The sequence below is a fragment of the Isoptericola hypogeus genome (assembly GCF_039531145.1).
Classification (GTDB): domain Bacteria; phylum Actinomycetota; class Actinomycetes; order Actinomycetales; family Cellulomonadaceae; genus Isoptericola; species Isoptericola hypogeus.
Genome location: NZ_BAAAPM010000008.1, coordinates 154,713 through 212,383, shown reverse-complemented (window position 1 = coordinate 212,383; position 57,671 = coordinate 154,713). Strand labels below are relative to the sequence as shown.

At 73.1% G+C, this 57,671-nt stretch carries 49 protein-coding genes, 1 tRNA gene and 1 riboswitch (1 of these 51 only partly in view); of the genes, 12 read left to right on the top strand and 38 right to left on the bottom strand.

The window, feature by feature from the left end:
- Positions 1-485 carry the 3' end of an amylo-alpha-1,6-glucosidase gene (locus ABD254_RS16670; protein ID WP_344249729.1) on the top strand. It extends 1,534 nt beyond the left edge of the window, so the window shows 485 of its 2,019 coding nt (coding positions 1,535-2,019); its start codon lies off the left edge, out of view; the stop codon is at positions 483-485.
- A gap of 128 nt (positions 486-613) precedes the next feature.
- On the opposite strand, the gene ABD254_RS16665 is transcribed toward ABD254_RS16670, so the two are convergent.
- Entirely contained in the window at positions 614-898 is a 285-nt protein-coding gene (locus ABD254_RS16665; protein WP_344249727.1) for a hypothetical protein, read from the bottom strand.
- Between the two features lie 610 nt (positions 899-1,508).
- Here ABD254_RS16665 and ABD254_RS16660 point away from each other — a divergent pair.
- Entirely contained in the window at positions 1,509-2,996 is a 1,488-nt protein-coding gene (locus ABD254_RS16660) for an esterase/lipase family protein (protein ID WP_344249726.1), read from the top strand.
- Positions 2,997-3,079: 83 nt separating this feature from the next.
- Here ABD254_RS16660 and ABD254_RS16655 read toward each other — a convergent pair.
- From ABD254_RS16655 to ABD254_RS16610, 10 genes are all read right to left on the bottom strand, one after another.
- Positions 3,080-3,153, bottom strand: a tRNA-Pro gene (locus tag ABD254_RS16655).
- Between the two features lie 78 nt (positions 3,154-3,231).
- On the bottom strand, positions 3,232-3,759 hold the full coding sequence (gene ribH, locus ABD254_RS16650) for a 6,7-dimethyl-8-ribityllumazine synthase (RefSeq protein ID WP_344249725.1): 528 nt from the start codon (positions 3,757-3,759) through the stop codon (positions 3,232-3,234).
- Positions 3,756-5,087 (bottom strand): bifunctional 3,4-dihydroxy-2-butanone-4-phosphate synthase/GTP cyclohydrolase II, encoded by a 1,332-nt coding sequence (locus tag ABD254_RS16645; protein WP_344249724.1) that lies wholly within the window; start codon positions 5,085-5,087, stop codon positions 3,756-3,758. The genes ribH and ABD254_RS16645 overlap by 4 nt, the downstream gene beginning before the upstream one ends.
- Positions 5,084-5,722: a riboflavin synthase gene (locus tag ABD254_RS16640; protein WP_344249723.1), complete on the bottom strand. Its 639-nt coding sequence runs from the start codon at positions 5,720-5,722 to the stop codon at positions 5,084-5,086. The genes ABD254_RS16645 and ABD254_RS16640 overlap by 4 nt, the downstream gene beginning before the upstream one ends.
- 3 nt (positions 5,723-5,725) lie before the next feature.
- Positions 5,726-6,826 (bottom strand): bifunctional diaminohydroxyphosphoribosylaminopyrimidine deaminase/5-amino-6-(5-phosphoribosylamino)uracil reductase RibD, encoded by a 1,101-nt coding sequence (gene ribD, locus ABD254_RS16635; RefSeq protein WP_344249722.1) that lies wholly within the window; start codon positions 6,824-6,826, stop codon positions 5,726-5,728.
- Between the two features lie 129 nt (positions 6,827-6,955).
- Positions 6,956-7,085, bottom strand: a riboswitch (FMN riboswitch).
- A 125-nt stretch (positions 7,086-7,210) separates the two neighbouring features.
- On the bottom strand, positions 7,211-8,347 hold the full coding sequence (locus ABD254_RS16630; protein WP_344249721.1) for a hypothetical protein: 1,137 nt from the start codon (positions 8,345-8,347) through the stop codon (positions 7,211-7,213).
- Between the two features lie 37 nt (positions 8,348-8,384).
- A complete protein-coding gene (gene der, locus ABD254_RS16625) occupies positions 8,385-9,971 on the bottom strand; it encodes a ribosome biogenesis GTPase Der (RefSeq protein WP_344249720.1) in 1,587 nt (528 codons plus the stop codon).
- A 103-nt stretch (positions 9,972-10,074) separates the two neighbouring features.
- Complete coding sequence (cmk, locus tag ABD254_RS16620) at positions 10,075-10,779, bottom strand: (d)CMP kinase (RefSeq protein WP_344249719.1); 705 nt, start codon at positions 10,777-10,779, stop codon at positions 10,075-10,077.
- Between the two features lie 83 nt (positions 10,780-10,862).
- Complete coding sequence (locus tag ABD254_RS16615) at positions 10,863-11,801, bottom strand: pseudouridine synthase (protein ID WP_344249718.1); 939 nt, start codon at positions 11,799-11,801, stop codon at positions 10,863-10,865.
- A gap of 14 nt (positions 11,802-11,815) precedes the next feature.
- Entirely contained in the window at positions 11,816-12,475 is a 660-nt protein-coding gene (locus tag ABD254_RS16610; protein WP_344249717.1) for a TetR/AcrR family transcriptional regulator, read from the bottom strand.
- Between the two features lie 105 nt (positions 12,476-12,580).
- Between ABD254_RS16610 and ABD254_RS16605 the strand changes: the two genes are divergently transcribed.
- Entirely contained in the window at positions 12,581-13,003 is a 423-nt protein-coding gene (locus ABD254_RS16605) for an organic hydroperoxide resistance protein (protein WP_344249716.1), read from the top strand.
- A 13-nt stretch (positions 13,004-13,016) separates the two neighbouring features.
- Here the strand turns inward: ABD254_RS16605 and scpB are convergent, their stop codons facing one another.
- The 5 genes from scpB to ABD254_RS16580 all read right to left on the bottom strand — a co-directional run bounded on the left by scpB (position 13,017) and on the right by ABD254_RS16580 (position 17,982).
- Positions 13,017-13,805, bottom strand: a complete 789-nt coding sequence (gene scpB / locus ABD254_RS16600; RefSeq protein ID WP_425553841.1) for an SMC-Scp complex subunit ScpB — start codon at positions 13,803-13,805, stop codon at positions 13,017-13,019.
- Complete coding sequence (locus ABD254_RS16595) at positions 13,802-14,725, bottom strand: segregation and condensation protein A (protein ID WP_344249715.1); 924 nt, start codon at positions 14,723-14,725, stop codon at positions 13,802-13,804. The genes scpB and ABD254_RS16595 overlap by 4 nt, the downstream gene beginning before the upstream one ends.
- Positions 14,726-14,808: 83 nt before the next feature.
- Entirely contained in the window at positions 14,809-15,759 is a 951-nt protein-coding gene (locus ABD254_RS16590) for a ParA family protein (RefSeq protein WP_425553851.1), read from the bottom strand.
- A 111-nt stretch (positions 15,760-15,870) separates the two neighbouring features.
- Positions 15,871-16,863: a site-specific tyrosine recombinase XerD gene (locus ABD254_RS16585; protein WP_425553850.1), complete on the bottom strand. Its 993-nt coding sequence runs from the start codon at positions 16,861-16,863 to the stop codon at positions 15,871-15,873.
- 117 nt (positions 16,864-16,980) lie between these two features.
- Complete coding sequence (locus tag ABD254_RS16580) at positions 16,981-17,982, bottom strand: heme o synthase (RefSeq protein ID WP_344249712.1); 1,002 nt, start codon at positions 17,980-17,982, stop codon at positions 16,981-16,983.
- A 415-nt stretch (positions 17,983-18,397) separates the two neighbouring features.
- On the opposite strand from ABD254_RS16580, the gene tkt reads away from it, so the two are divergent.
- The 5 genes from tkt (at position 18,398) to pgl (ending at position 25,190) form a co-directional block, all read left to right on the top strand.
- Positions 18,398-20,509 (top strand): transketolase, encoded by a 2,112-nt coding sequence (tkt, locus tag ABD254_RS16575; protein WP_344249711.1) that lies wholly within the window; start codon positions 18,398-18,400, stop codon positions 20,507-20,509.
- 119 nt (positions 20,510-20,628) lie between these two features.
- The gene (gene tal, locus ABD254_RS16570) at positions 20,629-21,753 is read left to right on the top strand and encodes a transaldolase (RefSeq protein ID WP_344249710.1); all 1,125 of its coding nucleotides are present in this window, start codon (positions 20,629-20,631) and stop codon (positions 21,751-21,753) included.
- A 74-nt stretch (positions 21,754-21,827) separates the two neighbouring features.
- Positions 21,828-23,369, top strand: a complete 1,542-nt coding sequence (gene zwf, locus ABD254_RS16565) for a glucose-6-phosphate dehydrogenase (protein ID WP_344249708.1) — start codon at positions 21,828-21,830, stop codon at positions 23,367-23,369.
- Positions 23,370-23,418: 49 nt separating this feature from the next.
- On the top strand, positions 23,419-24,354 hold the full coding sequence (locus tag ABD254_RS16560) for a glucose-6-phosphate dehydrogenase assembly protein OpcA (protein ID WP_344249707.1): 936 nt from the start codon (positions 23,419-23,421) through the stop codon (positions 24,352-24,354).
- On the top strand, positions 24,351-25,190 hold the full coding sequence (gene pgl, locus ABD254_RS16555; protein ID WP_344249706.1) for a 6-phosphogluconolactonase: 840 nt from the start codon (positions 24,351-24,353) through the stop codon (positions 25,188-25,190). The genes ABD254_RS16560 and pgl overlap by 4 nt, the downstream gene beginning before the upstream one ends.
- Positions 25,191-25,298: 108 nt before the next feature.
- On the opposite strand, the gene ABD254_RS16550 is transcribed toward pgl, so the two are convergent.
- From ABD254_RS16550 to uvrA, 15 genes are all read right to left on the bottom strand, one after another.
- Positions 25,299-26,195 carry a phenylalanine 4-monooxygenase gene (locus ABD254_RS16550; RefSeq protein ID WP_344249705.1) on the bottom strand — a complete coding sequence of 299 codons (897 nt, stop codon included), beginning with the start codon at positions 26,193-26,195 and terminating at the stop codon, positions 25,299-25,301.
- A 42-nt stretch (positions 26,196-26,237) separates the two neighbouring features.
- On the bottom strand, positions 26,238-26,603 hold the full coding sequence (locus ABD254_RS16545; protein ID WP_344249704.1) for an RNA polymerase-binding protein RbpA: 366 nt from the start codon (positions 26,601-26,603) through the stop codon (positions 26,238-26,240).
- Positions 26,604-26,742: 139 nt separating this feature from the next.
- On the bottom strand, positions 26,743-26,985 hold the full coding sequence (gene secG / locus ABD254_RS16540) for a preprotein translocase subunit SecG (protein ID WP_344249703.1): 243 nt from the start codon (positions 26,983-26,985) through the stop codon (positions 26,743-26,745).
- 209 nt (positions 26,986-27,194) lie between these two features.
- Positions 27,195-27,962: a triose-phosphate isomerase gene (tpiA, locus tag ABD254_RS16535; protein WP_344250079.1), complete on the bottom strand. Its 768-nt coding sequence runs from the start codon at positions 27,960-27,962 to the stop codon at positions 27,195-27,197.
- Positions 27,963-28,122: 160 nt separating this feature from the next.
- Entirely contained in the window at positions 28,123-29,322 is a 1,200-nt protein-coding gene (locus ABD254_RS16530) for a phosphoglycerate kinase (protein WP_344249701.1), read from the bottom strand.
- A gap of 116 nt (positions 29,323-29,438) precedes the next feature.
- Complete coding sequence (gene gap, locus ABD254_RS16525) at positions 29,439-30,443, bottom strand: type I glyceraldehyde-3-phosphate dehydrogenase (RefSeq protein WP_344249700.1); 1,005 nt, start codon at positions 30,441-30,443, stop codon at positions 29,439-29,441.
- Between the two features lie 255 nt (positions 30,444-30,698).
- Complete coding sequence (gene whiA, locus ABD254_RS16520; RefSeq protein ID WP_344249699.1) at positions 30,699-31,679, bottom strand: DNA-binding protein WhiA; 981 nt, start codon at positions 31,677-31,679, stop codon at positions 30,699-30,701.
- 41 nt (positions 31,680-31,720) lie between these two features.
- Positions 31,721-32,686 (bottom strand): gluconeogenesis factor YvcK family protein, encoded by a 966-nt coding sequence (locus ABD254_RS16515; RefSeq protein WP_344249698.1) that lies wholly within the window; start codon positions 32,684-32,686, stop codon positions 31,721-31,723.
- Positions 32,686-33,621, bottom strand: coding sequence for an RNase adapter RapZ (rapZ, locus tag ABD254_RS16510; RefSeq protein ID WP_344249697.1), 936 nt, complete (start codon positions 33,619-33,621; stop codon positions 32,686-32,688). The genes ABD254_RS16515 and rapZ overlap by 1 nt, the downstream gene beginning before the upstream one ends.
- Entirely contained in the window at positions 33,618-35,753 is a 2,136-nt protein-coding gene (gene uvrC / locus ABD254_RS16505) for an excinuclease ABC subunit UvrC (protein ID WP_344249696.1), read from the bottom strand. Before uvrC ends, rapZ begins: the two co-directional genes overlap by 4 nt.
- A gap of 97 nt (positions 35,754-35,850) precedes the next feature.
- Positions 35,851-36,750, bottom strand: a complete 900-nt coding sequence (locus tag ABD254_RS16500; protein ID WP_344249695.1) for a carbohydrate ABC transporter permease — start codon at positions 36,748-36,750, stop codon at positions 35,851-35,853.
- A complete protein-coding gene (locus tag ABD254_RS16495; RefSeq protein ID WP_344249694.1) occupies positions 36,747-37,775 on the bottom strand; it encodes a carbohydrate ABC transporter permease in 1,029 nt (342 codons plus the stop codon). The genes ABD254_RS16500 and ABD254_RS16495 overlap by 4 nt, the downstream gene beginning before the upstream one ends.
- The gene (gene ngcE / locus ABD254_RS16490; protein WP_344249693.1) at positions 37,772-39,217 is read right to left on the bottom strand and encodes an N-acetylglucosamine/diacetylchitobiose ABC transporter substrate-binding protein; all 1,446 of its coding nucleotides are present in this window, start codon (positions 39,215-39,217) and stop codon (positions 37,772-37,774) included. Before ngcE ends, ABD254_RS16495 begins: the two co-directional genes overlap by 4 nt.
- A 358-nt stretch (positions 39,218-39,575) precedes the next feature.
- Positions 39,576-40,082 carry an OsmC family protein gene (locus tag ABD254_RS16485; RefSeq protein ID WP_344249691.1) on the bottom strand — a complete coding sequence of 169 codons (507 nt, stop codon included), beginning with the start codon at positions 40,080-40,082 and terminating at the stop codon, positions 39,576-39,578.
- A 17-nt stretch (positions 40,083-40,099) separates the two neighbouring features.
- Entirely contained in the window at positions 40,100-43,084 is a 2,985-nt protein-coding gene (gene uvrA / locus ABD254_RS16480; protein ID WP_344249690.1) for an excinuclease ABC subunit UvrA, read from the bottom strand.
- A 122-nt stretch (positions 43,085-43,206) separates the two neighbouring features.
- On the opposite strand from uvrA, the gene ABD254_RS16475 reads away from it, so the two are divergent.
- Entirely contained in the window at positions 43,207-43,503 is a 297-nt protein-coding gene (locus ABD254_RS16475; RefSeq protein WP_344249689.1) for a YciI family protein, read from the top strand.
- 111 nt (positions 43,504-43,614) lie between these two features.
- Here the strand turns inward: ABD254_RS16475 and ABD254_RS16470 are convergent, their stop codons facing one another.
- The 4 genes from ABD254_RS16470 to coaE form a co-directional block, all read right to left on the bottom strand.
- Positions 43,615-44,625 (bottom strand): TerC family protein, encoded by a 1,011-nt coding sequence (locus ABD254_RS16470; protein WP_344249688.1) that lies wholly within the window; start codon positions 44,623-44,625, stop codon positions 43,615-43,617.
- 32 nt (positions 44,626-44,657) lie between these two features.
- A complete protein-coding gene (locus tag ABD254_RS16465; protein ID WP_344249687.1) occupies positions 44,658-45,668 on the bottom strand; it encodes a TerC family protein in 1,011 nt (336 codons plus the stop codon).
- Positions 45,669-45,889: 221 nt separating this feature from the next.
- Entirely contained in the window at positions 45,890-48,004 is a 2,115-nt protein-coding gene (gene uvrB, locus ABD254_RS16460; RefSeq protein WP_344249686.1) for an excinuclease ABC subunit UvrB, read from the bottom strand.
- Positions 48,005-48,117: 113 nt separating this feature from the next.
- Positions 48,118-48,753 carry a dephospho-CoA kinase gene (gene coaE / locus ABD254_RS16455; protein ID WP_344249684.1) on the bottom strand — a complete coding sequence of 212 codons (636 nt, stop codon included), beginning with the start codon at positions 48,751-48,753 and terminating at the stop codon, positions 48,118-48,120.
- A 105-nt stretch (positions 48,754-48,858) separates the two neighbouring features.
- Between coaE and ABD254_RS16450 the strand changes: the two genes are divergently transcribed.
- On the top strand, positions 48,859-50,742 hold the full coding sequence (locus ABD254_RS16450) for an ABC transporter ATP-binding protein (protein ID WP_344249682.1): 1,884 nt from the start codon (positions 48,859-48,861) through the stop codon (positions 50,740-50,742).
- Positions 50,743-50,846: 104 nt separating this feature from the next.
- Here the strand turns inward: ABD254_RS16450 and rpsA are convergent, their stop codons facing one another.
- Positions 50,847-52,349, bottom strand: coding sequence for a 30S ribosomal protein S1 (rpsA, locus tag ABD254_RS16445; RefSeq protein WP_344249680.1), 1,503 nt, complete (start codon positions 52,347-52,349; stop codon positions 50,847-50,849).
- A 237-nt stretch (positions 52,350-52,586) separates the two neighbouring features.
- Here rpsA and ABD254_RS16440 point away from each other — a divergent pair, with 237 nt between their 5' ends.
- Positions 52,587-53,402: a class I SAM-dependent methyltransferase gene (locus ABD254_RS16440; protein ID WP_425553839.1), complete on the top strand. Its 816-nt coding sequence runs from the start codon at positions 52,587-52,589 to the stop codon at positions 53,400-53,402.
- A 15-nt stretch (positions 53,403-53,417) separates the two neighbouring features.
- Here the strand turns inward: ABD254_RS16440 and polA are convergent, their stop codons facing one another.
- Positions 53,418-56,162, bottom strand: coding sequence for a DNA polymerase I (gene polA, locus ABD254_RS16435; protein ID WP_344249676.1), 2,745 nt, complete (start codon positions 56,160-56,162; stop codon positions 53,418-53,420).
- A gap of 163 nt (positions 56,163-56,325) precedes the next feature.
- Here polA and ABD254_RS16430 point away from each other — a divergent pair, with 163 nt between their 5' ends.
- Positions 56,326-56,682 carry a hotdog fold thioesterase gene (locus ABD254_RS16430; RefSeq protein ID WP_344250078.1) on the top strand — a complete coding sequence of 119 codons (357 nt, stop codon included), beginning with the start codon at positions 56,326-56,328 and terminating at the stop codon, positions 56,680-56,682.
- 45 nt (positions 56,683-56,727) lie between these two features.
- Here the strand turns inward: ABD254_RS16430 and ABD254_RS16425 are convergent, their stop codons facing one another.
- A complete protein-coding gene (locus ABD254_RS16425) occupies positions 56,728-57,480 on the bottom strand; it encodes a GNAT family N-acetyltransferase (RefSeq protein WP_344249675.1) in 753 nt (250 codons plus the stop codon).
- Positions 57,481-57,671: the final 191 nt, after the last annotated feature.

Sequence of the window (57,671 nt, the reverse complement as noted above, 5' to 3'; positions counted from 1 at the left end):
TCGTGGCGCCCGACATGAGCTCGGGATACGGGCTGCGCACGCTCTCCTCGACGTCCGGCGGCTACTGGCCCCTGCGCTACCACGGCGGCACCGTGTGGACGCACGACACCGCGATCGCCATCCTCGGCCTGACCAAGGCCGGGCTGGGCGACGAGGCCGCCGTCCTCGTGCGCGGCCTGCTCGAGGCCGCCCCGCACCTGGACTACCAGATGCCCGAGCTGTTCGGCGGCAACGCCGTCGACGACGGCCCCGCCCCCATGCCCTACCCCGCCGCCTGCCACCCCCAGGCATGGTCGGCCGCGTCGTCCGTCGCGCTCCTCACGGCGGCGCTGGGCCTCGCACCGTCGAGCGAGCAGCACGGCGGGCTGCAGGTCCGGCCGATCACCCCGTCCCCCGTCGGGGCGCTCGACGTCAGCGGCCTTCGCTTCGGGGGCTCCGACGTCCACCTGGCCATGGACGCCACGGGGCGGCTCGAGAACCCGTGATAGCCCGTGCCGCGCCGGCGCGGGGAACCGACCGCTCGCTCACGGCGACGCGGCCCGGCCCGAGACCACCGCTCGGTCGGGCGCGCGCACGAAGGTGCGGAAGTCGCCGCGCTCGACGTGCAGGCGCCTCAGCCGCTCGGCGAGGGCGTCGGGCTCGCCGAGGGCGCCGGGCTCGCCGAGGGCCGGGCTCGCGGTCGAGCTCGCCGCCGCCGATGCCCGAGCGGGATGATCAGCTGCTCGACGTGTATGCCCTCGGGCGCCAGCGCGGCGTGCAGCATCTGCGCGTAGGCGCTCTCTCCCGCGACGCGGCCGAGCTCACGCACGCCGGGCAGTACCTGCTGCACGGCCGCGAAGGCGTCCTGGAGCACGGCCGTCAGCGCGGCCCGGTCGCGTGCGCCCGCGACGAGGTCCATGCGGTTGTTCTGGATGAATGTGGGGAGTGTTCCTCGTCCTCCGATTCCGGCAGCTGTCGATGGAAAGCTGCTGAGCGCGAACAGGCTGGCGAGCGGCGGATTCGAGCTCGAGTCGGCCGGTGCCGCGCTGACGACGGCCCGCGCCTACGCGCCAGTGCCGGGACTCGTCGCCCGTGCACTGGTCCGACATGCGAAGGAACGCGCGGACGACCTGATCGGCCTTCGGACCCTGTGGGTCGAGGACGACTCATCAGGGACAGGCACGAGCGGCGCTACTTCCGGGACGCCGGAGTCACCGTCGTCAACGGCGCCAGTGGGCGGCACCATCCGCCGCCCAACGGGCCGGGTGAAATGCCCACGCAGCGGATGAAATCCCGCCCCGCGCGAGGCAACGACGGCGCGCGGGCGTACCGTCGAATCTCGGAGCTCCGTGACGGCGCGGGGCGCGCGGGCTGGGGGCGTCATGGCGGCACCGCTGCGGCCACTGATTCTGGTACGAGGGTTTGGTGGGCCCGATCTCTCCGACGTCCAGGGCAGTCCATACCAAGGATTCAACGACGGCTCGGTCTATCCGAACCGTCGCGGCGAGAACTACATCTACGAGGGCTTCGTGCTGCGGGCGCTGAAATCCTCCACCTACCCCTACCGGGACGCCACCAACGTCGTGGGTTTCTATCCCGAGGACGTGGCGCCACCGGCGGAGCTCCGGACGCTCTCCGAGGACGACGTGCGGGGCACGGTGGTGCTCGACCCGGAGACGGAGGAACGGGTCCTCGCCTCGGGCGTCGGTGGCACGATCTGGGTCTACCGGTACTACGACCTGCAACCCCGCGCGCTCGAGCGCTACGGCGAGGGGCTCCAGCGTCTCGTCGAGCTGATCGAACGCTCCGCGCGGCGCCACGGCGAGCCGTTCTCCGGCGTGGACGTCGTCGCGCACAGCATGGGCGGGCTCGTGGTGCGGGAAGGCCTGCGCAGCATGCAGCAGGAGCAGGACGGATCGGCCCGGCGTCTGGTGCACCGCGTGGTCACGCTCGGCACGCCGCACCGCGGCATCGCCTTCCAGCGTGCGCCCGCGTGGTTGCTGCGGATGCTGCCGCTGCTCGAGAAGGCGGAGCGCGAGCTGTCGGCGTTCGACCCGAGCAAGACGGCGTTCACCGAGTGGGCGAGATGCTTCGACGTGAAGCGGGTCCTGACCGTGGTGGGCACCAACCACCGCACCTACGGCGCCGCTGCCGCCTCGTTCGCCAACCGGCTGAGCACGTTGATCGATGAAGGAACCCTCGCGACCAACCGCAGCGACGGCCTCGTCAAACAGGCGTCCGCGCAGCTGCCCGGGGCGCCACGGACCTTCGTTCACAAGTGCCACGGAGGCCCGGACTCGCTGGTCACGTCGCGGGAGGCCTACGAGATCGCCATGCGCTTCTTCCACGGCTCGCACAAGGTGTCGCTGTGGCTGGACCAGGCCGAGGTCAGCCGCGGTGCTGACCTCTTCGGGCGGAGCGAGTTCTACCTCGGCGTGTCGATCAAGCCGCGATTCGTGGACTTCGAGCTCCTGCACCAGAGCGCCGAGGCCGAGAACTGCTACGGGCCCTTCCGTCGCGCCGATCTCTCGGACGATCTGCACGATCTCGAGACCGAGCTCGGCAAGCCGCTCGCGGAGTTCGGTGACAGGACGACGGGCTGGGCGGGGACCGATCGCCTGGTGTGGGAGGGCTGGATCGACTCGGGCCTCGCAGCCGACCCGAGCACAGCATCCACCAGGGCGCCGGCGCAGGGCCTGGTGTTCCGTCTCGACATCTACGTCGGTGAGCGTGACACCTACGGGATCGGGTTCTCCGACAACGTCGTCTTCCGCAAGCAGTACTACGCGCAGGTGTTCCCCGGCGCACCGTGGGAGCTGTACGTGCACACCGGCGAGAGATACCTGGGAACCGATGCGTCCGCCGGCCACGACTCGGTCAGCGCGCTCGCCGAACGTTCCGCGGGCGCCGAGATCCAGGAGGCGGTCGCAGTGCCCGGCCGTCCGGAGGAACGGACCTTCCGGGTCGGGGGGACCGGCTTCGGAGCGACCTTCCGGCTCCGTGTCGAGGAGGCCTGACCCCGGACGCCAATCTGATGAGCGGTTCAAGTTTCGGAAACACTTCAGGCCTGGGATTCCGCAGAATCCCAGGCCTGATTCGGTCGGGCTGACAGGATTTGAACCTGCGACCCCTTGACCCCCAGTCAAGTGCGCTACCAAGCTGCGCCACAGCCCGATCGTCCCGCTCCGTGCTGCCTGCGTGCAGGCGGCCACGTCGAGGTCCGACGTCGGCCCCGGAGGGCCGACGGAAATACTACCCCAGGTCGGGCGCTGCTCCGGCATCGACCCGGGGCCCGGCGGGAGGCGCCGCCCCGACCTCCGCCAGCACCCGCGCCGTCGCCAGCGCGGCGGCGGCGGCCTCGTAGCCCTTGTCCTCGTGCGACCCGTCGAGCCCGGCCCGATCGAGGGCCTGCGCCTCGTCGTCGCACGTCAGCAACCCGAAGCCCACGGGCACGGTGTGGTCGAGCGCCACCCGGCTGAGACCGTCGGTCGCGGCCGCGCACACGTAGTCGAAGTGCGGCGTGCCGCCGCGGATCACGACGCCCAGCGCGACGACGGCGTCGTACCCGGCGGCCGCGAGCGCCTGGGCGGCGACCGGCAGCTCGAACGACCCGGGCACGCGCACGACCCTCGCCCCGAGGACGCCGTGGTCCGCGCACGCCCGCAGCGCGCCGTCGAGCAGACCGTCCATCACGGTCCTGTGCCAGCTCGCGGCCACGACCGCGACCCGCAGGTCGGAGCAGTCGACCGGCGCCGTGGTCGGCGCCCCGGCCCCGCTCATCGGACGGCCCCGGCAGCGGCGGGCAGGGTGGTGTGCGTCATCGTTCCTCCGTCGTTCTCGTGCTCGGTCTCGCGGGAGCCCTGGGCCGGGACCCCGCCCAGGTGCGGCAGGTCGTGGCCCATGCGGTCGCGCTTGGTGCGCAGGTAGTCGTGGGCCCGCGGGCCCGCGGGCACGGCGAGCGGCAGCCGTTCGACGACGTCCACTCCCCCCTCGGCCAGCCCGTGCACCTTGGCCGGGTTGTTGGTGAGCAGCCGCACCTGCCGGGCGCCGAGGTCCCGCAGGACGTGCGCCGCCGGCGTGTAGTCGCGCGCGTCGGCAGGCAGGCCCTGGCTGAGGTTGGCGTCCACGGTGTCGAGCCCGGCGTCCTGCAGCGCGTACGCGGCGAGCTTGGCCGCCAGGCCGATCCCCCGCCCCTCGTGCCCGCGCTGGTAGACGACGACGCCGCGCCCGGCCGCCACGACGCGCCGCAGCGACTCGTCGAGCTGCGGGCCGCAGTCGCAGCGCAGGCTGCCGAACGCGTCTCCGGTCAGGCACTCCGAGTGCACCCGGGCCAGCACCGGCCCGCCCGCGGCGTCGCCGAGCCCGTCCAGGTCGCCGGCGACAAGCGCCACGTGCTCGTCCCCGGTGAGCGTGTCGCGGTAGGCGACCGCGGTGAGGTCGCCGTGCCGGGTGGGCAGCGCGGTGACGGCGACCCGCTCGACGAGCACCTCGGTGGCGCGCCGGTACGCGGCGAGGTCGGCCACGCTGATCAGCGTGAGCCCGTGCGCCTCGGCGAGCTCGCGCAGGGCCGGCCGGCGCATCATGGTGCCGTCGTCGTGCACGAGCTCGGCGAGCACGCCGGCCGTACCCCGGCCTGCCAGGCGGGCGAGGTCGACGGCGGACTCCGTGTGCCCGGGCCGCTCCAGCACGCCGCCCGGCCGCGCACGCAGCGGCAGCACGTGGCCGGGCCGGGTGAGGTCGGCTGCCTCGGACGACGCCGAGGCGAGCACGCGCGCCGTGCGTGCGCGGTCCGCGGCGCTGATCCCGGTCGTCACCCCGCGCGCGGCGTCGACGGTCACCGTGTACGCGGTGCGGTAGGCGTCCTGGTTCTCGGCCACCATGAGCGGCAGGCGCAGCCGGTCGAGCTCGTCGCCCGCCACGCCGACGCAGACCAGCCCGCTCGAGTGCCGCACGAGGAACGCCATGAGCTCGGGCGTCGCGGCGTCAGCGGCGAAGATGAGGTCGCCCTCGTTCTCCCGGTTCGCGTCGTCCATGACGACGACGGCTCGGCCGGCGGCGACGTCGGCGACCGCCCGGCCGACGCGTTCCAGCACCGCCCCGGCGCTCATCGGGCCACCCCGCCCGCGACGGCCCCGGCAGCGGGACCTGCGGCCACACCCGCGGCCAGGTGCCGCTCGACGTACTTGCTCAGCACGTCCACCTCGAGGTTCACGGCCTCGCCCACGGCGCGGTGCCCGAGCGTCGTGCGCGCGAGCGTCTCGGGGATGAGGCTCACGGTGAACGACGCGTCGCCGGCGTGCACGACGGTGAGGCTCACGCCGTCGACCGCGATCGACCCCTGCGCCACGACGTACCGCGCGAGACGCGCCGGCAGCGCGATCTCCACGACCTCCCACCGTGTGCCGGGCGTGCGCGAGAGCACGGTGCCGACGGCGTCGACGTGCCCCTGCACGACGTGCCCGCCGAGCCGGCCGCCCGCCGCGAGCGCCCGCTCCAGGTCGACCCGGTCGCCCGGTCGCCGCGCCCCCAGGCTGGTGCGCCGCAGGGTCTCGGCCATGAGGTCGGCGGTCCACGCCCCGTCCTCGATGCCGGCCACCGTCAGGCAGCAGCCGTCGACGGCGATCGAGTCGCCTGGCCTGGTGCCGTCCAGCACGGTCCGGGCGGCGACGGTCAGCCGCGCCCCGTCGTCCTGCACGTCGAGCCGGACGACGGTGCCGAGCTCCTCCACGATCCCGGTGAACATGGCTCAGCTCTCCTTCCGCGGCCGCAGCGTCAGCCGCACGGTGGTGGTGTCGGTGGGGTCGTCGGCGTCCGCGGCGAGGACCGTGGCGTCGAGCAGGTCGAGCCGCGCGGCGTCCGCGATGGTGCCCGTCCCGAGGTCGGCGACGGCGGGCTTGCCGAGCCCGATCAGGACCGGCGCGACGTACGCGACGACCTCGTCGACGAGGCCGGCGCGCCAGAACGCGGCGGCGAGCGTCGGCCCGCCCTCGAGGAGCACGCGGCGGTGCTCGCGGGCCCACAGGGCGTCCAGGACCGCGTGCGGGTCCCGGGTGCGCAGGTGGTGGACGGGCTCGCCCGCGGCAGCAGCGCGGGCGAGCCGGGAGGACGTCGGGAGGTCGCGCAGCCCGACGACGACCCGCGCGGGCTGTTCCCCGGCGAGCGGCGCGTGCCGCACGGTGAGGTCGGGGTCGTCCGCGAGCGCGGTCCCGGTCCCCACGAGGACGGCGTCGACGCCGGCGCGCAGCCGGTGCACGTCGTACCGGGCGGAGCGCCCGGTGATCCAGCGCGACGTGCCGTCGGCCGCGGCGGAGCGGCCGTCGAGGCTTGCGGCGAGCTTCCAGGTGACGAGGGGGCGGCCGAGCTCGACGGCGCGGGTCCAGCCGGCGTTGAGCGCGCGCGCCTCGTCGGCGAGCAGCCCGCCGACGACGTCGACCCCGGCGGCCCGCAGCCGCGCCGCGCCGCCGGCCGCGGCGGGGTTGGGGTCGCGCTGGGCGTGCACGACGCGCGCCACCCCCGCGTCCAGCAGGGCGTCGGCGCACGGGCCGGTGCGGCCGTGGTGCGCGCACGGCTCGAGGGTGACGACGGCGGTCGCGCCGCGGGCGGCGTCGGGGCCGTGGGCGGAGCGGGCCTGCAGGAGGGCGTCGACCTCGGCATGGGCGGTGCCCGCCCCGCGGTGGTGGCCCTCGGCGAGCACGGTGCCGTCCGGGGCGAGCAGGACGCAGCCCACGCGCGGGTTCGGCCCCCGGGAGGGGCCGTGCGCGGCGAGCTCCAGCGCCCGCCGCATCGCGGCGCGCTCGGCCGTGGTCGCCCCGGCGGCTTCAGCCGTCGTTTCGGCCGGCTGCGTCATGTCCCTGCCCCTGTCGTCCGGTCGCGGACCCCGGAGCAGGAAGGCAGGGGGACGGGTCGCCGTCCGGCGGGCCCGTCACCGAGGACGGGTGCGCCGACGTCGGGTCGGCGGCAGGCCGGACGGGAGCCGTCGCGTGCGCTTCCCATCCGGACTTTGACCGTCGGTCCAGGAGTTCCACCTGGTCAACCGGTCACTGGCAGTGACCGGGTCGCGGACTTTCACCGCCGGTTCGGAGTTTCACCGACCCCAGAGCACGCGAGCTTGTCGCTCGTCCCGCTGACCGTGCCACGGCGCCCGGGATGCTGGCAAGTCGGAGTGACGCACCTCTCGTGCCGGCGGCCGGGCGCGGCGGCCCGGGGCAGGCAGGCTGCCGACGCGATCAGGTCAGGATCGCGGTGCCGCGTCCTCGCGCCGACCGCGGCCCGGCCGCTCGGCCCGCCGCTCGTCGTCCCGGCCGAGCGCGACGCCCAGCGCGGCGAGCACCGCCAGGTCCACCACGAGCCCGGCCACGGCCACCCACTGCACCGCCCGGAACGCCAGGAGCTGCGTGACCAGCAGGCTCACCAGCACGCCGCGACGTACCCACACGGCGCCCGCGCGGTGGTCGCCCGCACCCACCAGCAGGCCCGCGACGACGCACGCCACCGTCCCCGCGACGGCGGCAAGGATCCCGGCACCGACCCAGGTCGGGACGTCCACGTCCCCCCTCACGACGCGGAGCCCGACCACCAGCGCCCCGGCAGCCGTCCCGAGGACCGCGACGACCACGACCACGGCCGCCCACCGGTGCTCGAGCGCGCCGGCGCACCACGACGCCGCCCGCCGCACGAGCCCCCGCACCGGGTCCGGGACCACCTCGTCGTCGCGGGGGACGGCCTCGACGAGCGCCGCGACCTCGTCGGCGCCCGGCTCGCCCCGCCCGCGCTCGACGAGCGACCGTGCCTCCGCCCGGTCGGCGTCCGTGAACCCGCCGGCGACCCCGGCCACGGCCCGGTCGGTGGCCACCGCCAGGTACTCGGCCGGGTGGTGCGCCCGCCGACCGTGCAGCGCCTCCACGAGCAGCACGAGGACGACCACGACGGCGTAGATGAGGGCGGCGGTCGGCGCGTAGAAGTAGTCGTTGTCGGAGGTGACGAACTTGCCGATCTCGTCGACGAACAGGCCGAAGCCCACCCCGCCCAGCACGGCGCCGAGCGAGCGCAGCACCGGCCCGACCCACGACAGCAGCACGACCACCGCGAGCGCCATGCCGAGGCCGCCCCAGAGCACGTGCGCGACGTGCAGGCCGCCGCCGCCCACCTGCGGGTATCCGGAAGCCGCGAGGAGGAATCGCGTGACGAGCACCGTCGCGACGCTCACGACGAGGAACGTGACGAGGTGACGCACGGCCGACGTGTCCCGGGCGACGCCGAGGCGCAGCAGCCGCCCGCGGCGCGGGAGCGGGTCGCCACCCGGCCGGCGCTCGGCGCCCGGCCGGTCGTCACGCCCCCGGCCGCGTCCGGTCCGGGACGGGGTGGTCATCGTCGTCCTCTCCCCTGCCTGCCGATGCGATCGACGCTCAGCGGCGGCGCTTCTCCCGCACACGCACGCTGATCTCGATGGGCGAGCCCTCGAACCCGAACGTCTCGCGCAGACGGCGCTCGATGAAGCGCCGGTAGCCCGCCTCGATGAAGCCCGTGGCGAAGATCACGAAGCGCGGCGGGCGGGTGGACGCCTGGGTGCCGAACAGGATGCGCGGCTGCTTGCCGCCCCGAAGCGGGTGCGGGTGCGCGGCCACGAGCTCGCCGAGGAACGCGTTGAGGCGCCCGGTCGGGATGCGCATGTCCCACGACTCGAGCGACGTCTCGAGGGAGCGCGCGATCCGGTCGGTGTGCCATCCGGTGCGCGCGGAGACGTTCACCCGCGGGGCCCACTGGACCTGCACCAGGTCCTTCTCGATCTCGCGCTCGAGGTACGGGCGACGGTCGTCGTCCATGAGGTCCCACTTGTTGTACGCGATCACGAGCGCGCGGCCCGCGTCCACGACCTGGGAGATGACGCGCGTGTCCTGCTCTGTCATCGGCTGGGACGCGTCCACCAGGACGACGGCGACCTCGGCCTTCTCGATCGCCGCCTGCGTGCGCAGGGACGCGTAGAAGTCCGCGCCGCGCGTCTGGTGCACCCGGCGACGGATGCCCGCCGTGTCGACGAACCAGTACGGCACGCCCTTGATCTGCACGAGCTCGTCGACAGGGTCGCGGGTGGTGCCCGCGACCTCGTCGACGACGACGCGCTCGGAACCCGCGATCTTGTTGAGCAGCGACGACTTGCCGACGTTGGGGCGCCCGATCAGCGCGACGCGGCGCGGGCCCTCCGGGCGCAGCTCGGCGTGCGCGGACGTGGTGGGCAGCGCCTTCATCGCGGCGTCCAGCAGGTCGCCGGTGCCGCGCCCGTGCAGCGCGGAGATCGGGTGCGGCTGGCCGAGGCCCAGCGCCCACAGGTACGCGGCGTCGGCCTCGCCGGACGGCCCGTCCACCTTGTTCGCGCACAGCACGACGGGCTTGCCCGAGCGGCGCAGCAGCTCCACCACCCGCTCGTCCGTCGAGGTGGCGCCCACCGTCGCGTCGACGACGAACAGCACGGCGTCCGCCAGCGCGACGGCGACCTCGGCCTGCTCCGCCACCTTGGACTCGATGCCGGCGACGTCGACCTCCCAGCCGCCCGTGTCGACGAGCGTGAACTCGCGCCCGGACCACTCGCCCGGGTAGCTCACGCGGTCGCGGGTGACGCCCGGCTTGTCCTCCACGACGGCCTCGCGGCGGCCGAGGATGCGGTTGACCAGCGTCGACTTGCCGACGTTCGGCCGGCCCACGACCGCCAGCACCGGCAGCGGGGCCCGGCCCGGACCGGCGCCGTCCTCGGCCCACTCCGCGTCGAGCAGGGCCCGGTCGGTGTCGTCGAGCTCGAAGTCCTCCAGCCCGGCACGCAGGGCGCGCTCGCGGGCCGCGTCGTCGTCCTCGCCGCCGGCGAGGGGCACGTCGTCGACGGCGACGACGGGCTCGGCGACCGGCTCGACGCCGGGCTCGACGTCCGGCGCCTCGACGTCGGGCGTCGGCTCGTCGGCGGGCGCGGCAGCAGGATAGGAGCCGTCGGCAGAAGGGGTCATGGGAGCCATTCTCCCAGGACCGGACGCGTGTCACGAACGAGACCCCCGTCACCCGGCGCGGCGGGCGGGGGACGGGGGTCTCGAGAGGGCGGTCGCGTGCCCCTCAGGCGGTGACCTGCCCGACGACGGCGAGGACGGCGTCGACGGTCTGGTCGAAGTCCAGCTCCGAGGAGTCCACGGTGACCACGCCGTCGGCGGCGACGTGGAACTGGCTCACGGTGGCGTCGTCGCGGTCGCGCCGCAGCACCTGGTCGCGGGTGGCCTCGACGGCGGAGTCGTCGGCGGCCCCGTGCACCTCCAGGGAGCGGCGGCGCAGCCGGGCCTCCTCGCTGGCGGTGAGCAGGACACGCGCGTCGGCGTCGGGCGCGACCACGGTCGTGATGTCGCGCCCCTCGGCCACGATGCCGCGCCCCGCGGCGAAGCCCTCGGGGGCCTGCTCGGCCTCGATGACCTGGCGCTGGCGGCGGCGGAGCTCCGCGCGCACGTCCAGGTTCGTCGCGACGGCCGAGACGGCCGTGGACACCTCGGTGGTGCGGATCGCCTCCGCCACGTCGCGCCCGTCCAGGTGCACTGTGGGCCCGCTCGGGTCCAGGCCCATCTCGAGCGGCATGACCCGGACCGCGTGCGCGACGGCCGCCTGGTCCGACAGGTCCGTCCCGCGCCCGACGCACCACAGCGTCGCCGCCCGATACATCGCCCCGGTGTCGAGGTACGCGAGCCCGAGCCGGGCGGCCACCGCCTTGGAGACGCTGGACTTGCCGGATCCGGAGGGACCGTCGACGGCGATGACGACCACGTGACTGCTCACCTTCTGTCGTTGTGCTTCGGTTGTCGTGCGCGCCTGCGCGAGGCGTTGCGGGTGTTCGGGGTCTGCTCGGCGCGGTCCGCCGGTCACATGTCGACGGAGCGCATCAGGGTGCCGAGCTCGGTGCGCCCGAGCACCCGCGAGCGCCCGGCCCGCAGGTCGCCGAGCGCGATCGGGCCGATGCGCGTGCGCACCAGACGGGTCACCGGGAAGCCGACGGCGTCGAGCATGCGGCGCACGATGCGGTTGCGGCCCTCGTGCAGCACGACCTCGAGCATGGTCGCCCCCGGCATCGCGTCCACGACGCGCACCTTGTCCATGCGCGCCGGGCCGTCCTCCAGCTCGACGCCGGACGTGAGCGCCTTTGCGTGGCGCGGGTGGAAATCCCCGCCGCCGACGGACACCAGGTAGGTCTTGGGGATCTCGTACCGCGGGTGCGCGAGCCGGTTGGCCAGCTCGCCGTCGTTGGTCAGCAGCAGCAGGCCCTCGCTGTCGGCGTCGAGGCGGCCCACGTGGAACAGCCGCTCCGGCCGGTCCTTCACCAGGTCGCCCACGGACGGCCGCCCGTCGGGGTCGCTCATCGTCGACACGACGCCGAGCGGCTTGTTCAGCACCAGCGTCACCTTGGAGGCGTCGAGCTGGACGCGCAGACCGTCCACGTGCACCGCGGCCGTCGCCGGGTCGACACGCACGCCGAGCTCCGTCACCAGGACGCCGTCGACCTCGACGTGGCCCTCCGCGATGAGCTCCTCGCACTTGCGGCGCGAGCCGAGCCCCGCCTGCGCGAGCACCTTCTGCAGCCGCACGCCGTCGGCGACGTGCACGTCCCGGTCGTCGTCGGCGCCGGTGCCGGCCCGCGGCGGCCGGCTCGGTCGCTGGGGCTTGCTCGATCGCTGCGGCTTGCTCGACCCCGCTCCCCGCCGGGAAGATCCGCGGGGGCCGCCGGGCTGCTGCCGGGCGCCGTCCGACGGCTGGCCGGAGGGACGGGGGGTGCGGCGGCTCCCGCCGCGGCGTTCGGTGCTCATGGTCACCGATTCTCTCAGGTCACGCCGGTCCTGCCGGACGTGACGCCTCCCGGACCTCCTGCGGCCCGGCGGTGCGCGGCCAGCACGGCGGCGAACGCGCCCGCCAGCCTCGGTCCGACTGCTGTCGCGTCCCCCATGTCGCCGCACACCATGGCACCGTCGCGGACCATCATCAGCTCCGCCGCGGCCGCGTCCGGCTCGGGGGCGCCGGCGCCCCGCGCGACGCCGGCGAAGAAGCCCGCGTACGACGCGCGGTGCCGCGCGACGACGGCGCGCGCGGGATGGTCCGCGTCGGCGAGCTCCGCCCCCGCGTTCACGAAGGAGCAGCCGCGGAACCGCGGGCCGGCCGCCAGCTCGCCGAGGACGGCGGCGAGCGCGGCGAGCGCCGCGTCCGGGTCGCCGGCGTGCGCGCGCCGAAGCTCGTCGAGGAGCGCGCGCTCGCGCTCGGCGACGGCCTCCAGGTACGCGACGACGAGGTCGTCCTTCGTGGGGAAGTGTCGGTAGAAGGTGACCTTGGACACGCCGGCCGCGGCGATCACCTTGTCGGCGCTCACTGCTCGGACGCCGCCCGAGTAGAACAGCGCGCCCCCGGCGTGGAGGATGCGCGCCCGGACACCTCCGCGGCGCGAGTGCGCCCGCTCGGGCTCCGTCGGCGCCGCCGCCATGGCCCCCATGTCCCCCACCTCTTTCTCGCGCTGGCTGTCGCGCACCGGCTGCTTGCGGCAACGATCGCCGGGTGGTCTAGTAGACGAACTAGTAACTCTACCGAGGAGGAGCGCATGTCCGCCATCTACACCGCCGTCGCGACGGCCACGGGCGAGGGACGCGACGGCAGGTCGCGCTCGGACGACGGGCTGCTGGACGTCGAGCTCGCCGTCCCGAAGGAGATGGGGGGCTCGGGCGGGGCCACCAACCCCGAGCAGCTCTTCGCGGCGGGCTACGCCGCCTGCTTCCACTCCGCCCTCAAGCTGGTCGCGCGCCGGGACAAGGCGACGGTCGCAGACTCCGCCGTCGTCGCCGAGGTAGCGCTCCTGCCGACCGACGATGGCGGCTTCCGCCTCGGCGTCGCGCTGCACGCCGAGATGAGCGGCGTCGACCAGGCGACCGCGGACGCGCTCGTGCACGCCGCGCACCAGGTGTGCCCCTACTCGAACGCCACGCGCGGCAACATCGACGTGACCGTCGACGCCACGGTCGCCTGAGCGACCTGCCCCGTCACGACCCGGGCGAGTCGTCGACCCGCCCGAGCACGACGCGCGTCGAGGAGGGGTCGAGGCCGACCGCCTCCTCGACGCCCGGCAGGTGCGGGGCGAGCGGCGGCAGCTCGTCGAGCGACGACCAGCCTATACGGTCGAGGAACTCGCCCGTGGTGCCGAACAGGACGGCGCCGCTCAGCGGGTCCTGTCCCATCTCGGCGATGAGGCCGCGCGCCACCAGGGTGCGCACCACCCCGTCGACGTTCACCCCTCGCACCGCGGAGATCTGGCCGCGCGTCACCGGCTGGCGGTAGGCGACGACGGCGAGGGTCTCGAGCGCGGCCTGGCTCAGCCGGGCCGACTGCCCCTCGAGCACGAACGCGCCGACCACGTCCGCGTGGTCGCGCGAGGAGTACACCCGCCAGCCGCCGGCGCCCTCCCGCAGGTCGAAGCCCCGCGGCCTGCCGCCGAGCTCGCCCCGGTACTCCGCCGCGAGCTCGGCCAGCACCCGGGACACCTCCGGCACCGGACGCCCGACGCCGGCCGCGAGCCGCTCGACCGGCACCGGGCCCTCGGCCACCATCAGCACCGCCTCGAGGGCGGCCGGGAGCCCGCCGGGAAGGTCGTCCACGTCCACGTCGACGGGCTCGGGCGCCTCGACCTCGACCTCGACCTCGACCTCGACCTCGACGGGAGCGTCGGTCGGGCCAGCCGCCGCGGCGTCTTCCGCCCGGTCGGCGTCCACCACGGCCTCGTCGTGCGCCGTCCCGTCGTGCACCGTCTCTTCGCGTACCGCCTGTGAGCTCACGCCGCCCCTCCCTGCATCGACGGCGCCGTCGCGGGCACCGCACCGTCCGGATCGCCGTCGAACTCCTCGAAGCCTGCCGCGAACGCCGCGTCGTCGCCGTCCGCCGCGTCCTCGCGGTCGGTCGCGGTCCATCGCACCGTGAGCTCGCCCAGCGGCGCGGCCTGCTCGAACGCGACCTGGCCCGAGCGGAACAGCTCCAGGAGCGCCAGGAAGCGCGCCACGGCCACCAGCCGCTCCTCGCCCGCGACGAGCGCGCGGAACGTCGACACGTGGTCCCGCCGCAGCCGCCGCGCGACGACCCCGGCCTGCTCGCGGACGCTCACGGCCGGGGCGTGCAGGTGGTCGAGCGCCACCACCGGCGGCAGCCGCGGCTCGAGGGCCCGGGCCGCGAGCTCGCCCAGTCGGGCCCCGTCCAGCGTCCAGACCAGTTCCGGCAGGAGGGCGGCCAGCTCGGGCTCCAGCGGCACCGACCGCGGCACACGCCGCCCCTCCGTGGCGAGGCGCTCGGCCAGCAGGCCCGAGACCTCCTTGTACGCGCGGTACTGCAGCAGCCGGGCGAAGAGGAGGTCACGCGCCTCGAGCAGCTCGAGGTCCTCGCCGTCCTCCTCGACGACGCCGGGCAGCAGGCGCGCCGCCTTGAGGTCGAGCAGGGTCGCCGCCACCACCAGGAACTCGCTGGCGGTCCCCAGGTCCCAGGACGGGTGCTCCTCGCCCCGGTCCGCCGCGGCGCGCGCCGCCTGGTCGGCGGCGCGGATGTGGGCGACGAACTCGTCCGTCACGGCCGCGAGCGCCACCTCCGTGACGTCCAGCTCGTGCTTGGCGATCAACGACAGCAGCAGGTCGAACGGGCCGCTGAAGTTCTCCAGGTGGACCTCGAAGCCGGCGGCCCGCGGTGGGTCCTGGACCTCCGCCTCAGGCACGGTGCGATCCCGCCCGAGGCCGGCGCTCAGTCTCGGCCTGGTCGTGCTCGAGGCCGCGGCTCGTCTGCGGCCTCACCTCCGCCTCAGGCGGCGTCGCCGCGGGCGACGAGCTCACGGGCCAGCTGGCGGTAGGCGGCGGCGCCGGCGTGCGTCGGCGCGTAGTTGGTGATCGGCTCCGCCGCGACGGACGCGTCGGGGAACTTCACGGTGCGCCCGATGATCGTGTGGAGCAGCGTGTCGCCGAAGGCCTCGTGCACGCGGGCCACGACCTCGCGGGAGTGCAGCGTCCGCGCGTCGTACATCGTGGGCAGGATGCCGTCGACCTCCAGCGCCGGGTTGAGCCGGTCGCGCACCTTCTCGATCGTCTCGACGAGCAGCGCCACGCCGCGCAGCGCGAAGAACTCGCACTCCAGCGGGATGAGCACGCCGTGCGCCGCGGTGAGCGCGTTGACGGTGAGCAGGCCCAGCGAGGGCTGGCAGTCGACGAGGATCACGTCGTAGTCGTCGAGGGCCGGACGCAGCGCCCGGGCCAGGACCGACTCGCGCGCGACCTCCCCGACGAGCTGCACCTCGGCCGCCGACAGGTCGATGTTCGCGGGCAGCACGTCGAGGCCGTCGATCGCGGTGGGCTGGAGCACGTCGGTGAACGTGACGTCCCGCTCCATGAGGAGGTTGTAGACGCTCAGCTCGAGGTCGTGCGGGTTGACCCCGACGCCGACCGAGGCCGCGCCCTGGGGGTCGAAGTCGACGAGCAGCACGCGGCGGCCGTACTCCGCGAGGGCGGCCCCCAGGTTGATCGTCGTCGTGGTCTTGCCCACCCCGCCCTTCTGGTTGCACATCGCCACGATGCGGGCCGGGCCGTGCGACGCCAGCGGCGACGGGTCCGGGAAGTCGGGCACCGTGCGGCCGACGACGTCCGTGCGGGGTTCGTCGGGACTGCCGTCGCCGGCGGCGCCGAAGAGCGGCGTCCCGTTGGCCTGACGCGCCGCCGGACCGGCGGTCGGTGAGGCGTCGCTCGTGGTCGTCTGCGTCATGGTGTCGCTCCCGAGTCCCTCGCTCACGCCCGTCACGCTACCCCAGCCCTCCCCGGGCGCCGTGCGGCGCGCCGGGCGCGCCGCGCATCGTCCCGAGGGGCCCCGGGGACGTCATCCCAGGGCCCGCGGGTGGGCCGCCGCGTACACCTCGCGGAGCGTGTCGGGCGTGACCATGGTGTAGATCTGCGTGGTCGTCACCGACGCGTGGCCGAGCAGCTCCTGCACGACGCGCACATCGGCCCCGCCGGCCAGCAGGTGCGTCGCGAACGAGTGCCGCAGCGTGTGCGGCGACACGTGCTGCGTCAGCCCGGCGCGCTCCGCGGCGCCCTGCAGCACCGCCCAGGCGCTCTGCCGGGACAGCCGCGCCCCGCGGGTGTTGAGGAAGAGCGCGGCCGTGCCGCTCCCGGCCGACGCCAGCGGCGACCGGGCCCGCACGAGGTAGGCCTCCAGCGCGGACCGGGCGAACGATCCCACCGGGACCACCCGCTCCTTGTCCCCCTTGCCGCGCAGCCGGACCGTCCCGCCCGCGACGCCGTCCCCGAGGCCGCTGCCGTGCCCTGCCCCGTGGTCGCCCAGGACCCCGTCGACGTCGTCGACGTCGAGCCCCACGACCTCGCTGATGCGCCCGCCGGTGGAGTACAGCAGCTCGAGCAGCGACCGGTCCCGCAGCGGTACCGGCCCCTCCCCCGTTCCCGCGGCGTCGAGCAGGCGGGCGACGTCGTCGACCGACAGGGCGTGCGGGAGGCGGCGCAGGGTGCTCGGCGCGGACACCCGCGCGGCCGGGTCGCTCGCGCTCAGGCCCTCGGCGTGCGCGAACCGGTGCCAGCCGCGCACGGCCGCCAGGGCGCGCGCCGTCGACGACGCCGAGAGCGCCGCCGAGCCGTCCGCCCCCTGCCGCAGCACCGTGACGTAGCCCGTGACGTCGGCCTCGGCCACCTCGTCCAGGCGGCCGCGCCCCGTCCTGGCCAGGTGGGTCGCGTAACGACCGAGGTCACGGCGGTACGCCGCGAGCGTGTTCGCCGACAGGCCGCGCTCCACGCCGAGGTGCGCGAGGTAGTCGCGCAGCGGCGCCGCGAGCCCGGGCACGCGGTCGAGATCGGTCACGGTCGGCACAGCCCCATCATGCCTGCGTCCTCGGCGCTCCCGGAGCAGTCCCGGCAGCGCGTCGGCCGGATCGGCGTCAGGTGCGAGGGTCAGGGCGCGACGGTCGGGGTGAGCGCGTCAGAGCGGCAGGAAGACGTCCACGGCGACCGCGATGAACAGCAGGGTGAGGTACGTGATCGACCCGTGGAAGACCTTCATCGCACCGAGCTTGCCGCGCTCGGGGTGGTCGGCCCGCCGCAGCATCGCGACGACGAGCCCCAGGAACCACGCCCCCAGGCCGACGGCGACCACGGTGTAGACCCAGGACATGCCCGCCAGCGGCACGAGCGCGAGCGAGCAGGCGATCATCGCCACGGTGTGCGCGACCATCTCGATCGCGACCCGCCGGTCGGTGGCGACCACGGGCAGCATCGGCACGCCGGCGTTGGCGTAGTCCTTCTTGAACTTGACCGACAGCGGCCAGTAGTGCGGCGGGGTCCAGAAGAAGATCACGCCGAACAGCGCGAGCGCGGACCAGCTGAGCGTCCCGGTGACCGCCGCCCAGCCGATGAAGACGGGCATGCAGCCGGCGATGCCGCCCCACACGATGTTCTGCGGCGTGCGCCGCTTGAGGATCATCGTGTAGCCGACGACGTAGATCGCGATCGCGGCGAAGGTCAGCCACGCCGACGGGACGTTGACCAGCAGCGCGAACCACAGCAGCGACACGACGCCCAGCGCCGTGGCGAACACGAGCGCGGCCCGGGGCGTGATCTCCCCGGTGGCCAGCGGGCGCCGCTTGGTCCGGTTCATCACCTGGTCGATGTCGCGGTCCAGATAGCAGTTGAAGACGTTCGCGGACGCGGCCGCGAGGGTGCCGCCGACGAGCGTCTTGACCACGAGCCACAGGTCCGGGAGCCCGTTCTCGGCGAGGATCATCGTGGGCAGCGTGGTGACGAGCAGCAGCTCGATGATCCGCGGCTTCGTCAGCGCGACGTAGGCGCCGAGCCGGCCCCGCCACCCAGTGCGCGGCGCACCGGGCCCGGATGCCCGCTCGGATCCGGCACGCTCCCGGCGGGCCCGCACCGCCGCGCGGGTGGGCGCCTGTGGGTGGGACGTCGTGGTGCTCGTGGTGCTCACGCGCGTGCTTGTCCGTTCTCGGCTGGGGGTCCGGGGAGCTCGGGCGACGAGGAACCGTCGCCGCCTCATCGTACGACGACGTGTTCGCCCAGGTGGCCCAGGGCGACACCGGACGCCTGTGAGAAATCCCGCGGGCCGCGCCGGGACGTCCCTCGCGACGGCGCGGGCCCGGTCCGGGCCCATCTGGTGGGACGGAACGCCGGGGACGGGCGCGCAGGGAACCCTCCGGGCTAGGGTGGTGCTGCACGCGGCAGGAGCCCGGGGCAGGCCCGTCGGCCCGGTCCGCTTCATCGGCCCGGCCGTCGTGCCGGCCGATGCGTCCCCGATCCTCGTGGTCGGCACGCGCCGGCGCCCGGTACCGGCAGAGCAGCAGCAAGCACCCGGGGCAGGCCCCGGGCAGGAAAGAGGCACATCTGTGAACGCGTTCGACCCCTCCGTCGCCCCGCTCGAGTGGAACGACCTCGACGACCGCGCGGTGAAGACCATCAAGGCGCTGGCGGCGGACGCCGTGGAGAAGGTCGGCAACGGCCACCCCGGCACCGCGATCTCGCTGGCCCCCGCCGCGTATCTGCTGTTCCAGAAGACGATGCGCCACGACCCGTCCGACCCCCACTGGGTCGGTCGTGACCGGTTCGTCCTGTCGGCCGGCCACTCGTCCCTCACGCTGTACCTGCAGCTGTTCCTCGCCGGCTACGGCATGGAGATGTCCGACCTCGAGGCGCTGCGCACCTGGGGCTCCCAGACCCCCGGCCACCCGGAGTACCGGCACACCCGCGGGGTCGAGATCACCACCGGCCCGCTGGGCCAGGGCCTGGCCTCGTCCGTCGGCATGGCCATGGCGGCCCGCCGCGAGCGCGGCCTGCTCGACCCCGACGCCGCGCCGGGCGAGTCGCCGTTCGACCACCACGTCTACGTCATCGCGTCGGACGGCGACCTCCAGGAGGGCGTCACCTCCGAGGCCTCGTCCCTCGCCGGCACGCAGAAGCTCGGCAACCTCGTGGTGATCTGGGACCAGAACAAGATCTCGATCGAGGACGACACCGACATCTCGTTCACCGAGGACACCCTGGCGCGCTACGCCGCCTACGGCTGGCACACGCAGGCGGTCGACTGGACGCAGGGCGGCACCGGCTACGCGGAGGACGTGGACGCGCTCGCCGCGGCCCTCGACGCCGCGAAGGCCGAGACCGACCGGCCCTCCTTCATCGCGCTGCGCACCATCATCGGCTGGCCGTCGCCCACCAAGCAGAACACGGGCGGCATCCACGGCTCGGCCATGGGCGCCGACGAGGTGGCCGGCCTCAAGACCGCCCTCGGGCTCGACCCCGAGGCGACCTTCCACATCGACGAGGACGTGCTGTCGTACACGCGCGCCGTCGCCGAGCACCAGGCCGACCAGCGGGCCGCCTGGGACCGGTCGTTCGAGGCGTGGAAGACCGCCGCCCCCGAGGCCGCCGCGCTCCTCGAGCGCCTCACCGCCCGGGAGCTCCCGGACGGCTGGGCCGACGCGCTGCCGCAGTTCGACGCCTCGGAGAAGGGCGTCGCGACTCGCGCCGCCTCCGGCAAGGTGCTCAGCGCCCTCGCCGACGTCCTCCCGGAGCTGTGGGGCGGCTCGGCCGACCTCGCCGGCTCGAACAACACGACGATGGACGGCCAGCCGTCGTTCATCCCGGTCGAGCACGCGACCAAGAAGTTCCCGGGCCACGAGTACGGCCGCACGCTGCACTTCGGCATCCGCGAGCACGGCATGGGCGCGATCCTCAACGGCATCGTGCTGCACGGCCTGACCCGCCCCTACGGCGGCACGTTCCTGCAGTTCGCGGACTACATGCGGGCCTCGGTCCGCCTCGCGGCCCTCATGGAGATCCCGACGACGTTCGTGTGGACGCACGACTCGATCGGCCTCGGCGAGGACGGCCCCACCCACCAGCCGGTCGAGCACCTCGCGGCGCTTCGCGCCATCCCGGGCCTCGACGTCGTGCGCCCCGCCGACGCGAACGAGACGGCGTGGGCCTGGCGCGGCATCATCGAGAACACCGCCAACCCGGCCGGCATCGTGCTGACCCGCCAGAACGTCCCGACCTACCCGCGCGGCGCGGAGGGCTACGCGCCGGCCGAGGGCACCCTCAAGGGCGGCTACACGCTCCTGGACACGGACGGCACGCCGGACGTCGTCCTCGTCGGCACCGGCTCCGAGGTGCAGCTGGCCGTCGAGGCGCGCGAGATCCTCGCCGCCGAGGGGGTCGCCGCCCGCGTGGTGTCGATGCCGAGCCGCGAGTGGTTCGACAAGCAGGACGCCGCGTACCGCGAGTCGGTCCTGCCGCCCGCCGTGCGGGCGCGCGTCTCCGTCGAGGCGGGCGTGGCCCAGGGCTGGCGCGAGATCGTCGGCGACGCCGGCCGCAGCGTCTCGCTCGAGCACTACGGTGCCTCGGCCGACTACCAGACGCTGTACCGCGAGTTCGGCATCACGGCGGAGGCCGTGGCCGCCGCGGCCCGCGAGTCGATCGCGGCCGCCGGCGGCGCCTGACGCCCGCACGGGGTGGTCGCGCTCGGGCGCGACCACCCCGCCCCGCGTCGGCGCCGGGTCGCCCCGGCGTCGACGCAGCAGCACCCCACATGGCGGCAACGAGAGGGAAGGCAAGCCCGATGACCGAGAACCCCACCGACCCGGTCCGACCGACGCAGCGGCTCAGCGAGGCGGGCGTCTCCATCTGGCTCGACGACCTGTCCCGCCAGCGCCTCGACACCGGCAACCTCGCCGAGCTGGTCACCACCCGCGACGTCGTCGGCGTCACCACCAACCCCACGATCTTCGCCAAGGCCTTGTCCGTCGGTGACGCCTACGCCGGTACGCTCGCCGAGCTGGCCGGGACCGACGTCGAGCCGGCGGTCGAGCGCATCACCACCGACGACGTGCGCGCCGCCGCCGACGTGCTGCGCGGCGTGTACGACGCGACGGGGACGGTCGACGGGCGCGTGTCGATCGAGGTCGACCCCCGCCTCGCCCGGGACACGGCCGCGACGGTCGCCACCGCGAAGCGGCTCTGGGCGACGGTGGACCGGCCGAACGTCATGATCAAGATCCCGGCCACGGTCGAGGGCCTCCCCGCCATCACCGCGGTGCTCGCCGAGGGCATCAGCGTCAACGTCACGCTGATCTTCTCGATCGAGCGGTACCGGGCGGTGATGGACGCGTTCCTCGCCGGCCTGGAGCAGGCCCGCGCGAACGGCCACGACCTGGCCCCGATCGGCTCGGTCGCCTCCTTCTTCGTCTCCCGGGTCGACGCGGCGGTGGACAAGGCCCTGGAGGGCGTCGGCACCGACGAGGCGCTGGCGCTGCGGGGCAAGGCCGCCGTCGCGAACGCGCGGCTCGCCTACGCGGCGTACGAGGAAGTCGTCGCCTCCGAGCGCTGGCAGGCCCTGGCCGGCGCGGGCGCGCACCCGCAGCGCCCGCTGTGGGCCTCGACCGGCGTCAAGGACCCGACGTACCGCGACACCCTCTACATCGACGAGCTGGTCGCCCCCGGCGTCGTCAACACCATGCCGCAGGCCACCCTCGACGCCTTCGCGGACCACGGCCTGGTCGTCGGCGACACGGTCTCGGGCGCGGCGCAGGAGTCGGCCGCGACCATCGCCGCCATCGAGGCGCAGGGCATCTCGATGGCCGAGGTGACCAGGCAGCTCGAGGACGAGGGCGTGCACAAGTTCGAGGTGAGCTGGGACGAGCTGCTCACCACGACCAAGACCGGCCTCGACGCCGCGGGCGCCTGACGCCGGCGCTCCGCGCGCCGGCGGTATCCGCACCAGCACCAGCACGACCGACATCGCACGAGAGACGGGACACCGTGAGACCGGCCAAGATCACCGCTGAGCACAACCCGCTGCGCGACCCGCTGGACCTGCGCCTGCCCCGCATCGCCGGCCCCAGCGGCCTGGTGATCTTCGGGGTGACCGGCGACCTGTCGCGCAAGAAGCTCATGCCCGCCGTGTACGACCTCGCCAACCGAGGCCTGCTGCCCCCCGGGTTCGCGCTCACCGGCTTCGCCCGGCGCGACTGGGAGGACCAGGACTTCGCCCAGGTGGTGCACGACGCCGTCAAGGAGCACGCCCGCACGCCGTTCCGCGAGGCCACGTGGCGCCAGCTCGCGGAGGGCATCCGCTTCGTGCAGGGCTCGTTCGACGACCCCGAGGCCTTCGAGCGGCTGCGGCAGACCGTGGAGACGCTCGACGCCGAGCGCGGCACCGGGGGGAACCACGCCTTCTACCTGTCGGTGCCGCCGAGCGCCTTCCCGCTGGTGTGCAAGCAGCTCGCCGAGTCCGGGCTGTCCCGGTCGGAGGAGGACGCCTGGCGGCGCGTCGTCATCGAGAAGCCGTTCGGCCACGACCTGGCCAGCGCGCGCGAGCTCGACGCCGTCGTCTCCGAGGTGTTCCCGCCGGACTCCGTGTTCCGCATCGACCACTACCTGGGCAAGGAGACGGTCCAGAACCTCCTCGCCCTGCGGTTCGCGAACCAGATGTTCGAGCCGCTGTGGAACAACCACTACGTGGACCACGTGCAGATCACCATGGCCGAGGACATCGGGATCGGCGGCCGGGCGAGCTACTACGACGGCATCGGCGCGGCCCGCGACGTCATCCAGAACCACCTGCTCCAGCTCCTGGCGCTCGTCGCGATGGAGGAGCCCGTGGACTTCGGCGCGTCCGCGCTGCGCTCGGAGAAGATCAAGGCGCTGTCCTCGGTCCGCCTGCCCCGCGACCTGGGCCGCCACACGGCGCGCGGCCAGTACGCCGGCGCCTGGCAGGGTGGCGAGAAGGTCGTCGGGTTCCTCGAGGAGGAGGGCTTCAACCCCCACTCCACCACCGAGACGTTCGCCGCCGTGCGGCTCGACATCGACAACCGGCGCTGGGCCGGCGTCCCGTTCTACCTGCGCACCGGCAAGCGGCTCGGCCGCCGCGTCACGGAGGTCGCCGTCGTCTTCAAGAAGGCGCCGCACCTGCCGTTCGAGTCCTCGCTCACCTCCGACCTCGGCAGCAACGCGCTCGTCATCCGCGTCCAGCCCGACGAGGGCGTCACCCTGCGGTTCGGCGCCAAGGTCCCGGGCACGGCGATGGAGGTCCGCGACGTCACGATGGACTTCGGCTACGGGCACTCGTTCACGGAGTCCTCTCCCGAGGCGTACGAGCGGCTCATCCTGGACGTCCTGCTCGGCGACCCGCCGCTGTTCCCCACGCGCGAGGAGGTCGAGCTCTCGTGGCAGATCCTCGACCCGATCACGTCCTACTGGGCCGGCAAGGGCAAGCCCGAGCCCTACCCGGCCGGGACCTGGGGCCCGCCGTCGGCGGACGCGATGATGGCCCGCGACGGACGCTCGTGGCGTCGCCCGTGACCCCCTCGCCCGTGACCCCGCCGTCCGGCAGCCCGACAGGAGAGACCCGATGATCATCGACATGCCGGACACGACGACGAACGCGGTCGGCAAGCGCCTGGCCCACCTGCGCGACGAGGGCGGCGCGGTCGCCCTGGGGCGGGTGCTGACCCTGGTCGTCGTCGCCCAGGAGACGGACATCGAGGAGGCCGTCCGCACCGCGAACGAGGCGAGCCACGAGCACCCCTGCCGGGTGGTCGTCGTGGCAGCCCTCGGCGAGCACGACGGTCCGCCGCGGCTCGACGCGGAGATCCGGGTGGGCGGCGACGCCGGGGCCTCGGAGGTCGTCGTCCTGCGCGGCTCGGCGCCGATGGTGGCGCACACCGACACGCTCGTCATGCCGCTGCTGCTCCCCGACGCGCCGATCGTCGTGTGGTGGCCCTCCGGCGGGCCCGACGACCCGTCCGCCGACCCCCTGGGGAAGATGGCGCAGCGCCGGATCACCGACACCACCACGTCGCCGGAGCCGGTCGCGACGCTCCACACGCTGGCCACGACGTTCAAGCCCGGGGACACCGACCTCGCGTGGGCGCGGGTCACCCTGTGGCGCGGACTCATCGCCGCCGCCGTGGAGCAGCCCCCGTTCGAGCCGGTCACGGCGGTGCGGGTCGAGGGCCAGGACCAGCACACGTCGCTCGACCTCCTGGCCGCGTGGCTCGGGCAGCGCCTGCGCTGCCCCGCGGTCGTCGCCCGCACCGACGGCACGGACGCGATCACCCGGGTGGTGCTCGAGCGCAAGAGCGGGCCGATCGTGCTGGACCGACCGGACGCGCGCGTCGTGACCATCACCCAGCCGGGCAAGCCGGAGCGCCGCATGGCCCTGCCGATCCGCGCGCTCAACGAGGCGCTCATCGAGGAGCTGCGCCGGCTCGACCCCGACGAGCTCTACGGCGAGGTGCTCACCAAGGGCCTCGAGCGCATCACGACCGTGCGGGCCGACGCGTGAGCGCCGCCCCGGGTCCCGGCGCCGACCGGGCACCGCTCGTCGTCGTGCACCCGGACGCCGCCGTGCTCGCGCAGGCCGCCGCTGCCCGCCTGCTGACGCGGCTGCTCGACGCGCAGTCGCTGCGCGCCCCCGTGCACGCCGTGCTCACGGGCGGCACCGTCGGGATCCGCACGCTCGCCGAGGTCGCGGCCAGCCCGCTGCGCGACGCCGTGGACTGGACCGGGGTGCACCTGTGGTGGGGCGACGAGCGGTTCCTGCCCGACGGCGACCCCGACCGCAACGCGACGCAGGCACGCGAGGCGCTCGTCGACTCCCTGGTCGCCGACTCCGGGCTGCCCGCCGCCCACGTCCACGAGATGCCCGCGCGCGGCTCGATCACGGACGGCCGCACGATCACCACGCCCGAGGAGGCCGCCACCGCGTACGCCGCCGAGCTCGCGCGGCACGCCGGCCCGGACACCGACCACGGCCGGGCGGACGACGGCGGCGATGCCGCTTCCGCGCCGCTGCGCGTCCCGCGATTCGACGTGCTGCTGCTCGGCATGGGCCCGGACGGGCACGTGGCCTCCCTGTTCCCCGGGCACGCCGCCCTCGCGGCCGACGGCGCGACGGTGGGCGTGCACGGCTCGCCGAAGCCCCCGCCGGAGCGCGTGTCCCTGACCTTCGGCGCCATCGCACGGGCCCGCGAGGTGTGGGTCGTCGCCGCCGGCGCGGAGAAGGCCGAGCAGGCCGCCGCCGCGCTCGCCGACGGCCCCGTGACCGACGTCCCGGCCGCCGGCGCTCGCGGCACCGAGCACACCCTGTGGCTGCTCGACGCGGCGGCCGCGCAGGGCTGACGCCTCATCGTCGGTGGAGCCTGTCGAGACCACGCCAGGTCTCGACAGGCTCGACCAGCGGTCGGGCTCGCTCGACCAGCGGTCGGGCTCGCTCGACCAGCGTCGGGCTCAACGGGCGGCGGCGCGCCTGTCCGACAGGAGCCTGCCGGGGGTGTCGTCGTCGAACTCGGCGAAGAACTCCCCCACCCGCTCGGTGAGCTCGCTCATCCCGTCGCACGCGAAGAGCGTGGGCTGGTAGTGCGAGATGTCGTACTCGACCGTCCCCATCGAGTAGAAGTCGAGCGGGAGGACCGTCGCGCCTCGGAACTCCTCGATCTCGCCGTAGGAGGACAGGAGGCCGGCGCCGTAGCACCGCAGCTCGCCGTCCTCGTACATGACGCCGAACTCGATCGTGAACCAGAAGACGTCGGCGACGAACTGGAGGCCCTCGGGGGTCTCGCACCGTCTGGCTGCCTCGCCCGCGCGCCGCTTCACGTCCGCGATCGCCGGGTTCGCGAGCAGGTTCCCGTGCCCCACGACCTCGTGGATGATGTCGGGCTCGGGCGTGTACAGCGGCTGCGAGCCGTGTCGCAGGTACTGCGTGGAGTGGAAGACTCCGTCGGCGAGCGAGCCGTAGAACTGGTCCAGGGGCACCAGCCCGGCGGCCGGGTGCAGGCGGAAGCCGCTGAGCGGCTCGAGGCCGGCACTCACCTCGTCGAGCTGCGGGACGCGGTCCGTGGGCAGGCCGAGGGCTTCCTTGCCCTCGAGGAACCCGCGGATCGCGAGCCGCTCGTGCTTGGGCGCGAGCTCGGCGCACACGGTGCGCCAGATCTCGTTCTCGGCGTCGGTGTACTCGACCCGAGGCACCGGCTCTCCGGGGCTCCACCGCAGCGCAGGTCCGGCGATCACCTCCCGGCGCCGGCGGTAGTCGGCGTCCTTCGCGCCGGGATGGTCGTCGGCCAGGTGCACCGTGACGCCGTTCTCGTCCTCGGTGACGGGGGCGTAGAGCTGTCCTTCCTCGAACATGCCGCCAGACTACGCCCCGGCGCGACCGTCGGGGACCCGGCGTCAGCTCGCCCGGCGGAGACCTCCCCGGCGCGCCCGCAGCGTCGCGAGCGCCTCCTCGAGCAGGGCGGCCCCCTCGTCGTCCGAGCGCCGCTCCTTCACGTACGCGAGGTGCGTCTTGTACGGCTCGTTGCGCAACGGCTCGGGCGGGTTGGCGGCGTCGAGGCCGGCCGGGAACCCGCACCGCGGGCAGTCCCAGACCTCCGGCGGGTCGACGTCCTCGCTCAGCGCGAAGCTCGGGGCCGTCTCATGACCGTTCGCGCACCAGTAGGAGACCCGCACCCGGGGTGCGGCCTCGCCGCGCTCGGTCTCTCCCATCGGGCCCGCGCCAACGCGCGAGCCCCGGATCGCATGACCAGCAGTAGCCACGTCTTGTCGTCCTCACCTTCGACTCAGTGGACGTTCGTCCACGGACGATCTTCGTGTTCTTCACCGGCCGGCTCCCCCGAGACCGGCCGTCCTGCTGCCCCCTGCGCCCCGGTGCTCGGCACCCGGGCCCGGGTCGGTGTCAGCTGACCTTGGTGATCAGGCCGAGGAGCACGACGACGACGAACCACACGAGCGCGAAGCTCACCGTGATCCGGTTGAGGTTGCGCTCGGCGACGCCGGAGCTGCCGGCGGCGCTCGAGATGCCGCCGCCGAACATGTCGGACAGACCGCCACCCTTGCCCTTGTGCATGAGGATGAGCAGGATCAGGAAGGCGCTGGTGATGACCAGCAGGACCTGAAGGATGATCTGCAACGCGTCCACGATGTGCTTCCTCGGCTGTCGTCGTCGTCCTGTGCGGCCGCGCCCGGGGGCACGACCCGTGGCCCACCCCGCGGGAGGGCCCCGGAACCGGGGCGTCGCCCCGGCCGGGTCAAGAGTAAGTGACGAAAGCCTCCCGAGGCGAACATCGGTGTTTCCACCGGACGACGCTCTCGGGAGGCCCTCGTCAGGGTGCCGCGGCGGGTGTCGCGTCAGGAGACGTGCGACCGGAACCGCGCGATCTTGGCGAACTCGACCGGGTCGAGGCTGGCCCCGCCCACGAGCGCGCCGTCGACGTCCGGCTGCGCCATGATCTGCGCGACGTTGCCCGACTTCACCGAGCCGCCGTACAGGACGCGCACCCCTGCGGCGAGGTCGGCGTCGTACAGCTCCGCGAGCCGCCCGCGGATCGCGCCGCAGACCTCCTGCGCGTCCTCCGGCGTGGCGACCTCGCCGGTGCCGATCGCCCAGACCGGCTCGTACGCGACGACGACCTGGGCCGCCTTCTCCGCCGGGACCTCCGCCAGCGCGGCGTCCAGCTGCGCGAGCGTGTAGGAGACCTGGTCGCCGGCCTTGCGGACGTCCAGGCCCTCGCCGACGCACAGGATCGGCACCAGGGAGTGCTCGAAGGCCGCGCGGACCTTCGCGTTCACCAGCGCGTCGTCCTCGGCGTGGTACTCGCGGCGCTCGGAGTGCCCGACGGCGACGTACGTGCAGCCCAGGCGGGCCAGCATCGGCCCGGAGACCTCGCCGGTGTACGCGCCCGAGGCGTGCGTCGACAGGTCCTGGGCGCCGTAGCGCAGGTCGAGCTTGTCGGCGTCGACCAGCGTCTGCACCGACCGGAGGTCGGTGAAGGGCGGCAGCACCGCCACCTCGACGTCGTCGTAGTCGTGCTTCGCGTCCTTGAGCGTCCACGCGAGCTTCTGCACCGCGGCGATCGCCTCGGTGTGGTCCAGGTTCATCTTCCAGTTGCCCGCCATCAGGGGCGTGCGGTTCGTGGCCACGGGGGTACCTCGTTCTGTCGTCGTGCGGGAAGTGGGGGTGCCGGGGTCAGGACTCGAGCTCTCGGTCGGGCTGACCTGCTCTCCGCGTCGGGCGAGTGCATCGTTCGTCGGCCCTCACCCTCTGCTGCGCTTCGGTTCAGTCCTCGAGGACCGCGAGGCCCGGGAGCTCCTTGCCCTCCAGCAGCTCGAGGCTCGCGCCGCCGCCGGTCGAGATGTGGCTGAAGCCCGCCTCGTCGAAGCCGAGCGCGCGCACCGCCGCGGCGGAGTCGCCGCCGCCGACGATCGAGAACGCGCCGGCGGCCGTGGCGTCGACGATCCCCTGGGCGACCGCGCGGGTGCCGGCCGCGAACGCGTCGAACTCGAACACGCCCATGGGACCGTTCCAGGCGATGGTCTTCGCGTCGGCCAGCTTGCCGGCGAAAAGGGCGCCGGACTCGGGCCCGATGTCGAGGCCCATGGTGCCGTCGGGGATGGCGTCGGCGGGCACGGTGCGGTGCGGGGCGTCGGCGGCGAAGGAGTCGGCCGCGACGATGTCGGTCGGCAGGACGATCTCGACGCCGTTCTGCTCGGCCTGCGCCAGGTAGCCCTTGACCGCCTCGACCTGGTCCGCCTCGAGCAGCGACGAGCCCACGGAGTGGCCCTGCGCCGCGAGGAAGGTGAAGACCATGCCGCCACCGATGAGCAGGCGGTCGGCCTTGGTCAGCAGGTTCTCGATGACCCCGAGCTTGTCCGAGACCTTCGACCCGCCGAGCACCACGGCGTAGGGGCGCTCGGGGTCGGTCGTCGCGCGCGAGAGCGACTCGACCTCCTTGAGCACCAGGTCGCCCGCGGCGGCCGGGAGCAGAGCCGCGACGTCGTACACCGACGCCTGCTTGCGGTGGACGACGCCGAAGCCGTCCGACACGAACGCGTCGGCCAGCTCGGCGAGCTCGCGCGCGAGCTCCTCGCGCTCGGCGTCGGCCTTCGACGTCTCGCGCGCGTCGAAGCGCACGTTCTCCAGGAGGGCGACCTGGCCGTCCGCGAGGCCGTCGACCACCGAGCGCGCGGAGTCGCCGGTGACGTCCTCGGCGAGCGCGACGTCCTGCCCCAGCAGCTCGCCCAGGCGCGCGGCGACCGGCGCGAGCGAGTACTGCGGGTCCGGGGAGCCCTTCGGACGGCCGAGGTGCGCGGTCACCACGACGCGGGCGCCGGCGTCCGCGAGCCGGGAGAGAGTCGGCAGCGCGGCCCGGATGCGGCCGTCGTCGGTGATGGTGGTGCCGTCCAGCGGCACGTTGAAGTCGGAGCGGACGAGGACGCGCTTGCCGCGCAGGTCGCCGAGGGAGTCGATGGTCTTCATGGGCACACCTTGTCCAAGGTCGGAGGTTCGGTCACATGACGACGTCCGCGTGCGCTGCCGCACAGGCGGCGCGCACGCGGACGTCGTGGTTCACGCTGCGTCTTCGGCGGTGAGCGTCAGAGCTTCTCGCCGACGAAGACCGCCAGCGCGACGAGGGAGTTGGAGTAGCCCCACTCGTTGTCGTACCAGGAGACGACCTTGACCTGGTTGCCGATCACCTTGGTGAGCTTCGCGTCGTAGATGCTCTGGTGCGGGTTGGTGACGATGTCCGAGGAGACGATGTCGTCCTCGACGTACTCCAGCACGCCCTTGAGCGGGCCCTCGGCGGCGGCCTTGACCGCGGCGTTGACCTCCTCGACCGTGACCTCCTTCGGCGCCTCGAAGGTGAGGTCCGTGGCCGAGCCGGTGATGACGGGGACGCGCAGGGCGTAGCCGTCGAGCTTGCCCTTGAGCTCCGGGAGCACGAGCGCCACGGCCTTGGCCGCACCGGTCGTGGTCGGCACGATGTTCTGCGCGGCCGCGCGGGCGCGACGCAGGTCCTTGTGCGGGCCGTCCTGGAGGTTCTGGTCGCCGGTGTAGGCGTGGATCGTGGTCATGAGACCACGCTCGATGCCGATCGAGTCGTTGAGCGCCTTGGCCAGCGGGGCGAGGCAGTTCGTGGTGCACGACGCGTTCGAGATCACGTGGTGCGCCGCCGGGTCGTACTGCTCGTTGTTGACGCCCATGACGAACGTCGCGTCCTCGTTCTTCGCCGGGGCGGAGATGATGACCTTCTTGGCGCCGGCGTCGATGTGCGCCTTCGCCTTGGTCGCGTCGGTGAAGAAGCCCGTCGACTCGATGACGATGTCGGCGCCCAGCTCGCCCCAGGGGAGGTTCGCGGGGTCACGCTCGGCGAGCGCACGGATCTTGTGGCCGTCGACGATGATGTTCTCGTCGTCGAAGTCCACCGTCTTGCCGAGGCGACCGAGCACGGTGTCGTACTTGAGCAGGTGCGCCAGCGTCTTGTTGTCGGTCAGGTCGTTGACTCCCACGACCTCGATGTCCGCACCCGACTCCACGAGAGCCCGGTAGAAGTTCCGTCCGATCCGACCGAAGCCGTTGATCCCGACGCGGATGGTCACGATTGCCCTCCTCAGGGCGCGCCGGTTCAGGTCCGACGCACACGGTTGATGCCGACTTCCGCGCCCCTGGGGGCGCTGATGACCCACGCCGTGACCCGGGCGCCCGCGACGTCATGCCTCCGAGCGGTATGCCTGGGGTCACGCCGTCGTCACCTGACACAGGCGAGCCTATACCCAAGCCGTACCCGCCGCCGACGCTGTCGCGACGATGAGACGCATGGTCTTACCACACGTGGCCGGGCCCCACGCCCGGTGTCAGAGGTCGAGGAGGTCCGGCGACAGCCCCGCCTCCGTGTCCGGGATGCCCAGCTCGATGGCCTTCTTGTCCGCGGTCGACAGCAGCCGCCGGATCCGGCCCGCGACGGCGTCCTTCGACAGGGGCGGGTCGGCCAGCTGGCCGAGCTCCTCGAGCGACGCCTCCTTGTGCGCCAGGCGCAGATCGCCGGCCTGCCGCAGGTGCTCCGGCAGGTCCTCGCCCAGGATCTCGAAGGCGCGCTGCACGCGCGCCCCCGCCGCGACGGCCGCGCGGGCGGACCGGCGCAGGTTCGCGTCGTCGAAGTTCGCCAGCCGGTTCGCCGTGCCGCGCACCTCGCGGCGCGCCCGGCGCTCCTCCCACGCCACGCGCGTCGTCACGGCGCCCATGCGGCGCAGGACCTCGCTGATGGCCTCGCCGTCGCGCACGACGACGCGGTCCACGCCCCGCACCTCGCGCGACTTGCCCTGCACCCCGAGACGGCGCGCCGCGCCGACGAGCGCGAGGGCCGCCTCCGGGCCCGGGCAGGTGACCTCGAGCGCCATCGAGCGCCCCGGCTCCGTCAGCGAGCCGTGGGCCAGGAACGCGCCCCGCCACACGGCCTCCGCCTCCGCCACGCCCGCCGAGACGACCTCGGGGGCAAGACCGCGCACCGGACGGCCCCTGGAGTCGAGCAGGCCGGTCTGCCGGGCCAGCGACTCACCGTCGCGCACGACCCGCACGACGTAGCGGTTGTTCTTGCGCAGCCCGCCCGCCTGGACGACGATCAGCTCGCTCGTGTGCCCGTACAGGTCCGTGATCGCGTGCCGGAGCCGCGTCGCGGCCGCCTCGGTGTCCAGCTCCGCCTCGATCACGACCCGCCCGGAGATGATGTGCAGGCCGCCGGAGAACCGCAGCATCGCCGACACCTCGGCCTTGCGGCACGACGTCCGCGTCACCTTGATCCGCGCGAGCTCGTCCTTCACCTCTGCCGTCAGCGCCATGGCGTCATCCTGCCACGCGCGGCAAGCACCGTCGGCGCCGGTCAGACGTCCCCGTAGACGCCCTCGAACACGTCGCGGTACGCGGCCGCCAGGCGCAACGGGTCGTGCCGATCGCTGGCGTCCCCGCGCCGCACCTGACGCATGAGGAGGCGCGCGCCCATGCTGCCCGCGGCGGCGGCGAGCTCGGAGGTGTCCTCGACCGCCGACGGGTCGGCGAGCACCGCGTCGACCCGCAGGCCCGGCGCGTGCTTGTGCAGGGCCTCGAGATGGTCGGTCGCGCTCAGGCCGTGGGTCTCGCCCCGCTCGGCACCGAGGTTGAGCGTCACGCAGATCTTCGCGTCGGTGTCGTGCAGGGCCGCCGCGAGCTCGGGGACCAGCAGGTGCACGAGCACCGAGGAGTACCAGGACCCGGGGCCGAGCACGACCCAGTCCGCCGCGCGCACCGCCTCGACCGCCTCGGGGCACGCCGGGGGGTCCGCGGGCACCAGGCGCAGCTGCTCGATCCGCCCGTCCGTCACGGCCACGCGGCTCTGGCCCACGACGGTCTCCCCGGCCGCCCGTTCGCCCGGCGCCTCGCGCCGCACGTCCGCCTCCACGACGAGCGGCACAGACGCCATCGGCAGCACGCGCCCGCGCGCGCCGAGGAGCCTGCCCACCCAGTCGAGGCCCTGAACGGTGTCGCCCAGCAGCTCCCAGAGCGCGACGATCATGAGGTTGCCCATCGCGTGGTTGTCCAGGCTGCCCGCCGAGACGAACCGGTGCTGCAGCAGGTCGCTCCAGGTGCGGCCCCACTCCGAGTCGTCGCACAGGGCCGCGAGCGCCATCCGCAGGTCGCCGGGCGGCAGCACGTCGAGCTCCTTCCGCAGCCGCCCCGACGAGCCGCCGTCGTCGGCGACGGTGACGACGGCGGTGAGCTGGTCGGACATCAGCCGCAGGGCCGAGAGGCTCGCGTACAGGCCGTGTCCGCCGCCGAGGGCGACGACGGCTGGGGCGGCGTCCAGCGCCATCACTCCTTCCCGAGGTCGCGCGCGGTCACGGTGACCCGCTGGCCGGCGTCGCGCAGGCGCTGCGCGATCTCCCCCGCGATGGCCACCGACCGGTGCTTGCCGCCGGTGCACCCGACGGCGATCGTCACGTAGCGCTTCTCCTCGCTGAGGTACCCGGCGAGCACCGGCTCGAGCGCAGCGACGTAGCGGTCGACGAACTCGTGGGCGCCCGGCCGGGCGAGCACGTAGTCGCGCACGGGGGCGTCCTGGCCGGTGAGGTGCCGCAGCTCGGTGATCCAGTAGGGGTTCGCGAGGAACCGCACGTCGACGACGTGGTCCGCGTCCAGCGGCAGGCCGTACTTGAAGCCGAAGGCCACCACGTTGACCCGCAGCGCCTCGGGCGCACCCTCCGCGACCGCCGAGCGCACCTCGCGTGCGAGGTCGTGCACCGACAGCTCGGACGTGTCGATGACGACGTCGGCGCGCTCGGAGATCGACGCGAGGCGGCGACGCTCGTCGGCGATGCCGTCGAGGATGCGCCCCTCGCCCTGCAGCGGGTGCGGGCGGCGCACGCTCTCGTACCGGCGCACCAGGGTCTCGTCGCGCGCGTCGAGGAAGAGGATCCGGTAGCTCACACCGGCGTCGTTCAGGTGCTGCAGGACCTGGGTGAGCTCCGAGAAGTACTCGCGGCCGCGCACGTCGACCACCACGCCCAGCCGCTCGACCGAGGAGCCGGCGCGGGTCATCAGGTCGACGAGCGGGACGATCATCAGCGGGGGGAGGTTGTCCACGACGAACCAGTCGAGGTCCTCCAGCACGCCCGCGGCCCGGCTGCGCCCCGCCCCCGACATGCCGGTGATGATGAGCACCTCGGGCTCGGTGCGCTCGGGGGCGGGCGTGGCCGCCTCGATCGCGGGGATGCCCTGGGGGACGGTGGTGGGGGACGGCTCGGTCATGCGTCCAGCATGCCAGCGCGGGCGCCGTCCCGAGCCCCCGGCACGCTGGCGTCCGGCGCCCCGCCGCCCGGGTCGGCACCGGGCCCGGTGTCGCCGCCCGCGACGCCGCCGTCCGCACCGTCCCCGGCGCCGTCGGAGAGCGCGGCCAGGACTGCCTCGGCGGTGCGCCGTCCCATGCCGCGCACGCCGGCGATCTCCTCGAGGCTCGCCGCGCGCAGGCGCCCGACCGAGCCGAAGCGGTCGAGCAGCGCCTTGCGGCGTGCCGGCCCGAGGCCGGGCACGTCGTCGAGGACGGACGCCGTCATGCCCTTGCTGCGCCGGCGGCGGTGCTGGGTGATCGCGAAGCGGTGCGCCTCGTCCCGCACGCGCTGCAGCAGGTACAGCCCCTCCGAGGCGCGCTGCAGGATCACCGGGTAGTCGTCCCCCGGCACCCAGACCTCCTCCAGCCGCTTGGCGAGCCCGCACAGCGCCACGTCCGTGACCCCGAGCTCGTCGAGCGCCCGCTGCGCGGCCGCGACCTGCGGCGGCCCGCCGTCGACGACCACGAGGTTCGGCGGGTAGGCGAACCGCTTGCGCTCGCCGGGCTGCTCCGCCGGCACCTCGCCGGAGCGGGGCCGGCCCGCGTTCTCGTCGTCACGGTCGTCGAGCTCGACGTCGCCGGCCGCGAGGCGGTCTGCGAGGTAGCGCCGGAACCGCCGCGTGATCACCTCGTGCATCGCGGCCGTGTCGTCCCGCGCCCCGTCGCCGTCGGGGCCGCGCACGGAGAACGTGCGGTACTCGCTCTTGCGCGGCAGGCCGTCCTCGAAGACCACCATGGACGCCGACTGGTAGGTGCCCTGGGTGTGGGACACGTCGTAGCACTCGATCCGCAGCGGCGCGGAGTTGAGCGCCAGAGCCTCCTGGATCTCGTTCAGCGCCTGGCTCCGGGTGGTGAGGTCGCCGGCCCGGCGGGTGCGGTGCAGGACGAGCGCGTGCTCGGCGTTGGCCAGCACCGTGGCGGCCAGCTCCCGCTTGTCGCCCCGCTGCGGGACCCGCAGGTCGACCTTCGCGCCGCGCAGGCCGCCGAGCCAGGCAGCCATCTGCCCCGGGTCCGGCGGGAGCACCGGCACCAGGACCTCACGCGGCACTGCCTCGCGCGCCTCCTGCCGGGCCGCGGCACGCTCCTTCGGGTCGGCCGCGGCCGAGCGGGTGTCGTCGACTGCGCCGTACACCTGCTGCAAGAGGTGCTCGACGAGCTCCGCGTCCGTGACGTCCTCGACCTTCTCGACCACCCAGCCGCGCTGACCGCGGATGCGGCCGCCGCGCACGTGGAAGACCTGCACCGCCGCCTCGAGCTCGTCGCCCGCCAGCGCGAACACGTCCACGTCGGTCGCGTCCGGGAGCACGACGGCGTTCTTCTCCGTGGCGCGGCGCAGCGCCTGGATGTCGTCGCGCAGCCGCGCGGCCTGCTCGTACTCGAGGTTCTGGGCGGCCTCCTGCATGCGCCGGGTGAGGCGCCGCTCGAACCGGCCCGTGTCCCCCGCCATGAAGTCGCAGAAGTCCTGCGCGAGCTGCCGGTGGTCCTCGACGCCGATGCGCCCCACGCAGGGCGCCGAGCACTTGTCGATGTACCCGAGCAGGCACGGCCGGCCCGTCTGGTGCGCACGCTTGTAGACGCCCGCCGAGCAGGTGCGGACCGGGAACACCCGCAGCAGCAGGTCGAGCGTCTCGCGAATGGCCCACGCGTGCCCGTAGGGCCCGAAATAGCGGGTGCCCGGGCGCTTGGCGCCGCGCATGACCTGGGCACGCGGCACCTCCTCGGCCATCGTCACCGCGAGGTACGGGTACGACTTGTCGTCGCGGTACTTCACGTTGAAGCGCGGGTCGTACTCCTTGATCCAGGAGTACTCGAGCGCGAGTGCCTCGACCTCGGTGCCGACCACGGTCCACTCCACCGACGCCGCGGTGGTCACCATCGTCTGCGTGCGGTGGTGGAGGTGGGCGACGTCCTGGAAGTAGCTCGACAGGCGGGCCCGCAGGTTCTTGGCCTTGCCGACGTAGATCACGCGCCCGTGCACGTCCCGGAACCGGTAGACCCCGGGCGAGGTCGGGATCTCCCCCGGCTTCGGGCGGTACGTCGACGGGTCTGCCATGCACGCCAGCGTAGGTCAGGCCACCGACGACGCCGGCGCCCCGGGAGCGGTGAGTGGTCCGCAGCTCCCGGGGCGCCGGCGTCGCCAGTACGCGCCCCTACTTCATCGTGCCCGCCGTCACCGACCCCTGGAGCTGGCGCTGGAAGATCACGTAGGCGACCAGCACCGGGACGATCGTGATCACGACCGCCGCGAACATCGCGCCGAAGTCGACGGCGTAGCCCGCCGACGACACGAAGGCCGCGAGGCGCTGCGAGAGCACCCAGTTGTCCGAGTTCGGGTTCAGCGCGACCGGCAGGAGGAACTGGTTCCACAGGCCGAGGAAGTTGAAGATCGCCACCGACGCCATGCCGGGCTTCGCCATCGGGAGCATCACCTGGAAGAACGTGCGCCACAGCCCCGCTCCGTCGATCGCGGCCGCCTCGGCGATGTCGTCCGGTAACCCCCGGAAGAACGCGTAGAGGAAGAACACCGTGAACGGCAGCGCAAACGCGACGTACGTGACGATCAGCCCGGGCAGGGTGCCCAGGAGGCCGATGTTGTCCAGGACGAAGAACAGCGGCACGATCGCCAGGAACACCGGGAAGGTCAGACCGGCGAGCATCAGGTAGTAGATGGCGCGCCGGCCGGGGAACTCGAACCGCCCGAGGACGTAGGCGCACATCGCCCCGAGGAGCATGACCAGCACCAGTGACGTCCCGACCACGACGATCGTGTTGAAGAACGCCCGGCCGATCTCGGCGTCGGTCCATGCGCTGACGTAGTTGGTCCAGCTCCACTCGCTGGGCAGCGAGAACGGTGACGCGAAGATCTCGGTACTGGTCTTGAACGAGCCGATGAACACCCAGATCATCGGTGCGATCACGAGGACGCACCAGATCACGAGGACGGTGTGGGACACCCCGGCCACGGCGCGGTCGCCGCCGCCCCCCCGTTCCCGCCGGTCGCCCACCACGACCTTCGGCGGCGTGGTCGCGATTCCCGTCGCGGCGGTCATTGCCGGCCTCCTTCGTCCTTGCCGCCGCTGAGGCGGTTCACCGTGAACACGAGGGCCGCGAAGACCAGCGTGACGATCGCCATCGCGACGCCCATGGCACTGGCGTACCCGAACTTGCCCTCCGTGAACGCCGTCCGGAACAGCTGCTGCGACATCACGAGCGTGCTGTTGTCCGGGCCGCCCTGCGGGTTGAGCGCCTGCACGTAGACGAACAGGTCGAGGGCCGCGATCCCGATGTAGATGTAGGCGGTCTGCACGTTCTCCCGGATGAGGGGGAGGGTGATCGACCACGACATCCGGAACCGGCCGGCCCCGTCGATCCGGGCTGCCTCGTAGGTCTCGGCGGGCACGCCCTTGATCGCCGCGATGAACAGGAGCATGTAGAAGCCCACGAAGCCCCACACGACCACGAACATGGTCACCGGCATCGCGGTGCCGACGTTGCCCAGCCACGCGAACGACTCGAACCGGTCCAGCCCGATCGCTGTCAGGACGCCGTTGACCAGGCCGTTGCTCGGGTCGAGGATCAGGCGCCACATGATGCCGACGGCGATGCCCGGGATGACGTACGGGAAGAGCGAGACGACGCGGTAGAACCCCGAGGCACGCACCCCGCGGATCTGTCCCTTGCCCGAACCGCCGACCGTGATGAGGATCGCGAACACCAGGGCGATGGCGATGGTGATCAAGGGGATGAAGATCCCGAAGGTCACGCTGTTGCCGACGGCGTTGATGAACCGGGGATCCGTGAGGAGGGCGGCGAAGTTGTCCAGGCCGATCACGTTGAACTCGGCCGTGAAGCCGGACCAGTCCGTCAGCGCGTAGAAGGCCGCCTGGACGAACGGCCAGATGACGAAGATCAGGAAGAGCGCCAGCGGCACGCCGAGGAACACGACGAAGAAGCTGACGCTGTCGAACGACAGCCTGCCGACCCGCCGCTTGCGGGGCCCGTCACCAGGCCCCGCAAGCGCGCCGCCCTCGGCCGAGGGCAGCATCCGAGATCCACCGCCGGGGATGGCGGTCATGACACCTCGATCTTCTCGATGGTGTCGTCCTCGCGGATCCGGTCGGTGATCGCCTGGAGCTCTCCGGTGAGGTCCTCCACCGACTTCTTGCCGTCGAGGAACGAGTTCCAGATCGGCAGCTGCTCCTGGTTCATGCCGTAGGTGCTGACGAAGTTGAACGTGTAGATCTCGCCGGCGGCCGCGCTGAGCATGTCCGTCTGCGAGACCAGCGCCGTCGAGCCGAACCCGTCCGCGGGGACGATGTCCTTGACGATGGTCGGGGCGAGCTTCTCCTTCGAGAAGTTCGTCGCGGCGTCCTTCGAGAGCATCGCGCGCAGGAGCTCCTTGCCACCCGCCACGCTCGCGGCGTCCGACGGGACGATGAACGGCTCGCCCGCCGTCGAGTGGAGGGCCGTGGGCGACATGGACGCGCCCGACGTCACCGAGAAGCTCGGCACGCCCTTCATCTGGAAGTCGGCGGCCGTCTGGTCCTTCATCTCGTTCTCGATCCACGAGCCGGACGGGTAGAGCAGCGCCTCCATCTTGTTGCTCCACTGCGCCTGCGCGGCGGTGAACTGCGTCCCCGAACCGCCGGGCTTGAAGTACCCCAGGTCGACGATCTCCTTCATGATCTGGAAGGTCGCCTGCACGGCCTCGTGAGACCAGCAGTCCGCCTCGAGGTTCTCCAGCGTGAGGCGGACCTCGTCGCCGCCCTCCTTGATGGCCGACTCGATCGCGAGGGTCTGGTAGTACGTCGCCGCCTCCGTGCCCCACAGGAAGAGGTACTTGCCCGCCTTCTTGGCCTCGGCGCCGAGCGCCTTCGCCTCTTCCCAGGTGGTCGGCGGGGTCCAGCCGTTCTGGTCGAACAGGCTCCCGGAGTACCAGACGCCGTACACCGTGAGCACGTAGTTGACGGCGGCGAACTTGTCGCCGAACGTGCCCGGGGAGAGCACGCCCTCGTAGAGGGTGTCCCGGATCGTGGTGCCCTCGTAGTTGGGCGCGTCGATCACGTCGGTGAGGTCCTCGAGCTGGTCGAGGATCGTGTTGAAGCCCATCGACTGCGCCCCGGAGTTGTCCACCAGGTCCGGCGGGTTGCCGCCGACGAAGCGGGGCTGCAGCTCGGTGGCGATCTGCGTGGACGGGGAAACCTTGACCGAGGACCCTGCGTGGAGCCCGGCAAGGACCGTGCCCGCGAACTCGACGTAGTCGACGCCGTAGCCGCCGTCGAAGATCACCGCGTCGACGGCGGTGTTCTCCGCCATCCCGAACGGGTTGTTCGCGTCGGCCTCGCCGGTGGGCGCCGCGCTGGTCGGGTCTTCGTCGCTGCCGCCGCCGGTGGCGCAGGCGGCCAGGGGCAGCCCGAGCGGGACGGCGGCCGCCGTGTACATGACGGCGCGCAGGACGCTCCTGCGGCTGAGCGCGGAGGTCTGCTGGCTGGGTTCGGACGTGAACTTGTTGGTCATCGTCTTGATGCCCTTCGTGTGTCGTGGCGCTGCACTTCGCCCAATGGCCTGGCGCACCCCTACGTGCGCCAGGTGATCCCTCCCGCGACCTCCTCGTCGACCGGTACAGCCACGGCATCGGATCGGGTGACGTCAGCGTCCTCGTCCTCGAGAGCGCCGTCGTCCGATGCCGCATCGGTGCACGATGAAACTTCCTCCCATCCTGCGGAGGGTTGAGGGAAAAGTATTCACCTGGGGGCTCGCGCGTCAACACAACTCACCCGGCTGTGACCGAACCGCGACCCGACGTCACGACGAGACGAGCCCCGGCACGAGGCGTGACCGGGCATCGGGCCGGACGGACGCCCCCGGGCGCCCGTCAGCCCACCGGGTCCGACAGGTGCACGGGGGCGGGCTCCACCAGCACGGGGAAGTTCACCGACCGCGAGATGAAGCACAGCGCGTGCGCACGTCGGTGCAGCTCCCCGACGGTCTCGTCCGTGGCGGCGTCCCCCGGGTCCGCCGTCACCCGCGGGCGCAGCGTGACGTCGGTGAACTGCCCCTCCCCGCGCGACTCGACCCGCATCGTGCCCGTGGCGTCGTCCGTGTAGGCGCGGACCACCAGTCCGCGTTCGGAGGCCAGGTGCAGGAACCACAGCATGTGGCACTGCGAGAGGCTCGCGACGAAGAGCTCCTCCGGGTTGTAACGGGTCGGGTCGCCCCGGAACGCGGGGTCGGCGCTGCCCGGCAGCGGCGGCTTGCCCGGGAGCACGACGCGGTGGTCCCGGGGGTACGCCAGGTAGGACGTCGTCCCCGCCCGGCCGCCACCCACGACGTCCGGATCGGGCCACGAGACGGTGACGGCGTAATTGTGATGCGCACCCATGGCCACACGCTAGGACCTCAGGCTGCGCTGCGCTTGCCGGACCGCTTCGCGGTGCGGCCACCCGCGCCCTTCTCACCCGCCGCGCTCCGGGTGCGCGCACCGGACGGGGCCGACGTCGCGGCGGCCGCGGGGGCGCGTGTCGCCCCCGCCGGCACGGGCGGGTGCGCGGCGAGGATCTCCCCCAGGAAGCGGCCCGTGTGGCTCGCCTCCACGCCCGCGACGTCCTCGGGGGTCCCCTGCGCGACGACCGTGCCGCCGCCGGACCCGCCCTCGGGGCCCATGTCGACGATCCAGTCCGCGCTCTTGATGACGTCGAGGTTGTGCTCGATCACGAGCACCGTGTTGCCCTTCTCGACGAGCGATTGCAGCACGCCGAGCAGCCGCCGGATGTCCTCGAAGTGCAGGCCCGTGGTGGGCTCGTCGAGCACGTAGACGGTCCGGCCCGTCGAGCGCTTCTGCAGCTCGCTGGCGAGCTTCACGCGCTGCGCCTCGCCGCCCGAGAGGGTCGGCGCCGGCTGGCCCAGTCGCACGTACCCGAGCCCGACGTCGACCAGGGTGCTCAGGTATCGCGAGATCGCGGGGAACGCCGCGAAGAACCCCGCCGCCTCCTCGATCGGCATGTCGAGCACGTCGGCCACCGTCTTGCCCTTGAAGTGCACCTCGAGGGTCTCGCGGTTGTACCGCGCCCCGTGGCAGACCTCGCACGGGACGTAGACGTCCGGCAGGAAGTTCATCTCGATCTTCAGCGTGCCGTCGCCGGAGCAGGCCTCGCAGCGCCCGCCCTTGACGTTGAACGAGAAGCGCCCCGGCCCGTAGCCGCGGACCTTCGCCTCCTCCGTCTCCGCGAAGATCTTGCGGATGCGGTCCCAGACGCCGGTGTACGTGGCCGGGTTCGACCGCGGCGTACGGCCGATCGGGCCCTGATCGACGTGCACCACCTTGTCCAGCTCGTCGACCCCCGTCACCCGGGTGTGCCGGCCCGCGACCCGGCGTGCGCCGTTGAGCTCGTTGGCGAGCACGGTGTGCAGGATCGAGTTCACCAGGGTCGACTTGCCCGACCCCGAGACCCCGGTCACCGCCGTGAGCACGCCGAGCGGGAAGCTCACGTCGATGTCGCGCAGGTTGTTCTCCCGCGCGCCGACGACCGTCAGCTGGCGGCCCGGGTCCGTCCCCCGCCGCGACGCCGGCAGCGGGATGCTGCGCCGCCCCGACAGGTAGGCGCCGGTCATCGACCCGTCGGCCTCGAGCAGCCCGGCGTAGTCGCCCGAGTGCACGACGCGACCCCCGTGCTCGCCCGCGCCGGGCCCGACGTCGACGATCCAGTCGGCCGCGCGGATGGTGTCCTCGTCGTGCTCGACGACGATCAGGGTGTTGCCGAGGTCCCGCAGTCGGGTCAGCGTGTCGATGAGCCGCCGGTTGTCCCGCTGGTGCAGCCCGATCGACGGCTCGTCGAGCACGTAGAGCACCCCGACGAGACCCGACCCGATCTGGGTGGCGAGCCGGATCCGTTGCGCCTCGCCACCCGAGAGCGTCCCGGCGGGTCGCTCGAGCGACAGGTAGTGCAGGCCCACGTCGACGAGGAAGCCGAGCCGGGCGTGGATCTCCTTGAGGACCTCGGTGGCGATCGCGCGCTCGCGCTCCCCGAGCTCGAGTCCGTCGAGGAAGTGCTTCGCCTCGTCGATGGGGAGGCTGCACACGTCCCAGATCGACTTGCCGCCGACCGTCACGGCGAGCACCTCGGGCTTGAGCCGCGCGCCCGAGCAGACGGGGCACGGGACCTCCCGCATGTAGGCCTCGTACTTCTCCTTCGACCAGTCCGACTCGGTCTCGCGGTGCCGCCGCTCGAGGAACGTCACCGCCCCCTCGAACCCGGTCGAGTACTGGCGCTCGCGGCCCCACCGGTTCTTGTACTTCACGTGCACCTGGTGGTTGCGCCCGTACAGGACGGCCTCGCGGGCGCGCTTCGGCAGCGCTCGCCACGGCGCGTCCATCGAGAAGCTCATCTCCTCCGCCAGGGCGGCGAGCACCCGCTCGAAGTACTCCGAGGACGTCTGCGCCCACGGGACGATCGCGCCGTCGCGCAGCGACCTCTCCTCGTCCGGGACGACGAGCTCCGGGTCGACCTCGAGCCGGAACCCGATCCCGGTGCACTCCGGGCACGCGCCGTAGGGCGCGTTGAAGGAGAACGTGCGCGGCTCGATCTCGTCGAGCGCCAGGGGGTGGTCGTTGGGGCAGGCGCGCTTCTCGGAGAACTTCCGCACGCGCCCCAGGTCGTCGATGTCGGCGTCCACGAGCTCGACGAGGACGAGGCCACCGGCGAGCGAGAGCGCCGTCTCGACGGAGTCCGTGAGCCTGCGCTGGACACCGTCCCGCGAGACGAGGCGGTCGACGACCACCTCGATGTCGTGCTTGAGCTTCTTCTCCAGCGTGGGCGGGCTGGAGAGCTGGACGACCTCCCCGTCCACCCGGGCGCGGGCGAAGCCCTGGGTCTGCAGCTCGTTGAAGAGGTCCGCGTACTCGCCCTTGCGGCCGCGCACGACCGGCGCGAGCACCTGGTAGCGCGTGCCCTCCGGCAGCTCGAGCAGCTTGTCGACGATCTGCTGGGGCGTCTGCGAGCGCACGGGCTCCCCGCACTCGGGGCAGTGCTGCGTGCCCGCGCGTGCGAAGAGCAGGCGCAGGTAGTCGTAGACCTCCGTGATGGTGCCGACGGTCGACCGCGGGTTCCGGTTGGTCGACTTCTGATCGATCGACACGGCGGGCGACAGACCCTCGATGAAGTCGACGTCGGGCTTGTCCATCTGCCCGAGGAACTGGCGCGCGTAGGCGGACAGGGACTCGACGTAGCGTCGCTGCCCCTCGGCGAAGATCGTGTCGAATGCCAGGGAGGACTTCCCGGAGCCCGACAGTCCCGTGAACACGATGAGTCGGTCACGAGGGAGGTCGAGCTCCACGTTGCGCAGGTTGTGCTCGCGGGCGCCGGAGATGACGAGGCGGTTGCTCACCGGAGCATCCTACGACCGCCCACCGACATTCGTACAGGCGTTCGACGGGGCGCCGGCGCCCGCCCAGGTCACGACGCGGACCGCGGACGACCGTCGCGGCGAGGCCTGGTTGGATGCCGCCCATGGCAGTCTTCGCGATCACCTACGTCTACGTCTCCGACCCCGAGCGGCTGGCCGCTGTGCGACCGGAGCACCGGGAGTTCCTGCGCGACCTGCACGGCCAGGGCGCGCTGCACGTGTCGGGACCGCTCCCGCCCGCTCCCGGCGGCGAGCCGGGCGGCGCGCTGCTGGTCGTCGAGGCCGACGACACGACCGCCGCGCTCCGGCTGCTGGACGACGACCCGATGCGGCGCGACCGCCTCGTGGCCGAGCGCTCCGCCCGGGAGTGGGTGCCGGTGATCGGCGGCTTCGCGCGCTGACCTCGGCCCGCTGACCTCGGCCCGCTGACCGCCTCGTCCCTGCGGGTCCCCCACGCAGCGCACCCCCGGCCGTGGTCGGCCGGGGGCGCGTCGCTCGCGGGGACGGGACGCTCAGGCGGTCCGCGACGGCTCGTCCTGCGCCGCCTCGAGGGCGGCGGTGTGCCGCGTCTTGAGCAGGCTCGCGACGGTCGCGATCGCGATCGACCCGAGGATGACCGCCAGGGACAGCCAGATCGGGATCTGGGGCGCCCACTCCACGTGCTCGCCGCCGTTGATGAACGGCAGCGTGTTCGTGTGCAGGGCCTCGAGGATGAGCTTCACGCCGATGAACCCGAGGATGACGGCCAGCGCGATCGGCAGGTACACGAGCCGTTCCAGCAGGCCGCCGAGCAGGAAGTAGAGCTGGCGCAGGCCCATGAGCGCGAACAGGTTCGCCGTGAAGACGATGAACGGGTCCTTCGTCAGCCCGAAGATCGCGGGGATCGAGTCCAGTGCGAACAGCAGGTCGGTCGACCCGATCGCGACGAAGACCACGACCATCGGGGTGAACAGCTTCTTGCCGTCGACCACCGTGCGCACCTTGGCACCGTCGTAGTCCTTGCTCAGCGGAAGCACGCGCCGCAGGAGGCGGATCGCGACGTTCTCCTTGAACTCGTCCTCGTCCTCACCGGCCACCAGCTTGATCGCGGTGTAGATGAGGAACGCGCCGAAGAGGTAGAACACCCAGACGAACTGCTCGAGGATCGCGGCACCCGCGAGGATGAACGCGGCGCGCAGGACCAGCGCGATGATGATGCCGACCATCAGCACCTTCTGCTGGTGCTCCCGGGGCACCGCGAACCTCGACATGATGATGACGAAGACGAACAGGTTGTCGATGCTCAGGGAGTACTCGGTGAGCCACCCCGCGTAGAACTCCCCTGCCGGCTGGACGCCGCCCACCGCGAGCACGATCAGCCCGAACACGATCGCGAGGCCCACGTAGAAGGCGACCCAGATGCCGCTCTCCTTCATGCTCGGCACGTGCGGTCGCCGCCCGACGATCAGGAGGTCGGCGGCGAGCAGCGCGATCAGGACGATCAGCGCCACCACCTCGAACACGTAGGGGAGCTCGTGGATCATGCATCTGCCTCTCGGGACTCAGCCTTGCTGGACTACTCGGTCTTGCTGGACTCGCCGACGGCGATCTTCGCACGGCGGTCGTGGCGGTCGCGCGCCAGCGACGCGACCGTGGTGATGGCGAGCACCACGATGATGAAGGTCAGGGAGACCGCGGTGGAGATCTCCGGGATCGCCTCGACGTGCTGGCCGCCGTTGATGAACGGCAGCTCGTTCGTGTGCAGCGCGTGGATCACCAGCTTGATGCCGATGAACCCGAGGATGGCCGCCAGCCCGTAGTTCAGGAAGACCAGCCGGTCCAGCAGCCCGTCGACGAGGAAGTAGAGCTGGCGCAGGCCCAGGAGCGAGAACGCGTTGGCCGCGAACACCAGGTAGGTCTCCTGGGTCAGCCCGAAGATCGCGGGGATCGAGTCCACGGCGAACAGAAGGTCGGCGCTGCCGATGGCGACCATCACGATGAGCATCGGCGTGATGTAGCGCCTGCCGTCGATCTTCGTGGTCATCTTGCTGCCGACGTAGGTGTCGGTCGTGGGGAACAGGCGACGCGTCAGGCGCAGGACGCCGTTCTCGTTCCACTCCTCGTCGTGGCCGGTGCCCGAGCGGGCCTGCGCGATCGCGGTCCAGATCAGGAAGGCGCCGAAGAGGTAGAAGACCCAGGCGAAGTTCGCGATGATCGCGGCCCCCGCGACGATGAACACCGTCCGCAGCACGAGCGCGATGGTGATCCCGATCAGCAGCACGCGCTGCTGGTGCTCCCGGGGCACCCGGAAGCTCGTCATGATGAGGACGAAGACGAAGAGATTGTCGACGCTGAGCGACTTCTCGGTGATGTAGCCGGCGAAGTACTCACCGCCGTACGTCCCGCCCCAGACGATCCACACGATCACGCCGAAGACGACGGCGACGGCCACGTAGGCCGCCGACCAGAGGGCCGACTCCTTGAGGGTCGGCGTGTGCGGGGTGCGGACGTGGCCGACGTAGTCGACGGCGAGCATCGCCAGGATGATGGCGACGGTGACGATCCAGACCCAGGGGGCGACATCCATGCAGAAACCTCCGGTACGTAGCGTGTGCACCGAAGGTCTTCTCCACCCGCGCGCTGCGCGCGGGCCAGTGGGGCCGGACCGGCATCCGTGCCTGTCGGGTTGACGACCTCACCGCTTGCGGAGTACTCCCCCTCAACGAGCCGCAAGCATACGGCACGCCCCCGCCGACGACGACCGCCGCGTCCGCGTCGTGGACGGACGCCGGAGACGGCGCACCCCGGTCACGAGGTGGCGGCCTGCATCTGGCGCAGCTCCTTCTTCAGCCCGCTGATCTCGTCGCGCAGCCGCGCCGCCACCTCGAACTGGAGCTCGGCCGCGGCGGCGTGCATCTGGTCGCTGAGCTCCTGGATCAGCTCCGCCAGCTCCCCCGCGGCGACGCCCGCGAGACGGTTGCCCGTGACGGCGCCCTCCTTGGGCCCGCCGGGCACCGGCGCCCTGCCCCTCCCCTGGGACGACGCGGGCGCCTTGCGGTAGCCGCCCGCCAACAGCTCCTGGGTGTCGACGTCCTCGCGGGCGAGCATGTCGGTGACGTCCGCGATCTTCTTGCGCAGCGGCTGCGGGTCGATCCCGCGCTCGGCGTTGTACGCGACCTGCTTCTCGCGGCGCCGGTTGGTCTCGTCGATGGCGAGCTCCATCGCGGGCGTCACCTTGTCCGCGTACATGTGCACCTGCCCGGTGACGTTGCGCGCGGCACGACCGATGGTCTGGATGAGCGACCGCCCCGAGCGCAGGAAGCCCTCCTTGTCGGCGTCGAGGATCGCCACGAGCGACACCTCGGGCAGGTCGAGGCCCTCGCGCAGCAGGTTGATGCCGACCAGGACGTCGTACTCCCCCAGGCGCAGCTCGCGCAGCAGCTCGACCCGGCGCAGCGTGTCGACCTCCGAGTGCAGGTAGCGGACCCGGACGTCCTTCTCGAGGAAGTAGTCGGTGAGGTCCTCGGCCATCTTCTTGGTGAGCGTCGTGACGAGCACGCGCTCGTCCCGCTCCACCCGCTCGCGGATCTCGTGCAGCAGGTCGTCGATCTGGCCCGTGGTGGGCTTGACGAGCACCTGGGGGTCCACCAGGCCCGTGGGGCGGATGACCTGCTCGACCACGCCGTCGGACATCGACAGCTCGTAGTCCCCCGGCGTCGCGGAGAGGTAGACGGTCTGGCCGATGCGCTCGACGAACTCCTCCCAGCGCAGCGGGCGGTTGTCCATCGCGCTCGGCAGGCGGAAGCCGTGCTCCACCAGCGCGCGCTTGCGCGACATGTCGCCCTCGAACATCGCCCCGATCTGCGGCACGGTCTGGTGAGACTCGTCGATGACGAGCAGGAAGTCCTCGGGGAAGTAGTCGAGGAGCGTGTTCGGCGGCGACCCCTGCTCGCGGCCGTCGATGTGCCGCGAGTAGTTCTCGATGCCGCTGCACGTGCCGATCTGGCGCATCATCTCGATGTCGTAGGTGGTGCGCATGCGCAGCCGCTGCGCCTCGAGGAGCTTGTTCTGCCGCTCCAGCTCGGCCAGCCGGTCGGCGAGCTCCGCCTCGATCCCGGTGATCGCGCGCTCCATGCGCTCCGGACCGGCGACGTAGTGGGTGGCCGGGAACAGGTAGACGCTCTGCTCGGACCGGATCACCTCCCCCGTGAGGGGGTGCAGGGTCTGGATCGACTCGATCTCGTCGCCGAACATCTCGATGCGGACGGCGAGCTCCTCGTACACCGGGATGATCTCCACCGTGTCGCCCCGCACCCGGAAGGTGCCGCGCGTGAACGCCGTGTCGTTGCGCGAGTACTGCATCTGCACGAAGCGGCGCAGCATGTCGTCGCGGTCGACCACGTCGCCCACGTCGAGGCGCACCATCCGGTCCACGTACTCCTGCGGGGTGCCCAGGCCGTAGATGCACGACACGGAGGCGACCACGACGACGTCGCGCCGCGTCAGCAGGGACGACGTGGCGGAGTGGCGCAGCCGTTCGACCTCGTCGTTGATCGACGAGTCCTTCTCGATGTAGGTGTCCGTCTGCGCGATGTACGCCTCGGGCTGGTAATAGTCGTAGTACGAGACGAAGTACTCGACCGCGTTGTTCGGCAGCAGCTCGCGGAACTCGGTGGCCAGCTGCGCGGCCAGCGTCTTGTTCGGCGCCATGACGAGCGTGGGGCGCTGCAGCTTCTCCACGAGCCACGCGGTCGTCGCGCTCTTCCCGGTGCCCGTCGCACCGAGCAGGACGACATCCTTCTCCCCCGCCTGGACGCGCGCGGTCAGGTCCGCGATGGCGCTCGGCTGGTCGCCCGAGGGCTGGAAGTCGGAGACCACCTCGAAGGGCGCCACCGCACGCTGCAGATCGGTCACGGGTCGCATGTCACCACCGTACGGCGCGCCCCCGACAGGCACCCCGGCAGCTCGTCCGCTGCACGAGCCCCGCTGGTCGGCGCCGCGCCGCCCACCCAGGGAGACGGGCGCCCGCCGGCACGTCAGGCCCGCGTGGTCGCGGCGTCGGACTCCTCGTCGAGCTCGCGGACGAGCCGCGCCCAGAGCTCGTCGACCTGGGCGCGGAGGCCCTCCTCCGTGCCCGTGCCGTCCAGCGTCACGTCCGCCACCGCCGCCCGCTCCTCGTCCGAGGCCTGGGCGGCGACCCGCGCGAGCGCGGCCTGCTCCTCCAGCCCGCGCCCCTCGACGAGCCGGGCCACCCGCTGCGGGGCCGGGGCGTGCACCACGACGAGCAGGTGGAAGTGCTCCGCCTGCCCGGTCTCGACCAGCAGCGGGATGTCGTGCACGACGACGGCACGGTCGTCCGACGCCCCGGCGAGCGCCTCCCGTTCCGCAGCGATCCGGCGGATCTCGGGGTGCAGGATGCCCTCCAGGCGCGCCCGGGCGCCGTCGTCGTCGAACACCAGCCTGCCGAGGGCCGGGCGGTCGAGCGAGCCGTCGCCGGCGAGCACGCCGTCGCCGAAGGCGGCGACGACCTCCTCCAGCCCGACCGTGCCGGGTGCGACCACCTCCCGCGCGAGCGCGTCGTGGTCGATGACGTCGGCGCCGAGCTCGGCGAGGCGGCGCGCGACGACGGACTTGCCGGCGGCGATGCCGCCCGTGAGGCCGATGCGGAGCATGGGGACCATCCTGCCCCCGGCGTAGGCTTCCCGCCATGAGCACGGCCCGGTGGCCGGGCCCGGGGCGGGCCGTGGTGCGTGCCCGTGTGCGGACCAGGAGGTGGCATGGCCGGCGGACCCGCGATGCGCTCGTTCCTCAACGACTCCTCGGTCACCGACCATCGGCTGGCGCGCTCCACGCTGCGCCGGATCCTCGGCTTCGCCCGCCCCTACCGCGGCCTGCTCACGGCCTTCGTGGGTCTGCTCGTGCTCAGCGCCGCGGCCGGCGCCGTCACGCCGCTGCTCTTCCGGCGACTCATCGACGACGGGATCGCGAACGGCGACCGCGGCCTGGTCCTCGCCCTGGCCGGGGCCGCGGCGGGGCTCGCGCTCCTCGGCGCCGGGCTGGCGGTCGGTGAGCGATGGCTCTCCGCGCGGGTCGGCGAGGGACTCATCCTCGACCTGCGCACGGCCGTCTTCGACCACGTCCAGCGGATGCCGCTGGCCTTCTTCGCCCGCGCCCGCACGGGTGCCCTGGTCCAGCGGCTGGGCGGTGACGTGCTCGGCGCCCAGCAGGCGTTCACGTCGACCCTGCAGACCGTCGTGTCCAACGGTCTGACCATCACGTTCACCCTGGCGGCCATGCTCGCCATGTCGTGGCGCCTCACGGCGGTCGCGCTGCTGCTCCTGCCGGCCTTCGTGCTGCCCGCGCGCTGGTTCGGACGGCGACTGGCCACGCTGGCCCGCACCGGCTACGAGCTCAACGCCGACGCCAGCCAGCTGATGAACGAGCGCTTCAACGTCGCCGGCGCGCACCTGGTGAAGATCTTCGGGGATCCCGAGCTCGAGTCCGCCCGGTACGCCGACCAGGTGCGGCGCCTGCGCGACCTCGGCGTGCGCACCGCCCTCCTCGGCACGTGGTTCCGGGTCGGGCTCACCACCCTCGCCTCGGTCGCAATCGCGCTGGTCTACGGTCTCGGCGGGCTGCAGGCGATCTCCGGCGAGCTCACCGTCGGGACCGTGGTCGCCCTCACCGCCTACCTCGGCCGCCTGTACGGGCCGCTGTCGTCGATGTCGAACGTCCAGGTCGACGTGATGACCGCCCTCGTCAGCTTCGAACGCGTGCTCGAGGTGCTCGACCTCGAGCCCACCGTCGCCGAGAAGCCCGGCGCCGCGGACCTGCGGGCCGCCGTGGCGGCCCGCGGCGCGTCGGTCGAGCTCGACCGGGTCACGTTCCGGTACCCGCGGGCGGACGAGGTCTCCCTCGCCTCGCTCGAGGCGGTCGCCGCGCTGCGCGCCGACCCGGCCACCGACACCCTGCACGACGTCTCGCTCGTCGTGCCCGCCGGGTCGATGGTCGCCCTCGTCGGCCCGTCGGGCGCGGGGAAGACGACCGTCTCGCAGCTCGTCGCGCGGATGTACGACCCGACCGCGGGCGCCGTGCGGATCGCCGGCGCCGACCTGCGCGACGTCACCGCCGCCTCGCTGCGCGGCACCGTCGGGGTCGTCTCCCAGGAGGCACACCTCTTCCACGACACGGTGGCCGCCAACCTGCGCCTCGCCCGCCCCGACGCCACCGACGACGACCTGGAGCAGGCGTTGCGCCAGGCCCGGGTCTGGGACCTCGTGTCCCGGCTCCCCGAGGGCGTCCAGACGGTCGTCGGCGACCGCGGCTACCGGCTCTCCGGGGGCGAGCGGCAGCGGCTCGCCATCGCCCGTCTGCTGCTCAAGGCTCCCGACGTGGTCGTCCTCGACGAGGCCACGGCGCACCTCGACTCGGAGTCCGAGGCGGCGGTCCAGGCGGCCCTCGACCAGGCCCTCGCCGGGCGGACGTCCCTGGTCATCGCCCACCGACTCTCGACGGTGCGCGCCGCCGACGCGATCGTCGTGCTCGACTCCGGCCGCGTCGTCGAGCAGGGCGTCCACGCCGAGCTGCTCGCCGCAGGCGGCCTGTACGCCGACCTGTACGCCACCCAGTTCGCGGACGCGGCCGTCCCGCCGGCACGCTGAGGCCCCGTCGCGGCCTCGTCCGGGCGCGACGACGGCCCGCCACCCCGGGAGGGGTGACGGGCCGTCGAGGGTCCGTCGGGCCGCGCGCGGCGACCCTGGCCGGATCAGTTGCCGGTGAGCTTCTCGCGCAGCGCGGCGAGCGCCTCGTCGGACGCCAGCGTGCCGGCGGCCTCCTGGGCCGGGGCCGACGAGTAGGACGACGACGAGGAGGACGACGGCGACGAGGACGAGGAGCTGCTGCTCCCGCTCGGGACGGCGTCGTTCACCGCGGCGTCGGCGTCGGCCGCGATGGCCGCACGCACCTGCTCACGGTGCGACTCCCAGCGGGCGTGCGCCTTGGCGTACTCCGCCTCCCAGGCCTCCCGCTGCGTCTCGAAGCCCTCGAGCCACTCGTTGGTCTCCGGGTCGAAGCCCTCGGGGTACTTGTACTCGCCGTTCTCGTCGTACTCGGCAGCCATGCCGTAGAGCGCGGGGTCGAAGTCCTCGGACTCCGGGTCCACGCCCTCGTTCGCCTGCTTGAGCGACAGCGAGATGCGGCGACGCTCGAGGTCGATGTCGATGACCTTGACGAACACCTCGGCGCCGACGCTGACGACCTGCTCGGGCAGCTCGACGTGGCGCACGGCCAGCTCCGAGATGTGCACGAGGCCCTCGATGCCGTCCTCGACGCGCACGAACGCACCGAACGGGACGAGCTTGGTGACCTTGCCGGGCACGACCTGACCGATGGCGTGCGTGCGGGCGAAGGCCTGCCACGGGTCCTCCTGCGTCGCCTTCAGCGACAGGGAGACACGCTCGCGGTCGAAGTCGACGTCGAGCACCTCGACGGTGACCTCCTGGCCCACCTCGACGACCTCGGACGGGTGGTCGATGTGCTTCCAGGACAGCTCCGAGACGTGCACCAGACCGTCGACGCCGCCGAGGTCCACGAACGCACCGAAGTTGACGATCGAGGACACGACACCCGGGCGCACCTGGCCCTTCTGCAGCGTCTGCAGGAAGGTGGAGCGGACCTCGGACTGCGTCTGCTCGAGCCAGGCACGGCGCGACAGGACCACGTTGTTGCGGTTCTTGTCGAGCTCGATGATCTTGGCCTCGATCTCCTTGCCGACGTACGGCGCGAGGTCGCGGACGCGACGCATCTCCACGAGGGAGGCGGGGAGGAAGCCGCGCAGACCGATGTCGAGGATGAGGCCGCCCTTGACGACCTCGATGACGGTGCCGGTGACGACGCCGTCCTCCTCCTTGATCTTCTCGATCGTGCCCCAGGCGCGCTCGTACTGGGCGCGCTTCTTGGACAGGATCAGACGACCCTCCTTGTCCTCCTTCTGGAGGACGAGCGCCTCGACGGCGTCGCCGACGGCGACGACCTCGCCGGGGTCGACGTCGTGCTTGATCGACAGCTCGCGGGAGGGGATCACGCCCTCGGTCTTGTAGCCGATGTCGAGGAGGACCTCGTCGCGGTCGACCTTGACGATCGTGCCTTCGACGATGTCACCATCGTTGAAGTACTTGATGGTGGCGTCGACGGCGGCAAGGAAGTCCTCCTCGGTGCCGATGTCGTTGACGGCAACCTGCGGGGCGGACTTCGTGGTGGAGATGGTCATTGAGTGGATGCTCCGATGCGGACAGGACGTAGTGCGGACAGGGTCGCGATGCGGGGTGCGGCAGCGGCCTGAGGGCTCGCCGGGCGCACTGCACCGCGAGCCATCTTATCGATGCACCGTCGGGGGGTCAACGCGCCCCCGAGGAAGGCTCCGCGCCTGATCTCGGGCGACGCCCGCCGGCGACCTCGCCAGGGGGCGCCCGGCCCGTCGGCGGCGGCCCGGCCGTCGTGCCACGATGTGCCGGTGAACGACCCCCACCCGATCAACCACGCCGGATACCGCGACGTGCCGGACGCCGAGGGCGGCGACGCGGCACGCGGGTGGTGGGACTCCCACGCCGCCGAGTACCTGGACGAGCACCGGTCCTTCCTGGGCGATGCCGGGTTCCGCTGGGGTCCCGAGGGCCTGCAGGAGCACGACGCCCACCTCCTCGGCGACGTCGCCGGTGCCCGGGTGCTCGAGGTCGGGGCCGGCGCGGCGCACTGCTCGCGGTGGCTGGCCGCGCGGGGCGCGCACGTCGTCGCGACGGACGTGTCGGCGGGGATGCTCGCCCACGCCGCGCGGCTCGACCGGGAGACGGGGGTGCGCGTCCCGGCGGCCCAGGCGGACGCGCGGGCGCTGCCCTTCGCCGACGACTCCTTCGACGTCGTCTTCACCTCGTTCGGGGCGATCCCCTTCGTCCCCGACGCGGCACGGGTGCACGCCGAGGCGGCCCGGGTGCTCCGGCCGGGCGGCCGATGGGTGTTCTCCGTGACGCACCCGGTGCGCTGGGCGTTCCCCGACGACCCCACGTCGCGCGGCCTCACGGCGCAGTTCTCCTACTTCGACCGGAGGCCGTACGTCGAGACCGACGGCGAGGGCCGGGTCGCCTACGCCGAGTACCACCGCACCCTCGGCGACCACGTGCGCGACGTGGTCGCCGCCGGGCTGCGGGTGCGCGACGTCGTCGAGCCCGAGTGGCCGGAGTGGAACGACCAGGTGTGGGGCGGCTGGGGGCCCGAGCGCGGCGCCTACCTGCCGGGCACGGCCGTGTTCGTCACCACCAGGGACTGACGCCCCGCCGGTGCGTCAGTGACCCGCGTCGTGCCACGTGGCGCCGGCGCCCACGGAGACGTCGAGCGGGACGTCCAGCTCGACCGCGGACCCCATCTCGCTGCGCAGCACGTCCTCGGCGGCGTCCCGCTCGCCCGGCGCGACCTCGACGACGAGCTCGTCGTGCACCTGGAGCAGCAGCCGCGACGCGAGACCCCGGCTGTCGAGCTCGCGCTGCACCCCCAGCATCGCGACCTTGATGATGTCCGCGGCGCTGCCCTGGATCGGCGCGTTGAGCGCCATGCGCTCCGCCATCTGCCGGCGCTGCCGGTTGTCGCTCACCAGGTCGGGCAGGTAGCGGCGGCGGCCGAGGATCGTCGCCGTGTACCCGGTCGCGCGCGCCTCCTCGACCACGCCCGTCAGGTAGTCGCGCACGCCGCCGAAGCGGGTGAAGTAGTCGTCCATGAGCGACTGCGCCTCGCTCGTGGGGATGGTCAGCTGCTGCGACAGCCCGAACGCGCTGAGGCCGTAGGCCAGCCCGTAGGACATCGCCTTGATCTTCGAGCGCATCTCGGGCGTGACGTCCGCGGGCGCCACGTCGAAGACGCGCGAGCCCACGTAGCGGTGCAGGTCCTCGCCGGACCGGAACGCCGCGATGAGTCCCTCGTCGCCCGACAGGTGCGCCATGATGCGCATCTCGATCTGGCTGTAGTCGGCGGTCAGCAGGGTCTCGTACCCCTCGCCCACGCGGAACGCGCGGCGGATCCGGCGGCCCTCCTCGGTGCGGATGGGGATGTTCTGCAGGTTCGGGTCGGTGGAGCTCAGGCGACCCGTTGCCGCGATCGTCTGCTGGAACGTCGTGTGGATCCGCCCGTCCGGCGACACGGACTTGAGCAGCCCCTCGACGGTCGAGCGCAGGCGGCTGGCGTCCCGGTGCGCCAGCAGGTGCTCGAGGAACGGGTGGCCCGTCTTGACGTACAGGTCCTGCAGCGACGCGGCGTCCGTGGTGTACCCGGTCTTGATCTTCTTGGTCTTGGGCATCGCGAGCTGGTCGAACAGCACCTCCTGCAGCTGCTTCGGGCTGCCCAGGTTCACCTGCCGGCCGATGACGTCGTAGGCCTCCGCCGCCGCGTCCGCGACGGCCGACGCGAACTGCTGCTCGAGCTCCGTGAGGTAGTCGACGTCGGCGGCGATCCCGGTGGCCTCCATGCGTGCGAGCACCGCCGCGAGCGGCAGCTCGAGGTCCGTGAGCAGCCCCGCGGCCCCCCGGTCGCCGAGCTGCCCGGTGAGGGCCTCGGCGAGGTCGGCCACGGCGCCCGCCCGCACCGCCGCCTGGCGGGCCCTGGGGTCCTCGGCCGGGTCGTCGTCGCCGAGCGCCAGGTCGAGGGCGCCCTGCGCGCCCGCCGGCTCCCCGACCGTCAGCTCGCGCCCGAGCTGGCGGACGACGAGGTCTGCCAGGTCGTAGCCGCGCTGGTCCGGGTAGCAGAGATAGGCCGCCAGCTCGGTGTCGAACACCACCCCGGCCAGCTCCAGGTCGCGGCCCGCCAGCATGTGCCAGGCCGTCTTCGCCCCGTGCACCGCCTTGGGCGCGTCCGCGTCCGCGAGCCAGGCGGCGAGCGCCCGCTCGTCGTCGGGCGTGACGTCGGCGAGGTCGACCACCACGGCGCCGCCCGAGCCGCCCGGTGCGGCAGCGGCGCCCTCCGCCAGGGCCACCTCCCACGCGTCGGACGCTCCCGGCGTCGCGGTTCCGGTGACGTCGAGGCCGAGCCGCGCCCCGGCGCGCGCAGACAGCCACGCGCCGAGCGCGCCCGGCGCGAGGTCGGCGAGCGCCACCTCGACGCCTCCCGTCGCGGCCGGGGCCGCCGCCTCCGCCGCAGGGTCGGCGGCGAGCAGCCGGTCGCGCAGCGTGCCGAACTGCAGCGTGTCGGAGACGCGGTGGACGGCCTCCCGGTCGAACCCGGCGAGCTCCAGGTCGCCGAGCGCGAGCGGCAGCTCGACGTCGCCCAGGAGGGCGTTGAGCTGCCGGTTGAGCCGCACCTGGTCGACCGACTCGCGGAGGTTCTGCGCCGCCTTGCCCTTGAGCTCGTCGACGTGCTCGAGCAGGGCCTCGAGCCCGCCGTACGTGGTCACCCACTTCGCGGCGGTCTTGGGACCGACCCCCGCCACCCCGGGCAGGTTGTCGCTCGACTCGCCGACCAGGGCGGCCAGGTCGGGATAGCGCTCGGGCGGCACCCCGTACTTCTCGACGACGGCGGCGGGCGTCATGCGCGCCAGCTCGGACACCCCGCGCTTGGGGTAGAGGAGCGTCACGTCGTCCGTGACGAGCTGCAGGGCGTCGCGGTCGCCCGAGCACACGAGCACCTCCATCCCGGCCTCGGCGGCCTGACCGGCGAGCGTCGCGAGGATGTCGTCGGCCTCGATGCCGTCACGCTGCAGGAACGGGACGCGCAGGGCCTCGAGGACCTCCTTGATCAATGGCACCTGGCCGCGGAAGACCTCCGGCGTCGCGTCCCGGTTCCCCTTGTACTCGGGATACTGCTCGGTGCGGAACGTGACGCGCCCCGCGTCGAAGGCCACGGCCACGTGGGTGGGCTGCTCGTCGCGGAGCAGGTTGGTCAGCATCGAGGTGAAGCCGTAGACGGCGTTGGTCACCTGGCCGCTGGACGTCACGAGCGTGTCCGGGAGCGCGAAGAACGCGCGGTACGCCATCGAATGTCCGTCGATCAGCAGCAGCCGGGGGCGGGGGGTCTGTCCGGGGCCGGGTCGCGCAGAGGTCGTCACGGGTGCCAACCTAGCGTGCGTGACCGACACGCCTGCGACCGCCCCGACCCGCACGACCGGCACCGCCCGGACCGCACCTGCCAGCCGGGAGGACGCCGACGACGGCGCACGCCCGGCGTTCCCCACCACGACCGACGAGTGGCGGTCCGCCGCCCGCGGCACCCTGATCGAGCGGCTCGGCATCGAGCTCACGCACGTCGACCCGGAGCGCACCACGGGGAGCATGCCGGTGGCGGGGAACACGCAGCCGGCGGGACTCCTGCACGGCGGGGCGTCGGTGACGCTGGCCGAGACGCTCGGGTCGGTCGCCGCGCAGCAGCACGCCGGGCCGACGCGCGCGGCCGTCGGGCTCGAGGTCAACGCCACGCACCATCGGGGGGTGCGGTCCGGCTCCGTGCACGGCGAGGCGCGGGCCCTCCACCGCGGCCGCTCGACCGCGGCCTACGAGATCGTCGTCACCGACGACGCCGGCCGGCGGGTCTGCACCGCTCGGCTCACGTGCATGATCCTCGGCGACTGACGAACGCGGGCGGGCGGGCGGCCGCGCCCCCCACGGCGGCGGCTGTCAGGACCCGACGGACTCGCTCCGGGTGGCGCCGTCGAGCGACGCCCCGCCGGCGAGCGTTCCCTCGCCGCCCTGGCGGTCACCGCCGTGCTCGGACCCGGCCGAGAGCATCGCCTCGCGCTGCTCCTGGAAGTCGCGCAGGTCGACCGGGCCGGTCGGCAGGCCGGCGTCCCGAGCCCTTCGGCGCCGCGCGACGAGGTCCTCGATCGCCGCGCGCGTGGCCTCCCGGCGGCTCATGCGCGTGCCGCGGGACGACTGCGGCCCCTCCTGGGCGAGCCGGCGCTGCAGACCCGTCGTCGCGACGACCCGGTGGCCGGCGGCCGGGGCGAAGCCGAGTCGCGCGAGGAAGCGCTGCATGCCGCGCGCGCCGGGGGCGGGGGCGCAGTAGACCTGCTCCGCGCCGCGCTCGGCGGCGATGGCGGCGGCGGCGGCCAGCAGCGCGTGCCCGACCCCCCGGCGCCGGGTGCGGGGCGTCACGTAGACGGCGTCCACGTACGCGCTCGCCGTCCGGGCGAAGAGCTGCGGCTCGATCACGCGCACCACGAGGAAGCCGCAGGCCTCGCCCTCGTGCACGGCCACCAGCACGCAGCCCCCGGAGCCCATCAGCACGCTGAGGTGCTCGATCAGGCGCGCGGGTTCGGCCTGGGCGGCCTGGACGGCCGTCGGCGACTCCTCGACGGCCTCCGCGGCGAGTCTCGCGACGGCGGCCAGGTCGTCCCGGTCTGCCGGTCGGACCTCGACGGCTGCACGCATCGGCTCCTCCTCGACGACGACCGCTCGGGCTGGGGACGGACCTCGTTCGCCGTCCGGCCGGATCGCGCCGCCGGACGTGGCGCCCTCGGCACGCGGTCGTCGAGCATGAATATCACGAAATGGTCACGGCCCCCAGGTGACGATAGCCCTCCCGCCGGAGCCGCACAACGGTCCGGCGGGCCGGTCCCCGA

Excerpts from the sequence above, each read along its gene's own strand:
- ABD254_RS16665 (WP_344249727.1), bottom strand. The coding sequence starts at position 898 with ATGGACCTCGTCGCGGGCGCACGCGACCGGGCCGCGCTGACGGCCGTG.
- ribH (WP_344249725.1), bottom strand. The coding sequence starts at position 3,759 with ATGAGCGGGGCCGGGGCGCCGACCACGGCGCCGGTCGACTGCTCCGAC.
- ABD254_RS16645 (WP_344249724.1), bottom strand. The coding sequence starts at position 5,087 with ATGAGCGCCGGGGCGGTGCTGGAACGCGTCGGCCGGGCGGTCGCCGAC.
- ABD254_RS16640 (WP_344249723.1), bottom strand. The coding sequence starts at position 5,722 with ATGTTCACCGGGATCGTGGAGGAGCTCGGCACCGTCGTCCGGCTCGAC.
- ribD (WP_344249722.1), bottom strand. The coding sequence starts at position 6,826 with ATGACGCAGCCGGCCGAAACGACGGCTGAAGCCGCCGGGGCGACCACG.
- ABD254_RS16630 (WP_344249721.1), bottom strand. The coding sequence starts at position 8,347 with ATGACCACCCCGTCCCGGACCGGACGCGGCCGGGGGCGTGACGACCGG.
- der (WP_344249720.1), bottom strand. The coding sequence starts at position 9,971 with ATGACCCCTTCTGCCGACGGCTCCTATCCTGCTGCCGCGCCCGCCGAC.
- ABD254_RS16615 (WP_344249718.1), bottom strand. The coding sequence starts at position 11,801 with ATGAGCACCGAACGCCGCGGCGGGAGCCGCCGCACCCCCCGTCCCTCC.
- ABD254_RS16610 (WP_344249717.1), bottom strand. The coding sequence starts at position 12,475 with ATGGGGGCCATGGCGGCGGCGCCGACGGAGCCCGAGCGGGCGCACTCG.
- ABD254_RS16605 (WP_344249716.1), top strand. The coding sequence starts at position 12,581 with ATGTCCGCCATCTACACCGCCGTCGCGACGGCCACGGGCGAGGGACGC.
- ABD254_RS16590 (WP_425553851.1), bottom strand. The coding sequence starts at position 15,759 with ATGACGCAGACGACCACGAGCGACGCCTCACCGACCGCCGGTCCGGCG.
- tal (WP_344249710.1), top strand. The coding sequence starts at position 20,629 with ATGACCGAGAACCCCACCGACCCGGTCCGACCGACGCAGCGGCTCAGC.
- ABD254_RS16560 (WP_344249707.1), top strand. The coding sequence starts at position 23,419 with ATGATCATCGACATGCCGGACACGACGACGAACGCGGTCGGCAAGCGC.
- ABD254_RS16550 (WP_344249705.1), bottom strand. The coding sequence starts at position 26,195 with ATGTTCGAGGAAGGACAGCTCTACGCCCCCGTCACCGAGGACGAGAAC.
- tpiA (WP_344250079.1), bottom strand. The coding sequence starts at position 27,962 with ATGGCGGGCAACTGGAAGATGAACCTGGACCACACCGAGGCGATCGCC.
- ABD254_RS16530 (WP_344249701.1), bottom strand. The coding sequence starts at position 29,322 with ATGAAGACCATCGACTCCCTCGGCGACCTGCGCGGCAAGCGCGTCCTC.
- whiA (WP_344249699.1), bottom strand. The coding sequence starts at position 31,679 with ATGGCGCTGACGGCAGAGGTGAAGGACGAGCTCGCGCGGATCAAGGTG.
- ABD254_RS16515 (WP_344249698.1), bottom strand. The coding sequence starts at position 32,686 with ATGGCGCTGGACGCCGCCCCAGCCGTCGTCGCCCTCGGCGGCGGACAC.
- rapZ (WP_344249697.1), bottom strand. The coding sequence starts at position 33,621 with ATGACCGAGCCGTCCCCCACCACCGTCCCCCAGGGCATCCCCGCGATC.
- uvrC (WP_344249696.1), bottom strand. The coding sequence starts at position 35,753 with ATGGCAGACCCGTCGACGTACCGCCCGAAGCCGGGGGAGATCCCGACC.
- ABD254_RS16500 (WP_344249695.1), bottom strand. The coding sequence starts at position 36,750 with ATGACCGCCGCGACGGGAATCGCGACCACGCCGCCGAAGGTCGTGGTG.
- ABD254_RS16495 (WP_344249694.1), bottom strand. The coding sequence starts at position 37,775 with ATGACCGCCATCCCCGGCGGTGGATCTCGGATGCTGCCCTCGGCCGAG.
- ngcE (WP_344249693.1), bottom strand. The coding sequence starts at position 39,217 with ATGACCAACAAGTTCACGTCCGAACCCAGCCAGCAGACCTCCGCGCTC.
- ABD254_RS16485 (WP_344249691.1), bottom strand. The coding sequence starts at position 40,082 with ATGGGTGCGCATCACAATTACGCCGTCACCGTCTCGTGGCCCGATCCG.
- ABD254_RS16475 (WP_344249689.1), top strand. The coding sequence starts at position 43,207 with ATGGCAGTCTTCGCGATCACCTACGTCTACGTCTCCGACCCCGAGCGG.
- ABD254_RS16470 (WP_344249688.1), bottom strand. The coding sequence starts at position 44,625 with ATGATCCACGAGCTCCCCTACGTGTTCGAGGTGGTGGCGCTGATCGTC.
- ABD254_RS16465 (WP_344249687.1), bottom strand. The coding sequence starts at position 45,668 with ATGGATGTCGCCCCCTGGGTCTGGATCGTCACCGTCGCCATCATCCTG.
- uvrB (WP_344249686.1), bottom strand. The coding sequence starts at position 48,004 with ATGCGACCCGTGACCGATCTGCAGCGTGCGGTGGCGCCCTTCGAGGTG.
- coaE (WP_344249684.1), bottom strand. The coding sequence starts at position 48,753 with ATGCTCCGCATCGGCCTCACGGGCGGCATCGCCGCCGGCAAGTCCGTC.
- ABD254_RS16450 (WP_344249682.1), top strand. The coding sequence starts at position 48,859 with ATGGCCGGCGGACCCGCGATGCGCTCGTTCCTCAACGACTCCTCGGTC.
- rpsA (WP_344249680.1), bottom strand. The coding sequence starts at position 52,349 with ATGACCATCTCCACCACGAAGTCCGCCCCGCAGGTTGCCGTCAACGAC.
- ABD254_RS16425 (WP_344249675.1), bottom strand. The coding sequence starts at position 57,480 with ATGCGTGCAGCCGTCGAGGTCCGACCGGCAGACCGGGACGACCTGGCC.